Consider the following 52,248-nt stretch of genomic DNA (forward strand, 5'->3'; position numbering starts at 1 on the left):
GAATCGAAAGATTCATAAAAAACGTCATCCTTTCTAGTTAGCTTTTTAGAAAGAATAACGTTTTTTTACACTTGGGGGTAGTCTAGATTCTTAAGTTGATGGGCATGTGGTTCTACCCCTACTAATGGTATTCCTCTTACAAAAATTACAAAAGTAAAATCAGCTTTAAATGCCCTTGGCGGTACAGCAAACGCAGTTAAAAAAATTAAAAAATATTATGATAAGTATCGTTTTAATGGTTTTTCTCGGAATGATTCACTAAAGAAAGCATTAAACAGCGCTTCTAGTGGACTAGCTAAAGATTTACAGAGTTCATTACTAGATTTCTTTAATTTAACTAACGTAATTGCAAATTGTAGTTAAAAAACAAAAAGACTGACCATTTGGATAACCGTAATATAAAGTACATAACAATAGGGGTACAACATACTATATAACTGCAAATGAAGCCTATGTGTATGTGAAGTAAAGGAGGGCCTACTCTATCATGAGTAGGCCCTTTTTTGTATATATTTTAAACGAATTAAATTAACCACCTGTGTGACCATGCGAGTATTGTACAACTTCTTCAGAGGATACTTTTGTTTCTTTTGGTGTGTTTGCATTTCCTAAGATTAAGGTAAAAGCAGTTAATATTCCTAACGAATAAAGAATTGTTTTTTTCATTTTATTGCCCCCCTAAATGATTTTTTTCGCTCATTGTAGAACATAAATAGAAATACTCACTTGCCTTCACATGATCATTTTCACGATAGAATTTTAGTGCTAATTTTTCATTATATTCCTTTACATACTCATGTATATTTTCTCGTTCAAAATATACATTACCTGCTAATACAATTTTTTCTAATTCTTCCGCACATACATCTTTTGCTATTGCTTGTGAAATTTTAAAATGATGCTCATATTCTTCATTTTTTAAATCTGTACTTATTTTTAAGCCTTTCTCAAACAACTCTAATGCTTTTTCTTTTTCCCCGATTTTTTCATATTCACATGCTGCAATCAATATAGCCTTATAATCATTTGGTAATTCTTTAATGACTTCTGAAAGGTGACGAATAGCTAAGTCTGATAGCTTTTGATTTGCATACATAAACCCTAAATTATGACGCACATATAAGATAGCCTGTTCTTCTTTTTGTTTTTGGAATATATTCATTGCTGACATAAAAAATTCCTCAGCTGTTTCAAACTCTTTTAAATGTGTACAGATAAGACCAGATACGTTATTGCAATATCCTATATTTAGTTGGTATCCGTTATATGTAGAGAAGATTTCTTCCGCTTTGGACACTTGTTGAAATGCAGGTATATATTGCTGATGGTGACAGTTAAATGTAGCGAGTTTGAAATAAAACTCAGCATGCTCTAACTGATCTGGTATTTCCCTTAGTTTTATTTCAGCCTTATCATAGTAAATTTTAGCTAAGTTGTAGTTTCCGATTATCGTCGAATGCATCGCCTTAAAAAAGTAATAGTAGTATATAAGAGAATCATCTGCTGGAATATTAAAAGATTCGATTTTGTTGAAACTATCTTTTCCAATACTTAAACTATCAACTAAGTATTGATGACGAAAATCTAATAGAGAGTAGTATAAAAGTAAATTTTGATTTTCTTCCATATTTTTTATTTTTTTATCAATCTCAGTTTTTAATAGATATGCATTTTTTAAGCGTCTAGCGCGAATTTCAATGTACCATTCATTCAGCATTTGCATGATTTGTTCATTTGTTTGTGCCTGAACTTCCATAAAACAACCTCCTCTTAGATTGACAATGTTTATTATTTCCATCTATTTTAACACGCCTATAGATATATAAAATTTCAATAACTTGATATATTTTTTGCTGAATATTCAGTTTTTTATAAATTGATACATAAAAACCTGGATTTTTTATACTATTCTCAATGAATAACTAATAATCAATATATTGATTTAACAATAATTAAGGACAAAGCTTATAAGTATTTCACTGAATAAGAATAAAGTATCGCTGTCCTTATTCCCTTTTCGGGGGATGGGCAAAAACATCCTATATACATTACCGCGAAAATATTCCTTTTTTCCACATTTAGTTAAATATAATGAAATACTATTTAACTAAATGTCACGAGATCAATTGTATTTCAAAGAAGATATAAAAAAGCAAAGAGCAAATGAAAAAGTAACCCTGCATTGAAGGATTACTTTTTTATATTTTTTGTTATGCCGTCCAAACAAAACTAAGAGCATAAATTATATGGATTACAGATAGTTAAACTTGTACGCTGAAATTGGGGTATAAACTATTGGGCTATATTCTCTAGACTCTCCTTATGTTAAAAGGAGTAAGGGCTTATTTTCTTTTGTTAGGTCGAGCTGGCAAATGAAACCTAACAAAATTTCAGTTTGAAAATTACTATGAAAAACATAGTAATCAAAAAGCCAACTTCGTATAAAATATGGCTCAATACATCAAAAAAGATTGTAGCATATTTAAAATTAATACCATATTAATTTAGAAATAACATAAGTAGCAGCAGGAAGAAAAAACATAAGAGATAGTGTTCCATAGTACCAAATACGGTCTGATTTACATTCTTCAATACCAAACCATTCATTTAATCCCTGGTACTTTTTCGCAAAGAATGAGCGTATTGTTCCGAACAGTTCCTTTTTTCTACGTGTTTGTGGTAGAATAGGCTCACTAGTAGTTAATTTGAATAGGGTATTTGACATTGTTAAATCATCCTTTCAGATTTTCAAATTGTAGAGAACGCTCTTTCGTGCCGGCAAGCTGTGTAGAGCGTTCTCTTTTTATATTCAATTGTATTTACTCTTTTTCGAAATTACCGCCCCTACCTAACTTTGGACGTTTTCTTTCAACTTTTTTAGGCTCTACTTTTTCTTCTTTCATTGGTGAAATAATAATAGAACCACTTGTATGCATGTATTGTCTAATAGCAGTACGAACCATTTCAGCTTTTCTATTACGCGGTAGAGATTCTAACCAATCTTTAATATCTTTATCTAATACATCATCATAAGAAAGAGGATATACCTTATTCGCCATCTTCTTCGCCTACCTCAAATTTACCGTATCTGTAGAAGCCCTCCACGTTTGCAGTTTGGCTTTCTTCTAATTTTGTTACTTTACCAATCCATTCTTCCAATAACTCATGGAATGTATTCGCACCACCACCAGTAACTAGCACTTCATCAAAACGGTCAAATGTTTTCCATGCATTATTTACTCCGTTTACGATGAAATCATAAACTTCTTTAATCGATGCAGTTTTTTCATCATTGAAATCAATTGGATCCATACGCTTAGAAGCTTGGTAAGCAGCCTCTTCAAATACTTTTTCTAATTTATAATCATTAATAGTTGCGCTTGTTTCCTTTTTAATTTTAGCTACAATTGGTTCATAGACATCGTGCATTCCTTTTGGAACAGAAGTAGATTCTTTTTCACGACGCAGCATAGAGATTACATCTAAATCTGTTGTACCAGTTCCGATATCAATAATACCTACAGTCATATCTTCGTAAGAATCATCTGCAACAAACCCATCTTCATCTAAATAACGGCTCATAACTGTTCCTACTGGTTGAGCAAGAACAATAACATCTACAACATTAATTGTTACTTTTTTACCATTCACCTCAAGATCATGAGTTCCATGATAAACTTCTTTAATTTCATCAACGGCTTTTGTTCCGATTTCTTGGCTTGGAACACCTGTTACAACTAAGATTTCATCGTAGCTTTTCACATTTGTTTTAGCAGCCATTTCAGCTAAAGCAATTTTTGATAGTGTTTTATACTGATTAGTTTTATAACGATTTTGTTGAGCGTATGTGTTTAAAGTGTTGTTCACTTTAATTATGTCATCGCCCCAAACATATTCTGTTTCTTCAACTTTATATGTTTTAAGCTTCATCTTCCCACCAGACAATGCTTCTCCTACATTAGAAGAAAATGAATAGATTGCTGGAAGTGTCTTTTTAAACACATCTGTACGCATTTTTACAGCGCCATTCCCATGATCAATCGCAAATACTTTAGTCATTTTATCGACTCCTTTTTAATTTTCAACACTTATATATCTGTTATGTAACGCTTATATAATATTAAATTAATTTTATACCAAACAGAGATATTTTTCAATGTTTTATCAACGATTATATAACAGTCATATAATTGTTGATAAAACGTTATACAAAAAGAGATCCTTCATAAGGATCTCTTTAAAATATAATTAGATTACCAGAATCTCCACCAAGGTTTTTTCTCTTTTGCAGCAGCTAACAGCTTCTTCGTCTCTTGTTGTTCACGAATCGTCTTCATGAGTAGTTCATCATGGCTATTTAAACGTTCGCCCAGACGTTCCTCTGCTGATTGCACCGCTTCTTTCATATGCTGCTGTATTTCTTCTTTAAGCTCTTGTTTAATCTCTTCTCTAAGCTCTGCTTTTAATTCGTCTTTCCAATCATTAAATGCCAGCTTTTTCAGTTCCTCTAAGGCTTTCTCACGGTCATTATCTCTAATAAGAGGTGCAGGAACAATCCCCGTTCCACCGTTCCTATCCTCTAAACTGTATTCTTCTGCTATAACTTTAGCAGCAGTGGAACGTGTCGTTCCGCTGTTCCCGATTAGAGATTGAAACTTTCGCAAAGCTAATAGATCATGTTCGGTGAAGGCCCGGTTTTCTCTGTTCTTACCGTCTTTAACTTTGATGAATTTATATCCGTTCTTCTCTAGCTCTAAACACCATTTGCGCAAATAGCTATCACTTATGCCAAGAGTTTCAGCAACTTCCTTAGTCCAATAGGATTTTTCTAATGAGTCACGAATCCCGTTCCGCTGTTCTGTATCCATTACAATGTAATCCTCCTTCCGTTCCTAATCCAAGATTCTCCCTAAGAACGGTCAATCCTCCCTATGAAACTGAATTTATAAAATACAGTACGTGAAATTTCAAATTATAAAAATACATTTCTCTTCAAGCAAAATAATGATATACTATAAATACCCAGAAAGTTCTAAGTAGTTTGTGAAAAGAAGATCGTCATTATTGGCGGTCTTCTTTCTTTGTGTATACATACTGTCGATTAGTCTTTTGTCACGAGAAACGCGTGATTAACATAACTTATTATACGTTTTGTTAATTAGGAGGTACTTTATGACTAATTCAGATATGATTTTACGTTTACTTACAGAATTAAAGATAGAGCATCAGGAATTGAAAGAGCAGTTAGAAAAATTACAGTTAAAGCTGACAGCCCTTGAGAGGGAAAACTCAAATAAAAAAACAATTGTTACCAAACAAAGACGCCCTTCTCGATTCCCAACATCTTTTCATGAGTGGAGAACATATAATAATAAAAATTAAAGAATCTTGCTATAGAGGATGTAAAAAATGAAGTTCACATACTTGTTTGTATATATCATAGAAAATGTGTATAAAAAAAGACAACTCTTATTTCTAGATGTAGAAAAAGAGTTGTTTAAATATGGACGATTTAATCATCGCATAAAGTAAGGATAATTTTATATTATCATATATATTACAGATTAATATTGAGAAAGTTTTATATTAGATTAAAATGATGAAAACTATAGGATTTGAGTTTACCCCTGTACGCTTATGAGCCCTTTGCAGTTTCAACAGTCTTTAGCCTTTACACTAAGTATATTTAGATAAATAACCATATCCAGATTACGATTATACATATTGCAACTGGAGCGAATAATTGTCGAAATAACTCTCTGTCAAAATACCTACTCACAATTATTCCTAGGATCGCTATGATAACTATAGGAGGACCAAAATATAATAAAATCTGGCCGCCTATATTATTCATACTTTGATTAATAAGTTCTGTACTAAATGACATATACTATTTCCTTTCTTCTATGTCTAATAAGATTATTTTTTTAGTGCATTAATTTTAATTTAATACGGTGCCTTATTAAATTATTTAGCTAAAAACATTGTACAAACCTCCTGAAGCAATTTTAAACCATCTCGTATAGTTTTCTATCCTCTAGTAATGAAAAGGTAAGAGAGAGTTGGTACGTCATCTGTAATCTATCAAAGATTTCCGTCATACTCTCCAGCAATTTCAACCTCTGCATCAAGTAATTCTTCATTTTGTTCTGGATCTTCAGAATCAACATATGTTCTACATTTAGCATAGAGCCATATGTTCATTGGTCGGTTATTCACAATTTCGACTTCATCAAAATCGAAATCAGCATTTCTTAGCAAGTAATCCTCAATAATTTCTTGTAAGTCGTCCTCATTGATTTCTAATTTTCTTTCTACAAATCCTTCATCAATATAGTGTTTGTTTGGAAATACGTTACGCATTGTCTTAAAGTCCACCTTTCATTTCTGAATTTTCATATTAAAGTTTATACCTCTATAGTGAAAGCTCATGTATAGCAAACTGGTACATACTCTAAATTCATTTTTTGAGCGACAAAATAACGACTAAATCCATCTTTTAACAACTTCGTCTCTTTATCTATAAGTATAGGTGTATCTATTGTTCCTGTTTTCTTGATGGATTCAATTACACTATCCTGTTTCTCTTGTCTAGGTGTGGATGCTTTGAATGTTTCTCCTAGTACTATTTCTTTACATAACAAAATATCTTGTGTGCCTTCTGGTGGATGTTCGATTGGCGGCTTCTCAGCTGTTTTATCTTCTTCTGTAGGTTTAGATGGTAACCCTTGGATTTGCATACAGATCACTCCTATTTCTCCTGGACACTTCTCTATAGATACATCTAATGTAGGCTCTCCTTGGACAAGTAATTTTGTATGTTTAAACCCTTCTGGATTCATCTCTATTTTATTAAACTGTTTTTTGCTCACGAAAACAGTATACGTAATGGGTGTACTTTTGAAAGGTATTCCCTTTGGTCCAGTTGGACTACCTTTTTCAATCATTTCAAATGCAAAATATGTATTACAGTTTCTAGCTTCGCTTTTAGGCATTCCTGTTAGTGTAATTTTTTGTGGCATAGTAATTTATCCTTTCTGTTTCAGATGAATTATATATGAATCTCATCCATTAAATTTTTCTCATATCCCAACTCAAATGAATTGAACTTTTCTAGTGCTTCCCACGCGCCTACATACTCTAAAATCGCAGGGATGTCTCTTTTTGATTGGTAATGAAGTATTTTTGCACGATCCACTTTCAAATCAGTCTGTAATTTTTTTAAACCTACACCTATTTTTTCATGCAAATGCTGATTGATATGTTCTAAGATATTAGTAGAGCCATGAATGCGTAATCTTGCTCGTTTCAGTACACCTTTTTTAGTTTTTTCTCGAACCATTCCCACATCATGTCGCATAAGAATATATGTTTTTATAAAAATATCATGGTTAAAATCGCCCTTAGGATAAGCCCTTTCTTTTTTAATAAGAGGTGCCCATCCTAATTGTTTAATTTTCTTTAGAAAAGGATGATTTAAGCTAATATTACAGTGCCATTCCGTAAAACCTTTGTCTTCTCTATAGCGCGGTTTAATACAAGTAGCATGTATCACTAAATCTTTGAATTTTTCAACTATTTCTAGTCTTTTATGTCGAACCTCAAAATGATAAGGACCTTCATGACCATATTTCCAAACGATTCCTAAAGCTTCAGAAAACCCCTCGGATTTTAGGAACGACTCAAACCAAGTTATATTTTCAGTTGTATACAAAAATTTTTTAGCCATATACATCCTCCTACTTAAATGTCCTGTTCTAGCCAATTATAAAATAAAACATTCCCTTTAAAATCATCTTTATTTTGATGTATAAACGATTTTGCTGTCTCTACAGTGTTTTCCCTTTCAATAACCATCGCAAGGCGTCCAGCGTAAAAAATAGCTGGTTTCTGTACAGGATTTGAAGTTTGACTTCGTTCTTCAACAGTTTTTAAAAACTCATCAATAGATTTGTCCACCTGTTTCATTGTTCCAATACGTATGTTCTTCTCTTGTAATGTTTTTAAAACATCTAAAAATTGTTGTTTACTTTTAAATATTTTTCTTCCTTTTAATCTTTCGATAACAGATTTATAGAAAAGAGGAGACATTTCATTTAAATATTTTTCTTCCTCTTCATTTTCTAAATCTAGTTGCTCTACTATATTAAGTAGATTATCTATATTAGAAGAAGAGGAATGAATTAATTGATCTTCTTTATTATTTTGTTTTTTTATTAATTGATCTTTTTTATCTTTTTTCTTATTAGTACCCGATTTTTCCGTACTCGGTTTTTCCGAGCTCGGTTTTTCCGTACCCGGATTTTTAGGGTACGGTTTTGATTTTTCATCCATACCCGATTTTTTAGGGGATGGTTCTATTATGCTTTCTTTTGGTGTTACAACGGATTCGATGTAGTAAAGATTTCTTGAGAATTGCCCTTTTTCATTTTTTTGTTTTTCTATAGTAATGTAGCCTTTAATGATTAATTGTTTACGATATTTATAATAAGTATCTTCGCTCATGCCTAAGTCTTTACATTGAATATCTACACTTGGAAATGCTGTACGTTCTTCATTTGTATTACCCCAAGCGTAACTACATAAGTAAGCATATATTAATTTTGCATTCTTATGTAATGAACGATCACGCATAACATGTTGTGCTAGTAAACCGAAGCCTTTCTCGTATACTGTTCCTCTCATTTGTACAACTGAATCTAACATAAAAAATCCTCCAATTTTTTACCCCGACCAAAAAATGGGTATAAGAAATTAGAGGATTGTAGTTCACATTTTTAAAAGTATATGCTATCATAGACGTAGCAACTCACATTTAAATATGTTAATACAAACCTCGTGTTCTAATTTTCATCGGTTACTGTAGGCGACCAAACCACTGAACCTTTGAAAATTCTGTCGGGGTTTTTTGTTTTTTTATTTATATAAAATATTTTAATTTTTAAATTTACATTTGCAATTTATGTATCTACTTCTTTATGATAGCAGAGATTTGCTGAAAAAAGAAGAGTAAAAGAAAAGACCGTCGTTTGATGGTCTTTTTTGTTATACTTAATAAAAAAAGGAGGATGTCGTATATGCATGTTTTTTTTGATAGTATTTTAATGTATCTAGAACACTATAATATTCCATGTACCTTTGTATTAAGTAATGGTAAATCATTAAAAGGAAAAATTGTGGGTAGAGAACAATACATGATTTATGTAGAAACAGATGAGAAACAACACTTTCTGTTTAAATCTAATATTATAGACATCATTCCAAATGAGAAGTTAGATTTACCAAAAGTAAAAGAAACTGTGAAAAATCATATAGCAAAGAAAAAAAGTCTGTCGTGAAGTAATACATAGAAAAAATAACAATATTTTTTTAGGGATAGCTATATTTAATGTGATAAACTAGATTTAACTGTATATTGTGAGGGCGGGAGGTTGCTATCCTTTCTCTGATTTTAGAGAGAAAGGAGGTGACCAAATGGATTCTTTATTTAATTTATTGTATGAAGCTGCTAAGGTATTCCTTACAGTGTTTGCAACAGCTTATGCGAATGAGCTTGCAAAAAAGATTAGCAATAAAAGAAATAAAAATACCGCCCCAAATGCCGGCAAGCGTAAGGGCGGTACTAAACGAAAATAACTATTAGCAACCGACCACCTTGCGGTATCAGTTACTGGAAGAGATGTTAGCGCATCTCTTCTTTTATTTTATGCAATTCAGTTAGGAGTCATACTCTAGTCATATCATAACAAATAATCAGAAAAAAGAAAAGACACTCAAATGAGTGCCGTTCTTTGACTTGAAAACCACTTTAATTTTAATAATATGTATATGGACTTCCATCCAAATGCAAGTTTATCATAAATTTCAAAAGATTGGAAGCGCATTCTTTAACCTAGTTAGTTATTTTTTTATAACTTACTGTTATCGCTGTATAATAAGAGTGCTTTTACATTTACGGCAAGTAAGTTTCTTCTCTTTATGAATTAATAGATTTTCATAATTACATTCAGGACATGTAGTTGCATGTGGAGTTTTGATATTTTTATAGCATAAGAAAGAGATAACTGCCAAGATTAAAGCAGGAATAACAAGCATCATAATTAAGAATAGGGCTGCGCAAATACCTGTAATTATGGAAAGTGGTTTCATGAATTTTCTAGCAACAGAGTTTGTATTGTTATCTTTTAAACGGAAAGGAGTCACTTTGAAAGTCTTATATTCTTTTTTAATAGGAGAAGATTGAGTTTTTGTGTGCGACTGATTATTTGGTGTAGTAGTTGTAATGTTTTGAGTTGCTAAAGCCGCTGCGCTTTTTCTTTGTTTAGACCCTTTCTTTTTTCCAATGCGTTGTTCATATGAGATTCCCGTTCCAGGTAAAGAAGTTGTAATTCTAGATCCGGATGGTCCGGTACTAATACTAGCACATTTTACACTTGCGCTTACTCCTACACCTTTATGTGTAACGTTTATTTTCACACCAGGGGCAACTTTGATACTTTTACGAAATTTAAATCCCATAATATCGCTCCTTAATATAGTTTATATTTATATATTACAACTTTTAATATGTATTTCCAAAAAATAAAAAGACAGCCAAGTAGCTGTCTTGATTAAAATGTAAATTTATGAATATTTTACCTCTAGATTCAGAATATTTTTCCATGTAGAATAATACTAAATATCGATGGGTAGTAACTACATCTTTTTATCTTTATCTAAGAATCTAGCGTAAGGAAGTAATTTTTTACAAAAGTCTTCTCTTTGTTCCTCGTTCATAGAAGCAATAATTTGTTGAATTTCAATGAGTGTATTCTCAACTATTTTTGTATTATGTTTTATATTTCTGTTTAAAAGAACATCAACAGGTACGTTAAAATAAGAGGCGATACGATCTAAAGTTTCTAAATCTGGTTCGAAACCATTTTCGTAGTTTTTAATTTGACCGCGGCTTAAATTAAGTTTACTTGCTAATTCTTCTTGTGTTAACCCGTATGAATTCCGTAATTTTTTTAGCATTTTATTAAATTCTCTCATGGAAAAAAGTATAAATCTAATAATTAATTTATACTACAAATGGCTATAAAATAGACGTATAATGACTTATGTCTATATAAGTATCTAAAAACAAGAACTTACGTTCTGTTTTTATGGTATAATATAAATATAGCGCTTTAAATATGCAATAATGCATAAGAGGTCAGATAATCAGAAAGCAATCGTGTTTTGTATGGTAATATATTGAAGAGGTCAAACTTTCTCAAGATTTTAAAATAACGATTAATCTGAATGTTAAGAAATAAAATTAAATAAAACGCGGACAAAAAAAGACTCACAGCGTGTGTAATTAGTGCGGTCACACAATTACAACGTCTTCCCTAATGCGCTAGGGAGAACACTTACTGCAAGTCCAACAACTAGTATAACACAACTTTTGAATGTAGTGACGCGTTTTCCGAAATTATGGTAAAAGGGTACGTGTCTTTGTTCCGAAAAAAGGGGACAAATAAAAATGAAGAAATTATTACAATGTCTTTTAAATGATTTAACTTTAGCTGGGATTAGTAAAAATAAGTTAGCTTTAACTTTGGGGATTTCCCCAAGTGGTGTAACAGCCGTATTTAAAGGAGAAAGACAAATGCGCTGTTCATATTTGTTAAAATCTTTGGCTTTACTTAATAAGGGAATTAAAACAGAAAGTAAATATATTTCAAGGTATGTACTTGAGGCTAAACCTAAAAATAGAAGAGAAATTATGGAGTACCTATCATTAAGAGGCGATTTTAATACATTAAAATTTGTTATTGAAAAAGAATGTATTGTAGAAAAAGGAAAGAAGTATACGAATGCACTCAATGAAGAATGGGCAGAAGTGTATCGCTGGATCTATCAAAGATATACACAGGAAAATATTAACTTGTTAGAATTTTATAATTCATTGCGAGAGGTAAATAAAACAACAAAAAGTACAGAAATGAAATGGCTTATAGAGCTGTTGTTATGCCAATTGTTATATCAAATGGGAGACCATAAATTAGCATCGGAAAAAATGCATGAAATTAGCGATGGACTAAATGAAATCCCAAATAACTTTATTGAAAGTACATTTGATTTAAGGTTTAAGGAAGCGCAAGCAGTTATGTATATAAGAGCTGGTAAAATCACAGAAGCACGACTTATTTGTGATCAAATTCTAAATGTATGTGAGCTTAATCCATTCTATATATTGCCACGTGCAATGGCTTATTTTAAGAAGGGCGAGACATACCTGTTTACAAATTACGAAAAGGCTAAATATTACTTAATAAAGGCCTATGAAACTTTGGAAGAGATTGAAGATTTTGAAGGTGTCAAAGAAAAACGTAATATGTTCCAATTTAACTTATCTTTTTTAAAGATTATACACATGAAAGAGATTGATACCATTGTTGTAATCCACGATGCAGAGCGTGCTTTGTTAGAAATTAGATTGGGGAATAATAAAGTCGGTGAAGAAATTTTAATGGGTATTAAAGAAAAAAATGGTAAGCTCACTGATATACAATATGTCTATCTGGCACTAGCAAGGAATGACGAATTCATGATGAGAAGAGCATATGAACGCCTACTTCAAAATAATGATGAATTTTATGCCCAGCAATTAGCAAAAATGCTCTTGGGTATTGTTTGAATAAATGGTATAATTAACTTATCAGTCATGAGGCAGGTGGAAACATATGAAAAAAATCTTAGCTATTATTCCAGTACTAGCAATTCTAGGCGGTTTCTTATTAAATTCTGCTACGGACACAAAAGAAGTAAAGCAAGAAGCAAAGGCGCCAGTAGTTATGTACAGTAACGATCCAGGTGGCTGGTAAAAAGTTAGTAACTATATTAAAGTTAGTTGATGCGATCGTCTTTTATTAGACGGTCGCATTTGTGCGTTAAAAAAGGTTTCTGTTTTCTTTAAATTTTGATAAAAACAGAATAAATTACATTTACTTACAAAAATACAAAGGGTGTTCTAGGGGGATATAGAAATGAATGCAGTATTAACTAAGGAAAAGTTAGTGAATAAACAAGAACAATTAGAATCTAAACTTTGGGAACTGTTATTACTAGGGGAAACTAATGGAGATGTAAAAGAAAGTATTGAAAATATTAAGGAATCACTTGCAATTAAAACAAAAAATGATTGATAGCAAGTTGCTATCAATCATTTTTTGTTTGCATCTATAAAGGAATTAATCATTCTTAAATACATTTCTTGTTCAGTTTCTGGAAGTTCTTTTAATTTATTGTATATTTCATCAAAATCTTTTTTTAGCCGTAAATTTTGTTCACTGTTTAGAGCAGGATCGTCTGAAAAGCCTAGAAGGTAATCTGCAGTGCAACCAAAAACTTCTGCAAATTTAGATACAGATTTTTCCCCACGATCACGTTTGTTATTTTCGATTCCAGATATTGCAGCTTTTTTTAATCCAACCGCTGCTCCAAGTTCATCCTGTGTCCATCCCTTCATTTTCCTTAAAGTTTTAACCCTTTCTCCACGCATAACCATTTCACCCTTTTATATAAATTCAAGTAGATTTCTTTTTTTACAAATCAGTAAACAACTTTATTAATCTCATTTTATTATAAAAGTTTAGTTTTAGCAAACTTTTGTAATATTTTACCTTTATAATAAATATAAATTTGAAAAGCAAAATAAAAAAAGTTCATTTTTTGCAAACTTTATGATAAGATATGTTTTGTAAGAGATAAGCGAGGTGAAACGAAAATGAAATTTGACAACGATAAATTGTCATCTTTGCTTAGAATTAAGAATATGAAACAAATAGAATTTGCACAAGCGATAAACCGTGCTCCTTCTACGGTTTCATTATATATAAGTGGTAAAGGAGAGCCTGGTAGAAAGGCACTTATTGCAATCTCAGAGGTTTTTGGTATGCCAATGGATGAATTGTTGAAATCAGAAGATTAATTAGTAGTGGAGTTTAAAAAAATCGAACTTTATCGATTTCTTTTTTTGGAATCAAAGTTCACATTTTACAAACTTTTAGTGGAGGAGGGTTATATGATGAGTCAATTGTTGGTTGCACAAAAGCCGATTAGTAATCTGGTTTTTGTGGAGGGAAATAAAATTGTAACTGATAGTTTGATGATTGCAGATATGTTCGGTAAAGAACATGATAATGTTCTTAGGGATATTCGCAAACAAATAAGTTATGCGGGTGAGGAATTTTCGCTCCTCAATTTTGAGGAGCGAAAATATCTTAGCCGAGGAAAGCAATATCCTAAATATGATTTAACAGAGGAAGCTTTTACATTAGTTGTTATGAGTTATAACACAAAAGAAGCTGTACAAATGAAAATCAAATTTATTCAAGAATTTAAGAGGATGAGGGAACACATCCAGAAACAAAATGATCAACGAACACAAATGTCTCCTCTGAAAATGATTCACACCATTTCATCTGAAATGATGAAACAAGATGAACGATTAGAAACAATTGAAAATAAGTTAAATGAAAAGATGACTATTGATAGTTATCAACAAACAACGTTACTAAACGCGAAATTGCGTCGAGTCGAAAAGCTTTGGGGGGAAGAACCGAAAATTCGCCAAGCATTTGAAGATAAAAGAATTTTACATAGCCGAGCATGGAAGGATTATAAAATGGCTTTTGTAGTTCCGAGTTATCGTGATACAAAAGAAAAAGATTTTGAAGAAGCTTTAACCTATCTAAAAGCTTGGAGACCAGGATTAGTATAAGCAAAATATGGGAGGTTTTACAGGTGCCAATAGATTTAAATAGTTTCGCAAATGGAGCAGTTGCAGAAAGGTTTGATGAAGAATTTGAACGTGTTTTAGAAAATATGTCCGATTTAAACACGGATCCAAAGAAGCCAAGAACTATTACATTAACGCTTACAATTACGGGTGATAAAAAACGTGAAGTGTGGGATTGCCAGGTGCAAGCAAAGTCTAAGTTAGCGCCAACTATAGAGGTGGGCTCAAAAATCCTTATGGAGCGCGATGAAAATGGACAAATTGTTGGGCAAGAACTAGCTTCTGGTGTAAAAGGTCAATATTACATCGACCTTGAGGGAGATGTTGCGAATGATGTAGGTGAGAAAGTTGTTCATTTACAACAATAGGGACAGAACAGAGGTGAAATAGATGGCATTAGCCGATAGGGTACTTCCAGAGCATATACAAAGAGCTTGGCCTTTAGAAAAGCAGTTACGTGAATACATGCAAAATCAAAAAATATTACTTTGTCAGTGCGATAGAGCAATGGCTACGGGCGATATAACAGCCGCACGAGAGTTAAAAAAACTAAGTGATAAACAATTGGAAGAATCAAATGCAGTAGAAAAAGAACTCATTGAATTGTACAAGAAAAAACAGAAAAGAGATCAAGAGCATAGAAATGAAGAACGAAAAAATGTATTGGATGTAGCGGATCGCTTGGAATCGATAGGCGGTAATCCGGTAGTGGTTGAACAAATAAGAAAAAACGCATAAAAAAAGATCCATCGTATTGATGGATACTCAAAAAAATTAAAGGTAGATATAGATTTGGATTTGAAAATAATTTTACATTTGCAATTATAACACAGTAAATACGCAAGCGGCCAAAATATGTGTATTTATAAAAATATAAAGATTATTAAATTTTAGAATTTAGATAATATAGCAGGGAGCTGAAAGTAATGAATGATTTGTTGTTCGACAATAGTGAATGGTGTGATATCTGTAGTGCAGTAATCCCAACTGCTGATGTAAAAAATATGTACATTGAGGGCTGCGAGAAAACGCTTTGTAAGTCTTGTCGTGGTGAAATGGAGCTGACATTAAAAGTAGTTGAAACGTTAGTAATTAAAGATATGTTAACGGCTCTAATAAAAAGATACGGCATGAATAAAGTACGTGATTTCGATTTGATTAAAGCTGAACAATACGTGAAAGAAAATAAAATATCTTTAGAGATTGAAAAGCGTGGAGGGAAGTTTAACCAGGAGAAGTTAGGTGAATTTGTATCCCTTTCTACAAATGAAATTATAGGAATTCTACAGTACTTACAGAAGAAGATTGGCAATCATCTGTGGATGAATGCAGTTATCGGTGCGTTATTAGATAGAGGGATTGTATACACGCTGAAGTTAGAAGAAGGTGAGCACCATGACGGAGCAACTGACATTCTTGCTGGATGATTTCACAAATACAACTACAGTGATGAAAAATACAAGAGTTAAAGATATTAAGGAACAAGCAAATCCATTTGATATAAAGAATGCTCATGCGAAGCACTTGCCAGGTCATGTAGGATTCGCTGATGTACTTGCAATTATTCCATGTGATGTATGGAGCGCAGACGAACTGCCGCGCTCTGTAAGACAGGATAATCACTTTGATATGTATATCGACTATGTAACAGCGTTATGGCGTTATAGACGATCGCAGGATAAAAGTTTCTTTTGGGACGAAGCAGAAGAGATTTGCAAAGCCGCGAGGGAATCGCAGGAACCGCAGCCGTTACGAATCTATTTTGATAGCGGATTTAAACCGCAATATGTAACTAAATATTTGGAGGGTTAAAGATGAAAATTGTAGCAGTTATTGTACCAGTACCTCAGTTTATTAAAACACCATTTGAATTAGGTGATTGGGTGGCGTTTGAATGCAAAGATTACACAATGTTTGCTGAAGTAAAAGCGATGGAAGTTGATAAGAAGAACGGTCGTATTAAAATTTTAGGCGTATGGGGAAATCGTGACATAGCGAATATAGGAGATAAAGGATGGCAATATGCAGATCAGTGCCGTCTAGCTACAGAGCGAGAGCAATACCGAGAAGAGCGCCGCAGAGTCTTCGCTAATAAAAAAAGAAGAAATAATGAATTTCATTCGGGTGATTTTGTTAGTGATGATAGTCGTGTTTTAACTGTAGGACATCAAGATAAAGATACAGGGATTGTAACGGTGCTAGTAAATAATTCAAATGAATCATATGAAGTGGAACCGCATGATTTAGAAATACTTTTCTTTGCAGAAGATGCTGCAGGCTGAATTGGTAAAGAGTGCATTTAACATTTTTTGAATATTGGGAATTTAAAAGGTGAAACAAGATATTGCGTAGAGAAAAATTGATTGGAAAGTTAATAGCTTTAGAGTGTTATAGGACAAAGGACCGCCAGTTGTGGGAATTGGACGAACTAGAATTGGCGGTCTTACTCGTTATAACGATCATAAAACGGTTAAAGGAGAATGGAAGCATGAAATTTGAAATCTTATGTAATTGTGGAATGAATATAGCAGCGGAACTAGATAGATCGGAGCAAGAAAAGGGGAATGCGGCAGTACTTCCGATCATCACTACAAAGGAGAACGGAATCCAAGGCGTTATGGTCCAAGCAAATGAAAAAGAAATCCAAGTTACATGTACAAATTGTAATGAATCTGCACGATTCTTATTGGAACCAGAGGAGAGAGTAGTGGAAAGTCCTATTCTTGATTGGTCAAATGTTTCATTAGTTAACCAGGAGGGCGAACGATGAAAGCTACATATAAGTATCATATTTCAACAGTCTTTCCTCTATGGCGTTGTAATCACATTGTTGTAAAAGAAAATGAAAAGATGGCGAAATACCATTTCTACAAGCAAATTAAACAGCAAGGATTTATTAATATGCCATTCGAACAGTTTGAGCCATTTATCACTTGTGAATATAAAGGTGTCGTTGATATAGCAACCTTGTTTGGTAAAGAAGAGCCGTTCCGGAAGATGTGTAATTTTAGAAGAATCTCATTTGCTAAACGTGGAATGCGTGTCGAAGTCCAGGGAAGAACAGGGACGATTGTCGGAAATTGCAAAAACGATTTGTTTGTTGTCCTAGATGATAATCCTCATAAATTTAGATTCAATCCACATTGGGAGATTGTGTATTTCAATAATGATGGTGAAATTATTAAAGATTATCGTAAAGGAGCATATGCACTATGAGACACGCGTCAAATCTATATGTAATTACTCCGGAAGAAACGCAACAGACTTTTGATATTACGGAGTTATTTGAAATGCAGAAAGAATTAGATAAGAAAATCGGATATAAGGGCAACGATAAGTTAGATATGCTGTTCCGCGCGTTGATGGTTGAGATCGGCGAAGCCTGGAACGAAACAAGGGCCTTTGAAATGTGGAGTACAGGATTTGGAACACCAAAGGATGGTCTATTGAAAGAGCTAGTTGACGGATTCCACTTTCTAATGAACATCGTAATTGAATTAGATCGTCATACGTTAAAACGAAAACTCGTATCTGGTTTTTCAAATCAATACATTATGAAGAAAAATATATTAAGCGTAAATATGCTGTTTGAATGGTATATGCAGGATATTTTAACCGCCAAACGTGCGTGGTGCCAATATAGAGATTTAAACGTAACTCTAACACATTTGCATAAGGCTTTCGGTATTTTCTTCCGCCTGTGTTATTTGTATGGGTACAAATTTGAAGATATTGTACAAGTCTACAAAGATAAAAATAAGGAGAACTCTGAACGTCAGGTGAGCGGATATTGAGTAAAGAGGAGGATGGGTTTTATGAAATCGCCATATGATTATTATATTACGCCAGATGAATATAAAAGAGCAGAAAAGAACGGGATTAGTAGATGTACATTAAATGGTAGAGTTCGTGTTTCTATGTGGGATAAAGAAAAAGCAATTACAGAGCCGTTAACGCATAAGGATAGTCAATGGTCAAGATGGAAAGAAGTTGCGAAAAAACATGGGGTTGGTTACCAAACGTACTATCATCGAGTGAAGAGAGGTTTGGAACCATTTGAGGCTGCTACAAGGCCAGTTATGGAGAAGGGACAGATTTTTCAAAAAGGAAGGACAGCACAAGCACACAAACGAGTATTTACAGATGAAGAGTTAAGAATAGCTGCTTCAAACGGGATTCAATATCAAACTGCACTTTATAGATATAGAAAAGGTGGATGGAACAAAGAAGATGCGATTACTAAACCGCCTTTATCGCTAAAGGAATGTATGAGAAGGGCGAGAGAAAAATCCAGTTGGGAAAGAATTCATTTCGGGAGAGGTCTCGACATTTTAGTTGAATGGAAAAAGGTAAGTTCGAGTTGAACCTGAGCTTAAAGTCAGACCAAATTTGAATTTTATTAAAAATGGAGGAATGAATTATGAATACAGTAACTATTAAATTCGGTCAAGGTACAGAGGCATGGAAGGATATGCAAGAAGTATTGAAGGTTCTACAAGACAAAGGTTACAAATTACACCCCTATGAAGAAATTGGAACTGTAAACCTAGCTAAGAAAATCAATGACGAATTAGTGGATAAAAAACAGCAATTCAATTGTGACATTTGCTTTTTAAATAAGGATATTGAAGAAAAGTCGATTTATCAATTCGATGACTCTGGTGACATTGTAGCGTGTATAGATTGTGAGAAACAAGCATTTGAACAGTCAAAAACCCAAACAAAATAGTTATTTTGGAGGGAAATGAAAGTGGAGAAATGCAATTATGTTGGATGTAAAAATGATGCAACAACCAAAGGTTTTATATTCGCTAGAGATCCACAAGGCAGGAAGCATCTTCCTATAGATGTATACGCTTGCGATAAACATAAAAAGTCTTCCAGTTTTTTTGAATATAAACCTGCTAAAACAAACTAAATTAAATTCTTATTGTACGAGCAAAAATAAAAGAACCCGTTTCTTATGAACGGATTCTTCCCTTAAGGTGTGCAAGGAATACAAGGTAACTGGCCTAGGGAAACCTGTAGAATTCCTTGTGATTGTAATGTATGCAAAGGAATCAATAAGGTTAATGAATTTTAAACAAAATTCTTATTTTAGTAGGAAATATTTAAAGAGAAGGACCCACATTAAGGGGGTGGGTCCTTTTAATGAAGCCAGGCATATATACTAAGTATATAGAGATTAACTATATATTACCAAAAATGGATTGAGATTTCTATGTATTGATTATTGAGAAATAATTAATAAACATTTCATTTTATAGAAAATCAACAAAATAAAACGAGCACCTGTGCCAGAGTGCTCGTTTTATAAAATGACGTCATTCATTATGTTATGTTTGTGAGTCATGAACAATTGAATGATGCGGCAAGTAAGGTTCAAAACAGTTTATGTAGATGCTAATAAGTAGGTGCCTGTACTAAAAAACAGCTAGCAAAAAGCTAACTGCTCTTAAAAAGAAGTGAAGAAATACAAGGGAGGATTATTTGAGTTCGGGCTTATCGCCTATGTATAGTATGCGCCATGTAATAAAGGATATTCAGATTTGTAAAAATAAAAAGAGCACCTTCGAACAGTGCTCTTTCGGAAAGTGTATATTGCATGGAATTCCTGGAAGGTTTTTAAGGAATAAAAGGAATAAGCTCGTTCCTGGAAGGAAGTGGCCATACAATAATATATAAAAATGTCGTAGTAAGAGTGACAATGGAATTATTTAAAATTCAATAAATTAATGATTTGAATAGAAAGTGAGGAAGCAGCATGGGTTACGGAAATAGAGGAATGGCATTTGAACATTTATTAAACATTACTTGTCGTATGTATAAAACAGCAAATGTAGGTATTTTTAATAAACGTCCAACACCGGTAAAAGTTATAAAAACGAATCAAAAAGGTGAGATAACCAAAAGTGCATGGGAAAGTAAATCTACAGTAGATTACGATGGAGTATATAAAGGAAGAGCGGTTTACTTCGAAGCAAAGTCTACAAAAGAAACAAAGAGATTTCCATTAGATAGTATTAGTAGACATCAAATCGATTATTTAAATGATACACAAGCGCAGGGAGCAATTTGTTTCTTTTTAATAGAATTTAGAACAAATCATATTATTTATTTGGTTCCTGTAAATTTAGTAGCGAAATACTATGAAGCTATGCTATATGATGGTGGCCGTAAATCTATTCCAAGGGAAGAATTTGAAAAACATGCGTATGTAGTAGAAAGAACTGATCGTGCTCTAGTAGATTACCTGGTACATGTAGATAAACTAGATTGGTCAATCTGCAGCTGATGGAACAAATAAAAGAAGTTAGCAAAAGAGACATACGTATAAAGATAATAAATTTACAGGACCAATATTGTAATGGATGTGAGCACCAATATAAACCCAGTTATTGTTTACATAATTGTGATATAGGTAAACAGATAAATAAATTAGGTACTGCTTTAGGGGGAACCTATGTAGCAGATCAGCCGAAACGGAGAACGAAAGCAGAATGGGATGTGTTATGTGAGAAAACATTAATAATGCTAGAAATGGGAATGACAAAGGTACAGATAGCAAAAGAACTTGGTATACGAGATCCAAGTTATATAAGTGAACAATTAAAAAAGAGGAATCTAAGATAAAAATTTCACATACCGTATTAAAAGGATAAATAAAAAATAATGCAAGTAATAGTCCACAATTAGAGGGCGTTTGATTATGCATAGGAAAGCAATTCTTCCTATATATAATTCAGCGTCCTCTTTTTATATAAAAGGAGGAACCTGGTATGAAAGATTTAATAGAGCAGTATACCAAAATAAGAAAGACATTAGAAGAATCTAAGGTGGGCGCGACAGAAAAGGATATAAGTATTATTAATGAAATGATTAGTGATATAAATTATTCTCTGGAATGGATGCATACTGCAAAACAGCCAGGTAAAACAAGAGGGATTGAACGTAGAGCTGCGTATGAGCGCGAGAAGCCGTGTGATCCTTTATTAATGCAAAGGTATGTACGTAGTACCGTAATACCCGTGTATGAATGGGATACAGAAGTGAAAGAGAGTGTTATTTCTGAATGGGATCGTATACAGCTAGAAGATGCACTATCAACTCTAACAGAAAGAGAAAAGGAAATATATATAATGTCTAGAGGGTATGGATTTACGCAGGATAAAATTTCCAACCTTTTAAAATTGCAAAGAACTACTGTTCAAGAATATTTAAAACGAGCGGATAAAAAGATTGGTGAGAGAATGAGTGGAAGTCTATTTTGTATAAGATAGGGGCCAAAAAAATTGTACTCTTAAAGACAGTTAATCTACCATCTAATATTATATTTGTATCCGTAATTAAATTGAAAAATAAAATGCAGAATATTCAAATTATTAAATTGTAAATATCTTGAAACCGCGGTTTCAAAGGTAATAATCGTTGGATTTCACTATTTTTCCGCTTTCTGAAGGGTATATATTTTTATAGCTTTATGTATTAAGATAGAGCTGTGCTAGAAAATACCGGTAAAAAAGCATAAATAAGGAAAAGGGATGGGATTAAAAATGAAGACTGTATTAAGAAATATTGTATCGATGGCTCTTGTACTCGCTTTGTTTACAACTTCTTTCGCTGGAATCTCCAAAGCTCAAGAGATTAATAGTGAAGAAGAAAAATTAGTACAAGAAGTAGCTGCTCAATTGAAGTTTGTTATGGAAGAGGCTGCAGTTAAAGATAAATACGGAAGAATAGTAGATATTGATATTGATATGATAGAAAACAAATATGGTAAAACTGAAGAATTAGAACAATTGAGACAAGAAATCCAACGTGTAAATACACCGCCTGGCTATGAAGATCCATTCAAACAAGAAACAGAAGCTGTAGATAGATGTATAGAAAGAAAACTTATAGCAAATTATGTAGAAGTTCTATCAGTAGGTTTTTTAGGTTCTATTATTGCTAATATTACTAACAAAGAATATGAATTAGCAGCTAGAAAAATGATAAAATTAGGCGTCAAAGGTAATTTAGTTAGTTTAGCTGGTCAACTTGCATGGTATTATGGTAAATGTTTATATGAAGAAGAAGGCTGGACTGGTAAAACTTGGTGAGTGATAAAAAACAACCTCTTATTTTCTAGAGGTTGTTTTTTTTGAAGAAAATAACCACATCATGATTTCAAAAAACACTACTATAAATAGTGTTTTTATAAGGTTTTCAAACCAATTAAATTGATTATGATTTGCATAGTTAAAAGCTAGCAATAGAATATACAGTAGGACTATAAAAATTAACGGTCTCTTATATTTGAAACTCAAATTATTCACCCCTTAAATACTTACTTAGGAAAGCTACCTTAATACTATGTTAACTCAAAGTGCAATCATTTTCAGTGATTTTCTATATTTCTCCACATTTGTAACAGCCACCCTTTTTTAATAATACATTCCCATAATAAATTCTCTTTGAAAAAAATGTCGAAATTTGTCGTCAGAATGCCCCCTATATATGAGAGGCCGAAACCAGCTCTTGTAGTTAGGTGATGAGTGAACATATAGCGTTGCTCTTCCTTATCTGCAAGAGGATTTTACTAAACATACGAGTAAGGAGTTGCGTACCTCGCTTTGTATGTAGTTCTTGATTTCAATACGCAAATGGAATAGTCTTCAAAACTTCATTAATTTAAATGGTCTAAACGGAGGAGAGCTTCTGTTCTCCTTTAAGCTGATACCTGCCTACCTTTAGGGTGTCAATTTAAAGGGGTACGGAAAAATGTCCTGATATAAAATTAAAAAATTCCTGGGAGAACTTTTACTTCTCTCCTAGCCACTGACGTTAGGCGCGTAGTCGAAAATGTAAGAGTACGGTGGTTGGGAGAGGGATAAAAGTATGTATATAGGATTCCTTTCTTTTCTATCGAATAGGTAGAGTGGAAAGGAGTGAGGAAATGCCCAGAATGTTAGAAGGATATGAAATAATACCAGGATATGATTTTGACATGTTCGAAAAATGTGATATTTGTGGAGTAACAGGTAAACGTACAGCTCAAATGGATAATCGTGAAGAACGAGAAACTATGACAGTGTGCATAGATTGTTATGAGTTTGATAAAAATCCGGATTTATTCGAATAAGCATCCATAACGGGTGCTTTTTTCTTTGTTATATAGAAATTACAGGATAAACGTGGATATGAACAAAATGTGCATTGTTAGTTGTAGGGAAAGATAAGCGCAAACGTGTTGCATTTAATAAGAAGCAGGTAAATAGAAACACGAATAGCCCAACGACGGCTTTGATTTTAAAATCGTTTCCGTTGGGCAATAACATCCAAACTCCGGATCTGTTATGTACATATTCACATGTTACTTTCAGAGCGCGCTCTTTATTCGTGAGCGTTTCAGAAACACGCAAAGGATATTTTTACGGCGCCAACCTTTTTTCCTACTTTGCATACTATCGTTATTAACTAAATTTAGTAGTTTTATACATGAGGTGATACATATGGAATTAGAATTATTAAATGATTTAACAACAGAGTTAAAGACACGTATTTTATCTGATGCAGTTACATGGGAGTTAATTAATGTTATTGTATTAGATCATTTAGAGAGAATGACAGATAAAGCAAAAATGAATGAATTGGGTATAGGGATGTATGGTGTTAAATGGGAAGATGTTAATTTGAACCCATATGCAGCACTAGATAATGTTATTGGTGTTAATGATGCTCATCTTATTAGCGGCCTTTCTCCTGGTCATATAAAGAATCTATGTGCAGCAGGTGCTATTGAATCTAAAAAGGTAGGGAATACGTGGATTTTAGATAATGAGAGGTTTAGAGTGTGGTTTGAATGTTCTCAATTAAACGAAACAAACTCAACACAACCCAAATATTGTAAGGGGTGATGGTATTGCCAAATATACAATATACTGCTTATGCAAATAATGATAGTAAAGATGCTACAGAATATGTAAATGCATTAGCTTATATATCTTCATTTTTATTAGCTTGTTCTGATCAGAAGATTATTGATAAATTGCTAACTCAATCCAATGAAAAAGAAACGGAACTAATTAAAGGTATTTTGAGTGGATTGCAACTGCGTTTGTCCGAAAATTAGTGTCTCAAAAACAAAACATTATGAGACACTGAATATATGGGCCTTAAAACCTATAAAAATGGTATAACAAATGTATCAAAACTATGTCTCAATTAATAATTGATTTTGATACAGGAATTTGATACACTTTTTATATCAAATAACAAGGGATGATGGTGCATGATATTCGGATATGCTAGGGTTTCTACTAAAAAACAAAATTTAGATATGCAATTGGATGAATTAAACCGTTATGGTTGTGAAGAAATAGTTACAGAAAAAGAAAGTGGAGCGAAAAAGGACAGAAAAGAGCTTCAATTATTACTTGGCAAACTTCGTAAAGGTGATACATTGGTTGTTTACAAGTTAGATCGTTTAGGAAGAACCATGCACCAGTTAGTTAATTTATTGCAAGAATTTAATGATAAGGAAATTCACTTTGTTTCTATTAAAGATGGTATTGATACATCTACAACAATGGGAAGGTTTTTATTTCATATATTTGGTGCAATGGCTGAAATGGAACGCGAGGTTATTAATGAACGCGTTGTTAGTGGTGTAGCTGCTGCAAAAGAACGAGGAAAACAAGGTGGTCGCAAACGTGCTCATACTCCGGAACAGATAGAGGGTATGCTAAAAATGGTTGAACAAGGGTTACCTAAAGTTGATGTCTGTAAGATGTTCAATGTTTCAAGGGCAACTTTATATAGATACATAAATGAAGAAGAAAAAAATACGAAAAATTTAAAGTAGCGAATTCGCTGCTTTTTTATTTTGTGAAGCGATTAGCGTGAGGTGGTGTAAATGGAAGAAGAAACTATAAACGTTCCTACATGCTCTGTTTGTAATGAGCCGTGCATGTGGACATTAAAAATGCCATTAACTATTACTCATTTTGATAAAACATATCTCCGTGAAGCAAATACGGATAATGCTCATATATGCATTGAGTGTTTAGAGAAGGAAGTGCAAACAATTGGATAAGGGGGCAGGTGTTATGTAATTATGGCCAGACAACGAAGTCCAGACCGTAACAAAGCGTATGAAATATTTAAAGAACATGATGGTGATATTACGAATCGTAAAATTGCTGAATTGTTGTCTACATCCGAAAAAACTGTAAGTGAAAAAACGGTTGGAGGATGGAAATCTAAAGATGGATGGATAGACAAATTAAATGGAGTACTCCATAAAAATGAACGGAGTACTCCAAAGAAAGATACGGAGTACTCCAAAAAGAAACCAGGAGCACCCAAGGGTAATAAGAATGCTGTAAACAATCGTGGTGGAGCACCCAAGGGTAATAAAAATGCTGTCGGTAATTCCGGTGGCGCTGCTCCACTACGTAATGGTAATGCTGCTACTCATGGTTTATATAGAAAGTACTTACCGCAAGAAATATATGATTTAAAAGAAGAATTAAAAGAAGCAGTTAACAACGATTCCTTAACAATCATTTGGGATAGTATTATGCTGCAGTACACTCAAATCATTCATGCTCAACGTATTATGTTTGTTAAAGACAACGAAGACATGACCAAAGAACTGCGGAAAAATAAACTTACGGAAAGCGGCTATGAGGAAGAGTGGGAAATTCAATTTGCTTGGGATAAGCAGGCCAGTTTCTTAAATGCTCAATCGAAAGCAATGTCAACGCTAGTAAATCTAATTGAAAAATACGATAGATTAGCTAATACAGAAGAACAAAAACTACGAATTGAGAAACTCAAGAAAGAGATCGCTGCAATTAAAGTTGATGGTGATACGAATCAGAATACAGAAGACTGGAAAGAGTCTCTTATGAAGATAGCAGAGCGCAGACGAAAACAAAAGGAAGCTGAAGCTAATGAGTAATACGGCTTTTAGTGAATTTATGGAGATTATCGATGTTTATTGGGATGATCCGGTTGCGTTTGCCGAGGATATGCTGGGTTTTTATCCGGATGAATGGCAGAGAAAAGTTCTTATGGATTTGGCACAAAGTCCAAAGGTTTCAGTGCGTTCTGGCCAAGGGGTTGGTAAAACAGGTCTTGAGTCAGTTGTTGTTATCTGGTTCCTCTGCTGTAGGCCGAATCCAAAAGTTATTTGTACAGCTCCTACAAAGGAACAGTTATTTACTGTACTTTGGGCCGAAATAGCCAAATGGTTAGAAGGAAGTGCAGTTAAAAATCTTCTTAAATGGACTAAAACACGAGTATACATGATTGGTAGTGAAGAACGTTGGTTTGCTACTGCTAGAACAGCAACTAAGCCGGAGAATATGCAAGGTTTTCACGAAGACTATATGTTATTTGTATGCGATGAAGCTTCTGGTATAGCAGATCCTATTATGGAAGCCATACTCGGTACTTTATCTGGTGCAGAAAATAAATTGTTTTTATGTGGAAACCCAACAAGAACAAGCGGTGTATTTTATGATTCTCATAATCGTGACAGAGATTTATATAAAATACATAAAGTCTCTAGCTTAGACAGCCCTCGAACCAGTAAAGACAATATAGAAGTATTGAAAAAGAAATATGGTGAGGGTTCAGATGTTTGGCGTGTACGTGTACTTGGTGAATTTCCTAAAGCGGAAGCAGACGCTTTTATTCCACTAGAAATTGTAGAGCAAGCAGCATCTTGTAAAGTGGAGCCGACTGGTGAAACACTTGACTTAGGTGTTGACGTTGCGCGATTTGGTGATGATGAAACTGTAATTGCTCCAAGGATAGGGAATAAAGTCTTTAAATTATTAAACCACTATAAACAAGATACAATGGAAACTGCTGGTCATGTATTGAAATTAGCTAAGGAATACATGGCAAAGTACAAGCAGTTAAAAAGAGTGGATATAAAAGTCGATGATAGTGGTGTTGGTGGTGGTGTTACGGACAGATTGAAAGAAGTTATTAAATCTGAACGATTACCATTCAAAGTATATCCGGTTGTGAATAACGGGAAGCCGCTTGATGATGAGCATTATGATAATGCAGGTACAGAAGGTTGGGCCGTTGTAAGAGATTTACTTGAAGAGAATATGAAAGCATTTATACAGGGTGAAGAACCTACAATGGAAATTCCAAATGATGAAAAAATGATTTCTCAATTTTCTAGCCGTAAATACAGAATAACAAGTAGAGGTAAGATTGCATTAGAGCGAAAAGAAGAAATGAAGAAACGCGGATTGCAATCACCCGATAGAGCAGATGCTATAGTTCTAGCCTTCTATAAACCGAAAGTAGTTATGGGTGGGAAGGTTAAAAGAGTGTAGTCGGACATTTATTGTTCGGCTATTTCTTTTGCTCTCTATTAATAGAAGAAAGGAGGACACACAAACGATATGAGCAACAAGAAAACCATTAAGAATGTAAAAGTATTTGGTATTAATAAAGCAGCAGATGACCCAAAAAATAGGGAAGACAACAGTAAGCAAATGACTGTAGATCCATTCGCGCAAATATATGGTGATAAAGGGTTGGTTAAACCACCTTATGATATGTCGGTGCTGTTGGAAATAAAGGAAAGTAATCCAATCCATTCTGCTTGTATTAGCGCAAAAGTCGATGATATTGCAGGTGTTGGTTTCGACTTTGCTCCTTTTGAAGAAGTGAAAGAAGCGAACCAGGAGCAATATAAAAGGTTAAAAGAATTTATGCGGAATTGTAATCCAGAAATGACGAGCTCAGAAATTCTTAGAGCTGTATGGGATGATTATGAAACTGTTGGCTGGGGGATTATCGAAGTTGTTCGGAATCAAAAAAACGAACCATCGGAACTGTACCATATTCCGGCGCATACGGTTCGTGCTCATAAGGATAAAGTCCGATTTGCTCAAATTGTAAATAACAAAGAACGATGGTTTAAAAAGTTCAATTATCCCGATGATTTCTGTCTTGCTGATGGTAGGGCGATAAATGCAGAGGATGTTGCAGAAAGCGGAACAGAAAAAGCTGGAGAAGTAATTGTTATTCGTAAATTTGGTTCTCGTTCTTCTTATTATGGGATACCTAATTATGTTAGTTCTATCGGCTCGATAGTTGGATCTCAAGCAGTAAGAGATTACAATATTAACTTCTTTACAGGAAAGACAATTCCGGATGCTCTGCTATTTCTTGAGGGCGTTGATGAAATAGATGATGGAACGGAAAATGAACTAAAAGCATTCTTCTCTGCAGAAACAAAAGGAGAACATCATAAATTGGCCGTTGTCCCTGTACCGCCAGGGGCAAAAGCTAGATTAGAAAAAGTTAGTCCAGATGTAAAAGAAGGCAGTTTTCGTTTATATAAGCAGGATAGCGCAATGGAGATATGTGTGGCTCATCGTGTGCCACCTTATCGTATCGGTTGGGCTATGACAGGCTCATTAGGACAAACGACCGCTAAAGAAATGAACGAGATGTACAAGCGTTCTATTATTGAGCCTGGACAAGGAATATTAGAACATCGATTAAACTATCAATTGTTCCGTGTATTTGGTGAAATACTCGGTGGACTAGATTGGCATTTCAAATTAAACGAAATTGATACAGATGATCGTGAAGCTGATATGCAATATGCGGCAGATGGATATGAGAAACGTATATTAACACGCAATGAATCTCGTAAAGTAGTAGGTTATGAACCTGTAGCAGATGGAGATACATTCTTTGAAGGTGGTCCATCCGTTTCTCAAATAGAACCAATCGCAAAAGCTGCAGATAATGAGCAAGATAACTTAATTGCTATTAATGCATTTAGGGAAAAGCATGAAGAAATAGAGAAAACTATGCAAAAGAAGGTAGCTGATTTTTTTCAGAGCAGGGAAAACGGCTCTTAAACCTGCTTCCCGTAATTCGTATTAATAAAGCAAATGAAGAGATTGATCTTGTAATTGCAGAAGCAGAAGTTGATGAATTTCTGGATAGTGTTGATTGGGATGAGGAACGACAAATGTTTGTCGATGAAGTCACGGACACACTACAGGATGATGTAACAGAGTTTGTACAGAGTACTATAGCTTCTAATGGTTTAACCTGGATGGTATTAGATCCAATTGGTGACGTTGCTGCAAAATGGGTAGCTACTTACGCTTTTGAATTAGCAAAAGGAATCCATGAAACCACTAAAGATAGATTAAGGGAAACAATGCTAAAGAATCTTAGTGAAGGAATGGGTGTCGATGCATTAAGTGTTTCTATTGCAGATGTGATGTCAGAAGCAAGTAACTATAGAGCAATGATGATTGCGCGCACAGAAACAACATATGCAATGAATTACGGCAATTTAATTGCTTATAAGGGTGCAAATAGAAATAAGAAAACATGGCTTACAGGAAACGATGAGCGTGTTTGTAAAGAATGTGGTGGTTTACATGGGGAAACGGTAGGTATTGATGATCTATTTAGTAATGGAAAGATGTGTCCGCCAGCTCATCCGCATTGCCGCTGCACTATGATTTCAGAAGAGTAATAAAATACACCTATTCGATTGGGGTTTCATCGTCAAAACGTATGCGGCTTTAAATTGGCTATTATGCGTTTTGACAGTGGAACCCCAATATTTATAGGGAAGGAGGTAAAACGATGGGATACGAACTAAAAAACGCCAATATCAGCTATGTTTCATTAGTTACAAAGGGCGCTAATGGTCGTCAATTCGCCATTATGAAAAGCGAATCTGCTAAACAACCAAATATATCAAAACAAGTTCCAATCCTTAAAACAGAGGAAGAGAAGCAGCTTGTTACAGGTGTGGTATATGAACCGGATGTAGAAGATTCACACGGGGATAAAATGACCGCAGAAGAAATTGAAAAGGCTGCTTATACCTTTATGGAAAATTACCAACACATCGACAAGCAACATGATGAAATCGCTGGTAAAGGGACAGTTGTTGAAAACTGGATTGCTAAAAGTGATATGACAGTAGGCGAACAAGAAGTACAAGCAGGAACATGGCTTATGACTGTTCGTGTTGATGATGCAGACACCTGGGAAGAAATTAAAAAAGGTGAAGTTACCGGTTTTTCTATGGGTGGATTTGGTGAACGTGTAGAAATCGCTAAGACTGATGATTTTACCCATGAAGATAAAGGCCTTATTCGAAAGATGTTAGATTTCGTTAAAGGTGAAAATCACAAAATTACAAAAGGCGAAGTGAAAGATCGTTTTATTGATGAAAAACAAAAGCGTGATTTACGAGCTGTATTTAATTTGTTTGAAGATGTGTTTTATTGGGAGATTTGGGAAAGTAACCCCGATATCGACCGAATGAAGGCTGCTCTTGATGATATGAAGGACATACTTTCTTCTATTAAAGGTGGTTATACCATTGCGAAATCGGAAGACAGTGTACAAGCAGAAAGCATCGTTTTAGAAAGTATTAAAAAAGCGGGGAAAGTATTATCCCAAAAGAATCATACAAAATTAGATGAAGCATTAGCTTTAATTACTGAAATAAAAGAAGCTGCTTCACCACAGGAGGAAGATGAAATGAAAGCAGAAGATATTGCAGAGATTGTTAAACAAGCAGTAGAACCACTAGCTACTAAGTTAGAAAAGATTGAAAAACAGGTGAATGGTGAAGAGGTAGAACCGACGCCAGAAGAGCAAACAGAGGAAGAAAAAGCTGCAGCATTTATTCAAAAAGCATTAGAACCAATTACAAAGCGGCTTGAAAATATCGAAAATGCTGCTTCTATCCGTAAAGGTTTAGATCCAGATGAAGAAGTTACACCAGGACAACAACCAATAAAAAAATCAGTATTCTCAAATTTAAACTTGTAATATAAGGAGGAATAAACAATATGAACAATCAACAATTATTAAATCGTTTATCTAAAATTGAAAAGACAATTACTACAGGTTCAGTTTCTTCTGGTTTATTAAATCCAGAGCAAAGTAAAGAATTCTTTAGAATGGCATTTGACGCAACACCATTCTCTCAATTACATCGAAAAGAGATGCGTAAAGCAAAACAAGGTGTACTTGATAAAGTTGGTATTGGCGGCCGCATTCTACGTAAGAAAACAGAGAATAAAGATGAGGATTACCGTGCAGGTGTTAATACATCAACTATTCCATACAATACAAAAGCACTTCGTCTACCTTGGGAAATTACAGAAGAAACGCTGCGTGAAAATATTGAAGGTGAAGGCTTTGAAGATACTGTAATGACACTTATGTCAACTCAAACAGGTATTGATTTAGAGGACTTACACTGGAATGGTGATGTAGAATCATCTGATCCATTTTTATCAATTAACGATGGCTGGTTGAAGAAGATTCTAAAATCAAAAGAATCGCATATTATTGACCACGCTAAACTAGTAACTGGTACAGGGGAAGAAGCAAAAGCTAATGGATTTGGTAAAGGTTCGATCTTTGCTTTATCTGGTGTAATGCCAAATAAATATAAAAATAGTAATCTACGTTGGATTATGTCACCAAATCGTAGAGAAAAATGGATTGAATATTTAACAAACCGTCCAACTGGAGCGGGAGACGCTGCGTTATTAGGAGCTGGCGATCAAGTAAATAAACCAATGGGTTATGGGATTGTTACAGTTCCTTCTTTATCAGATGACATTATTATTCTTGCAGATCCACGTAACTTTATTGCTGTTAATACCTATGAAACTCGCATTCGTAAAACAACAGAAGGTAAATCTGCAGTAATGGAAGATAAACGATTCTATGTAATTCACTTTGATGATGATGCAGTAATTCAAGAAATGGATGCAGTAGCAATCCTAACAAATATTCCGGATACGTTTGGAGCTTAATATCCAGGCGTATTTTTTATGGGAATAAACCCTTTGTTATTAGGGTTTTGAATGTATACTTTTTTATTATTTTCTTGTTTTTAATAGAAAATGAGTTAAGGACAATAAAACCAACAATACGAATGTAAACTTTCATACAATAGTTTACATTCGTGAAAGGGGTGTTAATTATGAAAGTAGTTACGCTGCGATACGGTGGCACTTACACCGCTTATGGACAAAAGTTTAAGAATGGCCAAGAAGAAACAGTTGCAAATGAAAAAGCCGATTACCTTGTAAGTACTGGACATTTTGAACTTGTAAAAGAAGTCGATAAGAAGGAGAAAGAAACATAATGGATATTACCTTGCAGGACATTAAAGACCGCGTAAATGTGCAAAAGATGCCTGATACAGTAGTTCAAGAACTAATAGATTACTATGCAGTTATTACTAGAAAGTATTTAAGAGTTAAGCCAGAGAATCCAATGAAAGAAGTCATTCAAACAAGTAAACTAGCGTGGCTTTCTTTTCCTGCTGAATCTATAGCAAAAGTCACTCATGTTAGTTCGAAACAAGATATGACCGATTCTATTACTGTAAATGGCCGTATTGTTTATGGTTTATCCGAAAATCAAATGTATGAATTCGAATATAAGATACAAGATTATGATGATCTGCAGGTACTTATGAAGAAATGTATTATTGATTTGGTTGTTTCAGCAGTAGTTCGTGCTAACTTACAACGAAAAGGTATGAAGACATCGGAGAGTATTGGCGATTATTCGTACCAGATTAGCCCAGAAACGCTGGATGAACCAGCAACAAACAATAAGATACTCAATGGTTTAAAAGGGTTTAGAGCAAGAGTTAAGCCGGTGATGGCCACATGAACGAAATGTATTTCGATGATGGTGGAATGGATGATTTATATATTCATGAGGTAGTTGTAAAACGAAAAAAGAAAAAGAAGCAATCCTCTGGTAACTATGCAGAAGTACCAGAGGACGTTTACGAGAAGATGATTTGCCGTGTAACTACTAATTCTGCTACAGATAATGAGAGATTTAAGCGTGATAAACAAAATTTTGATACAACCTTTAAGATATATGCACCTGCTTCTTACATAATTAAACCCAATGATCTTATTCGTTTCAAAAATGAAGATGTGGGCATTGATTTTACATTTGAAGTAAAAGGAGAGCCGCGTAATCCTGCATTTATGAATCATCACATTGAAATTTATTGCGAAAAGGTATGATTCTAAATGGCGAATTCAGTAGAAATTGAGTACTCAAGTAATATGGAGCAAGTAAAGAAGCATATTAACGCTATGTGTGTTGAAAAAGTCACAGCCGCATCTATTCATTTGCAAAATCAAGTTAAGAAGAACCTCACAGGTAGCCGTAGCGGTAAGCAATATAAAATACCTCATACGAGTCGTAAATATACTGCTTCTAAACCAGGTGAAGCTCCTGCTGTTCGTACCGGTGACTTGTTAAATTCGATTAAATACAATGTTAAACGGTCGCAATCAGAGGTATTGGGTGCAGTAGGGAGTGATTTAAAAAAAGCAATATGGCTTGAAGCTGGTACAAGTCATATTGAAGCTCGTCCATTCCTATTAAAAACGTTTGAAAAAGAACGTAGAGAACTTAAAAGAATGATGGGAGGGCAATAGATGTCTAACGCTATTGCAGCTATTAGAATGCTTGTAGAGAACGATGAAATAATAAAAGATAATCTATCAGAGTATGGTGAAGGCGAGGACAAAGGGCCTGCTCTTTCATTCCAAACTGCACAAGATGATATGGAAATGCCTTATGTAGTGATGAGAATTGAAGCAGATAATCCGGATGATGTTGAAATTATAGATCGTATGATTCTAAATTTCGATGTGTATTGTGATAATGGGGATTATGATAAGGCAAAGTTAATTGCTACACGTATTGAGAAGTTACTAGATAGAGAAGTGGGTTTAAAAGATGATGGGATACTTTCTATACATCGTGCAGGGAAACTGCCGGTACCGGATGAAGACCCATCTATCATTCATATAAATGCGAAATTTCTTGTCCGAACCATGCGAACGGACTTGTATTAGGGGGTAGGACAAATGAGCTGGAAATTAATTAATGGTGTCCGTGAAGGGACTACAGATAATTTTGTTATCGGTCCTGGTGTCATGTACAAAGGATTTAAAAGTGTAAAAGAATTAGGTGAGCTTGTAGGAGCGACTACAGGCGGAACTAAAGTGGGTTTTGATCGTGAGTATTATGATGCAGATATTGATGGTGTGCTAGGTAAAATGGTACGTGGTAAGTGGTTATTAAAAGATGAACCACATGTAGAACTTACATTAGTAGAGTTCACAAAAGAAAACCTGCAGTTAGCTTTACCTGGTATGACGGTAGATAGTACAACTGAAGAAGAATACGATATTATGAAACCTTCAAATGATATTCCAGATTCAAATTATCATGATATTGCACTCATTGGTATGATTTCGGGTAGTGAGCTACCAGTTATTTTTGTAATTCGTAATGCAATGGTAGTTTCCTCTATTGAAGTAGATCTTAAAGACGGTAAAGGAACGGTTGGTTTGAAATGTAAATTTATTGGTCATTACAGTGAATCTGCTCCAACTACACCACCATACGAAATCTATTTACCAAAGAAAAAGAAAACAACAGTACAAAAAGCACCGGCTACCGCATAAATGGTAGTCGGTTTTCTATTACATAAAACGAGCTAAATGCTAAAAGGAGAGAACAAAATGGCTTCTATTTTAGAAAAAATGATGAATACCGGTACAGAAATTACAATCCTAGGCGAAAAAGTAGCAATGCGCCGATTAAATGTAACGGATGTTTGGCGATTTGCAAAAATTATTTCAAAGGTTGGACGCAGTGCGATGGCTAACTTTGCTGGCTTCGGTAAGGATAAGCAAGAAATGGATGAACTAACTAAAGCTGCTGAATCTCTTCCAGAAGAAGAAAAACAAGCGCAATTATCTGCACTTAAAGAGAAGCAACAACAAAAAGGATTAGAATTTGCTTTCCGTGTTCTAACGATGATCCCTGCTTGCGAAGATGATTTTACAGAGTTCTTTGCTAGTTTATTAAAAGTGAAAGCAGAAGAATTTAGACAGTTCCCTCCGGAAGCAATGGTTGCTGTTATACAGGGCCTATTAGAAAGTGAAGACTTAATGACTTTTTTCAACCAGGTCAAGGGACTCGTGAAAGTTCAGAGCGAGAAATGGAGCCAATCAGCAGTAATTCCAGCAGCAGCTCCGATTCAAGCGTAAATGAAAATTCAGATGAATATTTAGAAGAAGCCGAACAAAACATGTTACGTGCTTTCGACAAGATCCAAAAGCGGTATGGATGGACAGATGAATATGTCTTATCTATACCGTATTCGCGTTTAATGGACCTATTTTCTTTAATTGCACGAGAAGAGCAGCAAGAAGAACTAAATGAGTGGAAGAAGATGGCGTTCATTGGCTTTCAAACTCGTCAACTAGAAGAAGGTACTACTTTTAATGATTATCTTCAAGCTTTTGGACTAACTGACACCCAGGACAATAAAGAGTCATCTTATGAAATGGGTGAAGTATGGACGAAAGAAGAGTGTGAAGCGCATGTTGAGCAGATTATGGCTCAATTCCAGGAAGACGACGATGAAGAATAAAATGGTTATCGGCCCCAGAAGGGGGTGCGTAAATGTTAGCTGAAATGTTCCAACTGTTCGGAACGATTGGTATTAAAGCAGAAGGCGCTTATAAAGATTTACAACAGTTTGAAGATCGAGTACAAAAGACTGCAAATGGAATGCATGATAAATTCCAAAAAGCAGGGGAATCAATTAGTCATGTAGGTAACAAAATGAAAGATGTTGGTACAAACATGACAACGGGCGTTTCCTTACCTTTAGCTGGTATCGGTGCTGCCGCTGTAAAAGTGGCTTCTGATTTCGATACTTCTCAAAGAAACATCCAATCTTCTTTAGGTCTTACTGAAAAAGGTGCTGAAAACCTTGGTAAAATCGCAAAAGAAACTTGGAAAGATGGATTTGGCCAAAGTATTGAAGAAGTGGATCAGTCTCTTATAAAAGTGTATCAGAATATGAAAGACGTTCCTCACGAAGAATTAGAAGAAGCTACAAAAAGCGCTATGACATTGGGTAAAACATTTGATTCTGATATCAATGAAGTAACTCGTGGTGCAGGGCAGTTAATGAATCAGTTTGGTATTTCTTCAAAGGAAGCATTCGATTTATTTGCTGCTGGTGGACAAGAAGGTTTGAACTATTCAAATGAAATGTTTGATAATGTGGCCGAATATGCGCCATTGTACAAACAAGCCGGCTTCTCTGCTAACGAGATGTTTACCATTATGGCAAACGGAACTCGTGACGGCAGTTATAATCTCGATTACATTAACGATCTCGTAAAAGAGTTCGGTATTCGTGTGCAAGATGGTTCTAAAGGCGTATCTGATGCCTTTGCAGAAATGAGTCCAGCAACTCAAAAGGTTTGGGACAATTTCAATAAAGGTAAAGGAACTTCTGCAGATGTGTTTAATGCCGTCTTAGGTGATTTAGGTAAGATGGACGATAAAGTAAAAGCAAACCAACTTGGTGTTGCAGTATTCGGTAGATGATAAGTTGTGCCGAATTAAAATCGCGGTATGAAGCAAAGAGGGTGCGAATCCTAATTTGAACCGAAGGCTATACAAAGTGTAGTCAGGGGCAGAGCATAGAGGGTGAAAAGATATAATCCCTCCACGAGACCGCGACACTTTAATAGTGAAAACGTATGCCGAGCTTACACTAATATGAAGTGTAAGAAGTAAGGGATAAAAAGCCTTTACGATAACAAAATGACAAAATGGGAAGACATGGGTGCTCAAGCTGTCTTAGGTCTTAATAATGCAAATGGTGCGTTAGGCGATGTCGAGGGCACAATGGGGAAAATGCAGAAGACGCAGCAAGAAGCTTTTGGTGTTCGTTGGCAAAAGTTAATGCGTACTACAATGGCATCTTTAGAACCATTAGGACAAGCTATTTTAGATATTGCAGAAGTGGCACTCCCTCCAATTATTAAAGCGGTAGAATTTGCTGCAAAGGCATTTAGTTCTATGCCTAAGCCGATTCAAATTGGTATTGTAGCAATTTTAGGTATGGTCGCTGTATTAGGTCCATTAGTCGCCATGATGGGATTTATGACAAGTGGGGTTGGTGCATTTGTTGGTTCATTAAGATTCCTAGTACCGATACTTACTAAAGTACCATTATTATTTACAGGTATTCTTAAAGTCGGCCCTAAACTTATCGGTATGTTTGGTGGAATTGGGAAAGCTCTAGCGCTGTTGGGTAGATCCATGATGACCTTACTGATGAATCCCTGGACGATTGCCATACTAGCAATTATAGGATTAGTATATCTAATTTATAAAAACTGGGATGACATCGTAAAATACACCAAGAAAGCAGTTAAATGGATTGGTGATGTCTGTTCTAAAGCTTGGGACGCAACCGTAAAAGGTGCAAAAAAGGCATGGAATGGTTTAGGTAAGTTCTTCTCTGGATTCTGGGAAGGTACGAAAAAAATATTCAGTTCTGCAATGTCATTCATAGGTAAAATATTTTCTAAAGCTTGGGATGGTTATGTAAAAATAGTTAAATGGTATTTTAACTTGTTGAAAAATATAATCGAATTCGGTTGGAATGCTATTAAATTCATCTTCAAATTTGCATTAGATGGATTGAAAAAAATTGTAGATGGCACATGGAAATTCATTAAGAATAGTGTCCAAAAGGCAGTTAACACCTGGAAGAAAATTTTCTCTACTGGATGGAATGCTATTAAAAGAATTTTCTCTATGGCTTTAGCAATAATAAAGCAGTACGTAAAAACCGAATTCGAAAAAATGAAAAATACAATATCCAGTGTTTTTAATACGATTAAGGAAATTGTAAAGAAAGCCTGGGACGCAATTAAATCAACCTTTACTACAGTATTAAAGTTCTTAAAAGATTTTGTGAAATCTTCTTGGGAATCTATTAAAGATACAATTTCTAGCGTTATGAACACAATTAAAAATGTGATTCAATCGGCTTGGAATTTTATAAAGTTTACAATCATTAATGCAGTTCGTGAATTTGTTGGGTTTGTAATTACTAATTTCAACAAATTATATAACACGATAACTGATGTTGTGGGCGGTATAAAAGAATTTATTGTTAGTAACTTTAAAACTATAAAGAAAGCAATCACTGGTGCATTTACAGGGGTTGTAGATACTGTAAAAGATGTATTCAGTAAAGTTGGTTCTATAGTAAAAAATGTAGCAAAAGATGCAGTTAGCTGGGGAAAAGATATTATTGCCGGTATTGGTGAAGGTATGTCCGGTATGGCAGATTGGCTTATAAAAAAAGCTAAAGGAGTTGTTTCGGGGATACCTAAAGCCGTATTAAAGTTCTTTGGTATCCGAAGCCCATCCCGGTTAATGATGGAATACGGGGGCTATATTACAGAAGGTCTTGGTGTAGGGATGGAAAAAATGATTCCTGCAGTAGACAAAGCTTCTGAACTATTAAATAAAGCTGTCGTTCCACCTAAACCAATGAAACTAGTAACCGATGTATCTAATCAAATTGGACAAATGGGCGCACGTTCTGCTGATCTAATCGGTAAAACTGCACATCCATTTGCTGGACAAACCCACGTCGAGAAGAAAACAGATAAAGGCGTTTCAATTCAAAATGCTACATTTAAAGTCTCTGTTGAAAAACTACAATCTGCAGATGACTTTGTAAAAATGAGAAAGCTGCTACAAAACGTAGTTGCTGATGATCTAATGGGAATGGCGGTGCGAAATGTATGAGTATATTAAAAACATTGCATAGAAGAGGTGGTTCATACCATCTCTTAGGAAAGGCTGCAGAGTTAAAAGACACAATACGATATACCATTGATTTCTCATGGCCAGGGACATATAACTTTTCGTTTTTGTCCCAGGTTCCTATTGGTTCTGATGGCATGTTACCAGATAAGTACTTTATTGTTCGGGTAAATGGTATTGAAAGATTTAGAGCAAGAGGACCTTATGACTGGGAAGCAAGAGAAATCTTTGTAGGTGCAGGGCCACAAACAATTGAATTTACAACAATCGGTTATGGTTCCTCTGACATAGCATATATACGCGACGTACATTACTATGCATTTGGGCATGTACCTAATATCGAAAAGATTGAACAAACAAAATTACCAAAATCACTAGATGGCTTAAAATTACATAATGTCATGCATGGATACCCGCGTTCTCAAAGTGCAGGTAGCAAAGGTTGTGAAGTAGAATTCACTGTACTATTTAAAGATATCAGTTATTGGCGTGATTTCATGAGGGAAATATACCGTCCTCATATTATTACTGGTGATTACGGTACCTACGGGGGTATAATTCCGCCGAATGAAGTAGATGCAATACGAAAAGGAACGTTAGTCATAGCAAAATGTAAATTAATATCTATGTCACAAGCAGGAATAGGAGTTGATGGAATGTGAGAGAAGGATCTATTTCTTTAATTAGAATGTTGGGGAGCTATTTCCAGGTTGGGAATAACTCCCCTAATTTAATTGTTTATATGAAAAGAAGAGACTCTTCTTCTTACGTACAAATACAACACCGTGTAATAGGCTTAGAAGTGCAGGAGAACGCAGATCAGTTTGCTAGTACATTTACTATTACCTTTGCGAATGAATACGGTCAAATGGCTCCTGATAACTGGTATGGTAAGTTCTCTTCTATTTCAGAATGGTTTTATAACAGTGAGGTAACAAATACAAACCAGCTATATCCGCAGACTGAATTTAAAGTGTCTATTGGCTACGGTGAGGAAGCATTACCTTATATACATGGTTTCGTATCTGATGTGAAGGTAAATGCCGAAAGCGGCACGATTTCAGTTACCTGCACTACATCCTATAAGAAGGTTTTACATAAATCAGTAATCCCAACACCTGGATCAGATGAAATTGTTGCACCTACCGGTAATGTTTATGATGTTGTGAAGTTCTTCTTTGAAAAAGCAGGAGTTACATTGCACGGTAACAGAGTAAATATTCCTGGAACCAATCAGAGCTGGATTGTAGAAGGAGCAACCGGTAAGAGGTTTCAAAAATGGGATGAAATTGTTCGCGATATTATAGATACAACATTCCACTATATTAAACACGAACCAGACGGAAGTTGTACATTTATGAAAATGCCAGACTACGCAATTAATGAACCTGCAAAGTTTAGTTTTAGAGAAGGGGAAAACCTTATCTCTTTAGATATGCAGCTAACCGACCAGGATATAAGTAATAGTATTGTTGTTAAATGTGGAGATTACGCAAACGGATTTCTTAATTCGTTTCTATTAAAAAATGTATCGCAGGGTGATTTACGAGAGGAAATGATAGAAGTGCCCTGGGCAACAACATTCTTTGCAAGAAGAGCAGTTGCTGCAGCTTATCATTTAAAAGCAATTCAGAAGTTCAGAACATTAACAGTAGCAGTAGTTGGTGATCCAAGGATTCAATTATTTGATGTTATTTCTGTTTACAATAGAGATTCTGGCCAACAGTGGAATTACTTTGTTAAAGGGATTAATACAATGATTTCTGCAGATGATGGATTCTATCAAACTTTAGATTTAACTGTTAACTATGGGTATGAGCCTGCTCCCTATACAGATATAACCGGTATTACCGTAAATGTAGATACATTACGTTTAAAACTTTGGGATTGGGATTTAGAGGATGGCGATTTATTAAATATTTACTGTAATGATAAATTAATCGAAGAAAATTATTTCATCCGGAACAATCCAACGTATGTAGATATTCCACTTGAATACGGCGTGAATATTATTGTATTTGAAGCAGTGCGAAACCCAAAAGGGATTCTTACTGGACGATTGCAAGTACTGGATACACAAAATAATATCCTGTTCGATTATGGTTCTTTACCAGATTTATCATTTCCTCGGGTAAATCAAGATGCAAATCACTATTATATCCAGCGTCCAGCCAAAACATGGTCTGTTACGAGGGTTAACTAGGGGTGATTCTATGATAATGCAAAAAAACTTATATGATCCAATCATGTATTTGATGAAAGGATTAATCGATAGACAAATATATACCGGTGGTAAGCCAATGCCTGGGAATGACCCAAATGACGTATTTAAAGAAGGTATGACCGAAGGATATACACTTATTCGTGACGGTGCTCGTTTATCTGCAGTCGATGGAGATAAATATTTACACTACGATTTAGCTTTTAATGCACATGGCATGTTAGAAAAAGTCCTTGTCTCCCATAAAGTAACCGGAAAAGAGATGGAGATACAATTAATATATAATGCACAAAAACAATTGGAACGTGTGCAGCCGAGACTTCTTAATAAAGGTAACGGTATACTATCTGATTTACCAATTCCCGATGTGTCGTAATGATGCACGGGAATTTTTTAATACAAGAAAAAGGGTGATTGCTCTTGTTTGAAACAACCTATTTAGCCGGCGGCCGATTAGATCCACCTTTTCATCCGACTAAAACCGAACCATTCATACCTGGTTTCATTATGGATTCCACATCATTTAAAACGGATGAAGTGAAATATACATTACCTGCAGATATGGAGATTTACGCAATTAGTGTTAGTTCTTCCATTTACGAATTAGATGATAAATGGGATTTAATCGTAAACGGGCAAACCGTTTGCCAAGATATTTATACAAAGCGGCTTCCGGAAGGGATGCACTTTATGGTTTATAAAGCAGTTAAAGCAGGAGACACAATTGTATTTCGATTCCATAACCAAGGAATTCTTGATAAAACAGTTTGGTTTGAATTGCACTTTTTAAGATAAGGGGGCGTATTGATGAGTTTTGCTGTTACCTATATGGCTGGTGGAAGATTCGACGCACCTTACTTCCCAACAAAAACAGAGCCATTCATACAAGGGCGAAGAGTTGGTATACATGATGAAATTCATGTAGATAAGTTTTCATTACCATTCGAAACAGAAATGATTGCTTTTTCTGTAGCTGCTTCACATTACAGTGACTCAGACTACTGGAATTTATTTATTAATGGCCAACAAGTATTTAAAGAGGTGTATGTAAAAGATGTGCCGGAGGGATTTAATTTCTCCATTGTAAAACCTATACCTGCTAATGCAGAACTAAAGTTTGAATACCACAATGCATCTGCAGAGAAAAAAGCTATATGGCTTAATTACCAACTATTAAGAGATTAGGAGCGTGAAATAGATGGCATACGTTGAAAAAATGTATACAGAAGGCGAATTCCAAGACGAAATTGTTAAATTAGTAATCGCTAACGGATGGAAAAAAGTAAAATCGTTTTTCAGAGCCGTTTATCCGGATTTAGACGTAAAATCCGATGATGATACAAAATTTGAATTCGGCATGAGTAAGCACATGTTAGTGAAAAATAATAGCGGTTCTATTTATGGAATTGCTCAAATTTCAAAATGGTCAATTAAAAAGTCAGAGATTAAATACAACTTCACAAATGAAGAAGGAAAGAAAGCTTTTGCCGAAGACGGTAAAAAACGTCTAGAAAGCGGTAGGGATCGTTCTTGTTTTTATGTTTACATGATTGAAAAAGAACCAAGCGTTGCTGATGAGGGTGTTCTTGTTCTTCCTTATGAATCTAATAAATTCGAAAAAACATTATTAGATGTTGAACTAACTAAAATAACAGTTACTACAAAAGTAAATAGTGGTATGTCTTACAAAGTTTACTCCTATGACGAAGCAGAGACACAAGTCATGATGTCCCCTTGGGTGAAAGTGACATTACGAAATACGAATTTACAAGGTATCGATGCTCAAACAAATTGGTGGCCAGATTCATTGGTTCGAATTAATGGCCAAGTTGATGAAAGCCGTGTTGTTTTATTAATACAAGCTGATAATGCACCAGCCTTTGAAAACAATGTGGTTCCAGTTACACCGCTTTATATGGGCCAATTAGAAAGCTATGCAAATGATGATACATTAGGTGACGCTTTATGGGCGGGAACAGCCTTTGATACTGGAAACGAAGCAGCATCACACAAATTCGATTTTAACGATACGAAACCATATAGAAATGTAGAAAACTACATGCCTGTCATGAAGTCTTATCCACGTTCCCCTGGTAACGGTATTGATAACGTAATTATTAAACGTTCAAGATTAGGAGCAAGGTACCAGGCTCATTTTATTGCTTGGAATGTAGCGCCTAATGCAATGCCACCAGATCGCGTTGGTAAAGATGGTGGTCAATATTCACTAGCATGGCAATCTCAAGATAATGATGAATACAAATATCAATTTAACCCATCTGTTTATAGCAATAAAGTACATACTTCTCGTGCTTATATTGTTCATCCAGATGAAGGTGTACGTGGATATTTACCTTATATGATCCTATTGTCTCCGCTAGGTCTATTAAATGGCGATAGATTAAAAGTTAGAAAGAATACTTGTCCGGATTCACACGACATTTACAAATTCTTTAATGTAGATGCTATTTCACCAATTACAAAAAGACCTGCTACAGCGTATCGTCCTGCTGGATTAGGTATTTTTGAGAAAACAGTATAAAGGAGTGTACATATATGTGGTTTGATAAAGTCGTATATTTACAAACATTACCGCAAGAATTAGAAAAACTATTTGCTGATAACGGTTGGAAACGAACGCTATTTTTCCAAATTAAGAGCGGCATTTCAAAATTTATTGATGTAAGGTTGTTTGAATCGTTAGGAAGTGATGGCGAACGCAGAAGATTCGGTATAGCAAATGCGTATGATACTGCGGATTCTGATTTCACTGATAGCCGGTTTATTTCTGCAGATTCTCCACTAGGTAAATTAGGGATGGGGGATGGAGTGAAGAAAGACTTCTCTATCCCTGTTTCTCCTGTTCTTGGCCCTTCTGTCATTGTATATGTAAATGGGTTTGAACAAGAAAAGAGTAAATATAAGGTGGATGCAACTACAGGAAAAGTAACATTTACTACTGCTATTGCAAAAGGCGATAAAGTAACATGCGAATACAGATTAGCTACCAACACATATGAGCCAAACAATGACATGCTGCTATTTACTTTCAATCGATACTTTATTGAAAAAGAGATCCTTTCCGGTGATAAATTAGGGGAATTAGGAAAAGGAAATGGAACGAAAAAGAACTTCGCATTGCCATTCCCTAACTTTGACGAAAGTAGGGCCGTAGTTTACAAGGATAATACAATTGTTGATCCTAGCGAGTATTCGTTCACTGAAACGGAAATTGTATTTAAAACCGCACCTGCAGCAGATACAACAATTAAGATTAGCGGTATTTATTTCTTATTACCAAAAGAAGACGGAACACTGGATACATTAACAGCAAAAACAAGTTTCGATGTACAAAAGATGGAAAGTATTATGGGTGAAGTATATTCCACGATTAATTTTGTGAATCCATCGCCTTATACATCAATTAGTTTTACACCGGAGCAGCGTTTCTCTAAAGAATTAAATCGCGACTCTGTTGTTTATCTGTATGGGAATGCAAACAAGGACCGCTTAATTATGTTTATGCGTGTAGATCCAACACCAAATCCAGTTCGTGCATTATTTGTTCCGTTGTATATCGGAAAATTATATACATTCGATGTTGCACCAAGAAAAAACATGATTATTTTAAGCGGCTGCAGACCAGGCGACCAATTTGTATATTCACCAAATAAGAAAATTGGTAATGCGCCACTTGATTACGGTTCTGATACATCAAACGGAAACGAAACAGTTCAATTATCACAATCAAGTACAGGAGCCATGTACCAGCATCATTATTTAGCTTTCATTACTCATGATATGTCAGTAGATAGTGGACAAGGACGCTTTAATCCATCGGTTTATAGTGGTAAATATCATTTATCTCAAATTTATATTGTACATCCAAATGATGGCTATGTTGGGAAGCTAGATGATGTTTATGCCGTTCATCCAAAGAATATCCAGCAAGCCGATGAACTAGAAATTGAAAAAACAGTTGTAGATGAAGTACTTGGACAAGGTGATGGCCATCGTAAAGTATTTCATTTAGAACATAAGCCAAAGGGCGAAACGTTACGATTATTCATTTCATGTAAAGAAGTAGAAAAAACAGATTATGTATACAATGCAGAGGATAAGACCGTTACATTTAACGAAGCACCGGTTATTGGTTCTGAAATCACAGGCGCTTATGAAATGGCTCAATTATATCGTTATACATTACCGACAACGCCCGTTTGTCCTATGACACAAGCAAAAGCAACACCATTTAATCCAATTGGTTTAGCGATCTACAAAGAAGATATTTAAGCATAAGGGGGTAGCAGAAGAATGAGTGAAAAAGTTTATTCTATTGCTTCCCCTTCTATATGTACCAAAGAAAAAAGTCATGTTGTTGTCGTTGGTTCTGGACCTAATCAGAATGAAAAAGTTTATTCTTTCTCTATTACGCCAGCGAATACAGAAAACAAAAATGATGTTGATTATCCAGTTTGCATTGCTCCTTATGCGAGATATAAGGCTGTTAAAGAAGATAACGCAGGAGTAACCGCCACAAAAGTAAGAGCAAAAGGGATTTTAACAGATGTTGTAGAGAATGCATTGCGACAAATAGAGGTAGAAGCCTACATTTCAAATGCAACTGATTCTGATTTAAATCGAAATATAAATGTGGCCAACATTGAAATGCAGCATTCGCAACGAATGGACAGTATTTCTGTTCAACTAATTTCTGCAGAAGAATCACCACAACACAGACGAATTTTCGATATAAACCATATCGAAGGGGTAGAGAGCGAAAAACCAAGCGAGATAGAAGCAATGGTACACGCTTCTGATGAAACAAATCTTATAACGAATGAGTATGAAGCTGCACCGATCATAAAGCAGGATTTACTAAAGGGTAAGTTACGTGAATTCGCTGCAGGTGTAGAAGTATTACCAGAATGGGTAAATGTTGCGCGTATTGTATATGGTGAAGGTTTTTATAATGAACTTATGGCCGAAAGAGTTGCAACGGATTATGAAGCTGTATCCATGCATAATGAAACGGGCGAGATTGTTACCAGGGAGCTAAAAGCTACACATGCAGAGGTTACTTTATCTAATGCAGTTCCAAATATATTACCTGTATCTATTGCCGAAAATGAAACTGGTGATATACAGCAAAAAGAAATACTTCTTCATGCCCCGGCACAATTTGAATTTGGTACAAAAGAGCGAGAAGTCAAAGGAATCATAGAAGAATTTGATTTATTCAATGGTATGGGTATACCGGTTTATCTTCCGGATTATGATTTATTTGCTCGTATGCAAAGAGACATTGAAACATCTATCGTTAAACAATATGTGTTGAATCGTGTAGAAGAAATTGAAAATGTGGACCTTCTTCCTTATGAAGATATTGAAAGCGCGTATTTAATTCGTGACATAGATGTAGCTCAAATTAACCTGGATCACTCTATTCGAACAAAGGAACTTGCTGCAGATGTTATTGCAAGTGACGAAGTAAACAAGAAAATAAATGTATTTGATTCTGAAAGAAATGAATCTGCATCATTTACAAGAACAAAAGAACAGTATGCGAATGTAGATACAACACACGCATTTGAACGTATCGTAGAAACACTTGATTCTGTTTATACCGATCAACAAGAATTCGCAAATAAAGAAAATGTATTTACTGCAGCTATAGAGATAGGACAAAAAGTTAAAAATGCTTCACGGGTATTATCTGTTAAAGATATTTCTAAAACTGACGATGCGAATAAATCGCAAAACATATTCGAGATACAGACAATTGTTACAGAAGCAGCAGAAAGGTTACATGAAATAAATGCCGGTATTGCTGATGCAGGTTATTCTCATCGTATCTTCAAAGAATTACAAGGCGTATCGCCAGACGTTACTTTTGCAGAAGTGAAAAATGAGCTCCAAGCAACTGTAGTTGAACTGGAACAAGCTGATAAAGAAGATACTGCAGTACTTACACATGTTGATTCAATTTCTTCATTCGGATTAAAAGAACGCTTACTTATTACTGATGTAAATACTGATGAAGTTGCCAGTAAAACCGAAAAAGAATTACAAGCTACCATAGAAGAGTTTGATTTATTTGAGGGCCTTGGTATTCCTGTATATCTTCCAGAATTCGATTTGTTTGGCCGTGTTCAAAAAGAACTAGAAACACGTATTGCCTTACTTAATGCTTCATCTAAATCACTAAATGTGATGCAAATGAAGCTAGATCAAACAATTGAATCTGAAAAAGCAATAAAAGAATATACAACTGTAGTAATTGAAGAAGTAGCTTCGGACACCGTTCCAGTTATCTTAGATGCTGAACATATATCATTAGATATTTCTTATAAACAGGATACACAACAAGCTCTTATTACAGAGCAAGAAGCCTTTACCGGTATACGTGAATTTGAGGGCGGAATTATCTCTGATATAACACCAGCCGATAAAGAAGTTATAACAACAGATGCAAATGTAATTGAAACTGTAGATGCAGCAAGGGAATCTGAACGATATGCAATCGTTAGTGAACAAGAATTATTAGAGCGACAGGCTATTGTAGACGCTGTGACTAATGAAGTTGATACATTTGATAGGGAATGTGGATTAGAAAGCGTCACAGAGGAATATGAACGGTTTGAACGTACACCAGAAAGAGAATCAGTTCTAGAAGATAATGAGCTATTCAAAATGGAGAGAGTACTAGATACAGAAAAACCAGATGAATTAATAGTTATCGAAAAAGAAAATGATGATCCGAAGTTATGGCTGCGGCATAGTCGTCAATCTTGGTGGACAAATTCAAATTGGAAGAAAACAAGATAAAGAGAAGGTGATGGTATGGCGTATATAGGACAAGTACTCAAAAATCCAGAAACCGGTTGGAGACGTTATGATGATGCTAATACCCTTATTACGTATGAAGGTGATTGGAGAATAGCTGAATCGTCTTACGCCGCTTATGGTAAATACCATCTTTGTGCTGGTAAATCAAAAATACGATTTTCATTTGTGGGTAGTAAACTTCGGATAATAGGTGGTACTCATAAGGGTTGGACTGGTACTGTTTATGTTGAGATAGATGGTGAAAATTGTGGTACTTATACTAACTATAACCCTGCTTCATATGGGGAATATTCTATTCTTTTATACGAAAAGAACGATCTAGAGTACAAAGTTCATAATGTTGTTTTGCATACAGATCAGATAAGCACTTTAGATGCTCTGGATTTTGGAGAACCAGGAGGGCTTGTCGTTCCTATCAAAGTCGGTGATGTATTAAAAGAACCTCAACTTGGTTGGACACGGTTTGATGATACGGATAGTAATTTTCATTATTCTGGGGCATGGGCCATATCTAAATCAGTTGAATACTATGGAGGTTCTATACACTTCTGCCCAGAAAATAACAAGCTGGCAACTGTAGAATTCAAATTCTATGGGAAAGCTTTGCGAATTATAGGTTTATTATCTTCTTCGTATGATGTAGGTCAAATTTCAATTGATGACATGCCATCCGAAAACATTATTTATACATATAATCCTTTAAAAACTCAGGCATTAGTTTATGAGAAAGTGGATTTAAAAGAAGATTTTCATACAGTTAAACTATCTGGTCTTAGTATAAATTTTGACGCAATTGACATTCTAAAAGGAAAGCTAGTTCCTTTTAAACAAGAAAAAATAAAAGTATCCTTATACGAAAAAGAAAGCGGAAAAATATTTGTAGATGATTTTGATTTCGTAAATCCAAAATGGCTTATGTCACCATCAAATTCATTTAACAATGCTATAAAAAAAGGATTCTTACGTATGAATCATTCTGCAGATAAAGACGTTATACTTTTAATCGATAAACCACAAAGTAACTTTGCAATCCAGGTTATTGCGGATTATGCTCCTACAAAAGAAGGAGATGAGGGCGGCTTACTGATTTATCAAAATGAAAAGAATAAGGTTGAATTCCTTGAATCTTATTCTGCTAATGGTTCACAAAGCAATAAAGAGTGGATGGCAATATGCAAGGAAGATCAATGGGACTTTTATACAAAAACAGATACATTTTTTGATTATGCGGATAACGATTCATTGGCAGCAAAAAGAATTGGTGTTGTTTTAAAAAGAGGAACTGCAGAGGAATTTGTACCGCTAGACATCAATAAAATTATTATGACAACAAGCAATATGTTACGTCTGCGCCAACTATATGAAAATTATAAGGTTGTATTAAAAGATACTGCAGATAATATCCTGTCTACTAACATCGTAGCTGCAGCTCATACAGGCATTGATATTCTACTTCCTTCTTTAGAGTTTGAGGGAAACATAGAAATATATGATGAGGAAAACGAACTAATAGCAAAGAAACAAGCTACCTTTTACGGTGGGGATATGTATTGCATGGGTTCATCCCTGCAAATCAAAATGAATAGCGAAGAATTAAATACAACGGATCCAACGAACTTAGGTTACATGGTGAATAATGAACGTATTGTAAAAATGACAATCGTAAATGATAACATCGGTGCTGCTACAAATATAAAACTATCCATTCAACAGTACATGGAGAAAGTCGGTTACACCTGGGCGCTTATTTCGTTAGATGGGACAAGATATTTAAATGAAATACAGATTGATTCAGTAGCCGCACAAAGTACACGTGATTTTTGGGTAAAGGTTGTGAAGGATACAAATTTCCTAGCATTCGAACCGATTTATTTTAATATTCATCTAAAACATAATTGAGGTGAATACAATATGGGAACTGTAATGAAATTATATAGATATACATCCGAAAGCGAGATTACACCATCAATCCTTATTGAGAGGAATATACAAATTACAATTGAACCAGGAAAAACTCTATATACCCCATTAGATGTAGGTTGTAACAAATACGATATTCGCACGATTCAAGTTACAAATGATTCAAACGTTGAAGCAATGTTATTTATGTACGATCAAAAAGAGAATGGGAATCAAATCTATAAAAGCTTATCCGAAAAAAGAACATATGATATTTTATCCATTCCTTGCGAGGATAAAGATCATACAAACAAGGTCCATCTTTATATAGAAAATAGGGGCGTAGCAACCTCTACTTTTAATATTTCCATGAAAGCAATACGTTTAAGTTAAGGAGGAATATATAAAATGACCAATAAAATTTGTAAGTTACACAGACTAGAACGAAGAGAAGTCTTTATGAAGATTATTAATGAAATGAAAAAGGCTGGATGGCAGCAATTAAATGCTGATGCGCCATCAAAAGATAAAATTTACGTCATGTACTCAAGTGGTAACGACGGTATGAAGAATCATTATATAGAATTACGCCCATTCGATTACGTCACTGCAAGTAGCCAAGATATTATAGCAGGTAACTATCCCCATTTTGATATAAGGAATTCTGCTAATTCTGTTACTGATGCAAACTTTAGATTAATTGAAAGATATGATAAAGAGAAGGATGTTACCTTTGGAGGACCTGGTGCGTTCTATCCATTATGTTTTCATCAAGGGAAAACAACTAACAATACTAGTGCTACTAATATTAGCAAACCAATTGCTATGGTAGACCTATATTTATACGTTGATAAAGACATTGTTATCTATTGTGTTTATGAAAACGATGATAATCTTCCAGAACGAAAAGGAAGGACTGTAATAGGATTATTTGGTATTCCAGATGACCTATATCAACAAGAGCAATTCAGCCCTATATCTTCCCCTTTTAGTGTCTTAGTGAGCGCTTGTCCAAGTTGGTACCCAACTTCAGCACTGGTAGCTGCTAGAAGTAAACTTATATATGAGGGATTAAAAAATGTTCCTATTACTATTTTCATTTGGGATAAGGTATTTTTAAAGGCACCTTCTTTAGAAGGAAATATAATATTCACATCATTTTTCATGGGAGATAACGTAGATGGATTAAGAGCAAAATTTGATGGCCTTTATACATATAGAGGTTCAAATTTTGTAACTGGAGATATCGTTGAAATTTCTCAAGATGGAGAAGTGCAGAAATATAAATTATTTAACACCTACTACTCAAGTGTATGGAGTTCATTTCCGGAGTACAACATTGCATTAAGAGTAGAATAAGGCTGGTGATTATATGACAATAAAAGGCATAATAATTCAACCAAAAACACTGTATCCAACCGTACAACGTAAACCACAAATACGCAAAGGCTCAAAATTAGAAATCAGTGACATGTACCTTACAGGGGTGAGACAAACCACCACACGAAAAGGGTTTATGTTTAATTTCTCCCGAAACGAAAGTAAAAATACTGAAAAAGCAGTGATGAAACCACCACGTACTGAACCACTAGAATACGCGTGGAAGAAAATGAACATATAACTTTATTGAAACCGAGCGTGCAGCAGCAGGCTTTTTTATTTTCGTCATAATTTGAAAGACCAACTATGAGAAGTCAAGGGGAGTTTTTTATATAAATAGGGGGTGTTTTTCTAAAAAAGGGCGTGCCAAATAAACCTAAGGATTTTCAAAAAAAATGAAAAGGTC

The 52,248-nt window shown here is 34.7% G+C and carries 66 protein-coding genes and 2 pseudogenes; 55 read left to right on the plus strand and 13 right to left on the minus strand.

What is annotated here, in order from left to right; translation table 11 throughout:
• Positions 1 to 397: 397 nt before the first annotated feature.
• A pseudogene (locus ACS2CR_RS21500) lies at positions 398 to 469 on the plus strand (N-acetylmuramoyl-L-alanine amidase); the annotation flags it as partial.
• A 59-nt stretch (positions 470 to 528) separates the two neighbouring features.
• Here the strand turns inward: ACS2CR_RS21500 and ACS2CR_RS21505 are convergent.
• The 6 genes from ACS2CR_RS21505 to ACS2CR_RS21530 all read right to left on the minus strand — a co-directional run bounded on the left by ACS2CR_RS21505 (position 529) and on the right by ACS2CR_RS21530 (position 4,868).
• Positions 529 to 666, minus strand: coding sequence for a hypothetical protein (locus ACS2CR_RS21505; protein ID WP_171840973.1), 138 nt, complete (start codon positions 664 to 666; stop codon positions 529 to 531).
• A 1-nt stretch (position 667) separates the two neighbouring features.
• The gene (locus ACS2CR_RS21510; RefSeq protein WP_060852780.1) at positions 668 to 1,756 is read right to left on the minus strand and encodes a histidine kinase; all 1,089 of its coding nucleotides are present in this window, start codon (positions 1,754 to 1,756) and stop codon (positions 668 to 670) included.
• 732 nt (positions 1,757 to 2,488) lie between these two features.
• Complete coding sequence (locus tag ACS2CR_RS21515) at positions 2,489 to 2,725, minus strand: hypothetical protein (RefSeq protein WP_060852779.1); 237 nt, start codon at positions 2,723 to 2,725, stop codon at positions 2,489 to 2,491.
• A 94-nt stretch (positions 2,726 to 2,819) separates the two neighbouring features.
• Complete coding sequence (locus ACS2CR_RS21520; protein ID WP_060852793.1) at positions 2,820 to 3,059, minus strand: hypothetical protein; 240 nt, start codon at positions 3,057 to 3,059, stop codon at positions 2,820 to 2,822.
• A complete protein-coding gene (locus tag ACS2CR_RS21525) occupies positions 3,049 to 4,059 on the minus strand; it encodes an Alp7A family actin-like protein (RefSeq protein WP_060852792.1) in 1,011 nt (336 codons plus the stop codon). Before ACS2CR_RS21525 ends, ACS2CR_RS21520 begins: the two co-directional genes overlap by 11 nt.
• Positions 4,060 to 4,253: 194 nt before the next feature.
• A complete protein-coding gene (locus ACS2CR_RS21530; protein WP_060852791.1) occupies positions 4,254 to 4,868 on the minus strand; it encodes a DUF3967 domain-containing protein in 615 nt (204 codons plus the stop codon).
• A gap of 304 nt (positions 4,869 to 5,172) precedes the next feature.
• Here ACS2CR_RS21530 and ACS2CR_RS21535 point away from each other — a divergent pair, with 304 nt between their 5' ends.
• Positions 5,173 to 5,382 carry a preprotein translocase gene (locus ACS2CR_RS21535; RefSeq protein ID WP_060852790.1) on the plus strand — a complete coding sequence of 70 codons (210 nt, stop codon included), beginning with the start codon at positions 5,173 to 5,175 and terminating at the stop codon, positions 5,380 to 5,382.
• A gap of 702 nt (positions 5,383 to 6,084) precedes the next feature.
• On the opposite strand, the gene ACS2CR_RS21540 is transcribed toward ACS2CR_RS21535, so the two are convergent.
• The 4 genes from ACS2CR_RS21540 to ACS2CR_RS21555 form a co-directional block, all read right to left on the minus strand.
• Positions 6,085 to 6,363 carry a hypothetical protein gene (locus ACS2CR_RS21540; protein ID WP_001246648.1) on the minus strand — a complete coding sequence of 93 codons (279 nt, stop codon included), beginning with the start codon at positions 6,361 to 6,363 and terminating at the stop codon, positions 6,085 to 6,087.
• Between the two features lie 65 nt (positions 6,364 to 6,428).
• A complete protein-coding gene (locus tag ACS2CR_RS21545; protein WP_153598626.1) occupies positions 6,429 to 7,022 on the minus strand; it encodes a plasmid stabilization protein in 594 nt (197 codons plus the stop codon).
• Between the two features lie 29 nt (positions 7,023 to 7,051).
• Positions 7,052 to 7,729, minus strand: coding sequence for a hypothetical protein (locus ACS2CR_RS21550; RefSeq protein WP_060852789.1), 678 nt, complete (start codon positions 7,727 to 7,729; stop codon positions 7,052 to 7,054).
• A 14-nt stretch (positions 7,730 to 7,743) separates the two neighbouring features.
• Positions 7,744 to 8,706 carry a helix-turn-helix domain-containing protein gene (locus ACS2CR_RS21555; RefSeq protein WP_060852788.1) on the minus strand — a complete coding sequence of 321 codons (963 nt, stop codon included), beginning with the start codon at positions 8,704 to 8,706 and terminating at the stop codon, positions 7,744 to 7,746.
• A 371-nt stretch (positions 8,707 to 9,077) separates the two neighbouring features.
• Between ACS2CR_RS21555 and ACS2CR_RS21560 the strand changes: the two genes are divergently transcribed.
• Entirely contained in the window at positions 9,078 to 9,338 is a 261-nt protein-coding gene (locus tag ACS2CR_RS21560) for an RNA chaperone Hfq (RefSeq protein ID WP_060852787.1), read from the plus strand.
• 136 nt (positions 9,339 to 9,474) lie between these two features.
• Positions 9,475 to 9,636 (plus strand): hypothetical protein, encoded by a 162-nt coding sequence (locus tag ACS2CR_RS21565; protein WP_000377660.1) that lies wholly within the window; start codon positions 9,475 to 9,477, stop codon positions 9,634 to 9,636.
• Between the two features lie 285 nt (positions 9,637 to 9,921).
• On the opposite strand, the gene ACS2CR_RS21570 is transcribed toward ACS2CR_RS21565, so the two are convergent.
• Together ACS2CR_RS21570 and ACS2CR_RS21575 are read right to left on the minus strand one after the other, a co-directional pair.
• Positions 9,922 to 10,518, minus strand: a complete 597-nt coding sequence (locus ACS2CR_RS21570) for a DUF4236 domain-containing protein (protein WP_060852786.1) — start codon at positions 10,516 to 10,518, stop codon at positions 9,922 to 9,924.
• A gap of 177 nt (positions 10,519 to 10,695) precedes the next feature.
• Positions 10,696 to 11,016: a helix-turn-helix domain-containing protein gene (locus ACS2CR_RS21575; protein ID WP_002084061.1), complete on the minus strand. Its 321-nt coding sequence runs from the start codon at positions 11,014 to 11,016 to the stop codon at positions 10,696 to 10,698.
• 493 nt (positions 11,017 to 11,509) lie between these two features.
• On the opposite strand from ACS2CR_RS21575, the gene ACS2CR_RS21580 reads away from it, so the two are divergent.
• From ACS2CR_RS21580 to ACS2CR_RS21590, 3 genes are all read left to right on the plus strand, one after another.
• Positions 11,510 to 12,667, plus strand: coding sequence for an AimR family lysis-lysogeny pheromone receptor (locus ACS2CR_RS21580; RefSeq protein ID WP_016099414.1), 1,158 nt, complete (start codon positions 11,510 to 11,512; stop codon positions 12,665 to 12,667).
• A 46-nt stretch (positions 12,668 to 12,713) separates the two neighbouring features.
• The gene (locus ACS2CR_RS21585; RefSeq protein ID WP_000721624.1) at positions 12,714 to 12,854 is read left to right on the plus strand and encodes a hypothetical protein; all 141 of its coding nucleotides are present in this window, start codon (positions 12,714 to 12,716) and stop codon (positions 12,852 to 12,854) included.
• Between the two features lie 162 nt (positions 12,855 to 13,016).
• The gene (locus ACS2CR_RS21590) at positions 13,017 to 13,175 is read left to right on the plus strand and encodes a hypothetical protein (protein ID WP_172452010.1); all 159 of its coding nucleotides are present in this window, start codon (positions 13,017 to 13,019) and stop codon (positions 13,173 to 13,175) included.
• Positions 13,176 to 13,192: 17 nt separating this feature from the next.
• Here the strand turns inward: ACS2CR_RS21590 and ACS2CR_RS21595 are convergent, their stop codons facing one another.
• A complete protein-coding gene (locus tag ACS2CR_RS21595; protein ID WP_001213919.1) occupies positions 13,193 to 13,531 on the minus strand; it encodes a helix-turn-helix domain-containing protein in 339 nt (112 codons plus the stop codon).
• Positions 13,532 to 13,756: 225 nt separating this feature from the next.
• On the opposite strand from ACS2CR_RS21595, the gene ACS2CR_RS21600 reads away from it, so the two are divergent.
• From ACS2CR_RS21600 to ACS2CR_RS21835, 48 genes and pseudogenes are all read left to right on the plus strand, one after another.
• A complete protein-coding gene (locus ACS2CR_RS21600) occupies positions 13,757 to 13,960 on the plus strand; it encodes a helix-turn-helix domain-containing protein (protein ID WP_153598483.1) in 204 nt (67 codons plus the stop codon).
• A gap of 96 nt (positions 13,961 to 14,056) precedes the next feature.
• On the plus strand, positions 14,057 to 14,752 hold the full coding sequence (locus ACS2CR_RS21605) for a Rha family transcriptional regulator (RefSeq protein ID WP_086389826.1): 696 nt from the start codon (positions 14,057 to 14,059) through the stop codon (positions 14,750 to 14,752).
• Between the two features lie 23 nt (positions 14,753 to 14,775).
• Positions 14,776 to 15,138 carry a hypothetical protein gene (locus tag ACS2CR_RS21610; protein WP_001121080.1) on the plus strand — a complete coding sequence of 121 codons (363 nt, stop codon included), beginning with the start codon at positions 14,776 to 14,778 and terminating at the stop codon, positions 15,136 to 15,138.
• A gap of 22 nt (positions 15,139 to 15,160) precedes the next feature.
• Complete coding sequence (locus ACS2CR_RS21615) at positions 15,161 to 15,508, plus strand: hypothetical protein (RefSeq protein ID WP_153598486.1); 348 nt, start codon at positions 15,161 to 15,163, stop codon at positions 15,506 to 15,508.
• Positions 15,509 to 15,696: 188 nt separating this feature from the next.
• Positions 15,697 to 16,197, plus strand: coding sequence for a hypothetical protein (locus tag ACS2CR_RS21620; RefSeq protein ID WP_153598488.1), 501 nt, complete (start codon positions 15,697 to 15,699; stop codon positions 16,195 to 16,197).
• Positions 16,166 to 16,582 carry a cell division protein SepF gene (locus ACS2CR_RS21625; protein WP_153598489.1) on the plus strand — a complete coding sequence of 139 codons (417 nt, stop codon included), beginning with the start codon at positions 16,166 to 16,168 and terminating at the stop codon, positions 16,580 to 16,582. The genes ACS2CR_RS21620 and ACS2CR_RS21625 overlap by 32 nt, the downstream gene beginning before the upstream one ends.
• Before the next feature lie 2 nt (positions 16,583 to 16,584).
• Positions 16,585 to 17,052 carry a hypothetical protein gene (locus ACS2CR_RS21630; protein ID WP_086389823.1) on the plus strand — a complete coding sequence of 156 codons (468 nt, stop codon included), beginning with the start codon at positions 16,585 to 16,587 and terminating at the stop codon, positions 17,050 to 17,052.
• Positions 17,053 to 17,258: 206 nt separating this feature from the next.
• Positions 17,259 to 17,540 carry a hypothetical protein gene (locus ACS2CR_RS21635; protein WP_153598491.1) on the plus strand — a complete coding sequence of 94 codons (282 nt, stop codon included), beginning with the start codon at positions 17,259 to 17,261 and terminating at the stop codon, positions 17,538 to 17,540.
• A complete protein-coding gene (locus ACS2CR_RS21640; RefSeq protein WP_153598492.1) occupies positions 17,537 to 17,986 on the plus strand; it encodes a hypothetical protein in 450 nt (149 codons plus the stop codon). The genes ACS2CR_RS21635 and ACS2CR_RS21640 overlap by 4 nt, the downstream gene beginning before the upstream one ends.
• Positions 17,983 to 18,564 carry a dUTP diphosphatase gene (locus tag ACS2CR_RS21645; RefSeq protein WP_153598494.1) on the plus strand — a complete coding sequence of 194 codons (582 nt, stop codon included), beginning with the start codon at positions 17,983 to 17,985 and terminating at the stop codon, positions 18,562 to 18,564. The genes ACS2CR_RS21640 and ACS2CR_RS21645 overlap by 4 nt, the downstream gene beginning before the upstream one ends.
• 21 nt (positions 18,565 to 18,585) lie before the next feature.
• Positions 18,586 to 19,134 carry a hypothetical protein gene (locus ACS2CR_RS21650; protein ID WP_228492156.1) on the plus strand — a complete coding sequence of 183 codons (549 nt, stop codon included), beginning with the start codon at positions 18,586 to 18,588 and terminating at the stop codon, positions 19,132 to 19,134.
• Positions 19,135 to 19,190: 56 nt separating this feature from the next.
• Positions 19,191 to 19,499, plus strand: a complete 309-nt coding sequence (locus ACS2CR_RS21655; RefSeq protein ID WP_153598497.1) for a hypothetical protein — start codon at positions 19,191 to 19,193, stop codon at positions 19,497 to 19,499.
• 1,035 nt (positions 19,500 to 20,534) lie between these two features.
• Positions 20,535 to 21,065 (plus strand): Holliday junction resolvase RecU, encoded by a 531-nt coding sequence (locus tag ACS2CR_RS21660; protein WP_000540403.1) that lies wholly within the window; start codon positions 20,535 to 20,537, stop codon positions 21,063 to 21,065.
• Complete coding sequence (locus tag ACS2CR_RS21665) at positions 21,065 to 21,403, plus strand: zinc-finger domain-containing protein (protein ID WP_153598498.1); 339 nt, start codon at positions 21,065 to 21,067, stop codon at positions 21,401 to 21,403. Before ACS2CR_RS21660 ends, ACS2CR_RS21665 begins: the two co-directional genes overlap by 1 nt.
• A 146-nt stretch (positions 21,404 to 21,549) precedes the next feature.
• A complete protein-coding gene (locus tag ACS2CR_RS21670) occupies positions 21,550 to 22,050 on the plus strand; it encodes a sigma-70 family RNA polymerase sigma factor (RefSeq protein WP_153598499.1) in 501 nt (166 codons plus the stop codon).
• A gap of 261 nt (positions 22,051 to 22,311) precedes the next feature.
• Positions 22,312 to 22,872, plus strand: a complete 561-nt coding sequence (locus ACS2CR_RS21675) for a hypothetical protein (RefSeq protein ID WP_088338736.1) — start codon at positions 22,312 to 22,314, stop codon at positions 22,870 to 22,872.
• 836 nt (positions 22,873 to 23,708) lie between these two features.
• The gene (locus ACS2CR_RS21680) at positions 23,709 to 23,894 is read left to right on the plus strand and encodes a hypothetical protein (protein ID WP_153598881.1); all 186 of its coding nucleotides are present in this window, start codon (positions 23,709 to 23,711) and stop codon (positions 23,892 to 23,894) included.
• Between the two features lie 370 nt (positions 23,895 to 24,264).
• Positions 24,265 to 24,669, plus strand: coding sequence for a DNA-binding protein (locus tag ACS2CR_RS21685; protein ID WP_153598880.1), 405 nt, complete (start codon positions 24,265 to 24,267; stop codon positions 24,667 to 24,669).
• Positions 24,669 to 24,884 (plus strand): hypothetical protein, encoded by a 216-nt coding sequence (locus tag ACS2CR_RS21690; protein ID WP_153598879.1) that lies wholly within the window; start codon positions 24,669 to 24,671, stop codon positions 24,882 to 24,884. The genes ACS2CR_RS21685 and ACS2CR_RS21690 overlap by 1 nt, the downstream gene beginning before the upstream one ends.
• 159 nt (positions 24,885 to 25,043) lie before the next feature.
• The gene (locus ACS2CR_RS21695; protein ID WP_000576168.1) at positions 25,044 to 25,616 is read left to right on the plus strand and encodes a recombinase family protein; all 573 of its coding nucleotides are present in this window, start codon (positions 25,044 to 25,046) and stop codon (positions 25,614 to 25,616) included.
• Positions 25,617 to 25,667: 51 nt separating this feature from the next.
• Positions 25,668 to 25,847 (plus strand): hypothetical protein, encoded by a 180-nt coding sequence (locus ACS2CR_RS21700; RefSeq protein WP_000390790.1) that lies wholly within the window; start codon positions 25,668 to 25,670, stop codon positions 25,845 to 25,847.
• A 21-nt stretch (positions 25,848 to 25,868) separates the two neighbouring features.
• Complete coding sequence (gene terS, locus ACS2CR_RS21705; RefSeq protein ID WP_000113791.1) at positions 25,869 to 26,717, plus strand: phage terminase small subunit; 849 nt, start codon at positions 25,869 to 25,871, stop codon at positions 26,715 to 26,717.
• Complete coding sequence (locus ACS2CR_RS21710; RefSeq protein ID WP_000072123.1) at positions 26,710 to 28,116, plus strand: DEAD/DEAH box helicase family protein; 1,407 nt, start codon at positions 26,710 to 26,712, stop codon at positions 28,114 to 28,116. The genes terS and ACS2CR_RS21710 overlap by 8 nt, the downstream gene beginning before the upstream one ends.
• Before the next feature lie 69 nt (positions 28,117 to 28,185).
• Complete coding sequence (locus tag ACS2CR_RS21715; RefSeq protein ID WP_000066336.1) at positions 28,186 to 29,661, plus strand: phage portal protein; 1,476 nt, start codon at positions 28,186 to 28,188, stop codon at positions 29,659 to 29,661.
• A gap of 113 nt (positions 29,662 to 29,774) precedes the next feature.
• A complete protein-coding gene (locus tag ACS2CR_RS21720; RefSeq protein WP_088345992.1) occupies positions 29,775 to 30,293 on the plus strand; it encodes a phage head morphogenesis protein in 519 nt (172 codons plus the stop codon).
• Positions 30,294 to 30,406: 113 nt separating this feature from the next.
• A complete protein-coding gene (locus ACS2CR_RS21725; protein ID WP_153598878.1) occupies positions 30,407 to 31,609 on the plus strand; it encodes an XkdF-like putative serine protease domain-containing protein in 1,203 nt (400 codons plus the stop codon).
• 20 nt (positions 31,610 to 31,629) lie between these two features.
• On the plus strand, positions 31,630 to 32,607 hold the full coding sequence (locus ACS2CR_RS21730; RefSeq protein ID WP_001064747.1) for a hypothetical protein: 978 nt from the start codon (positions 31,630 to 31,632) through the stop codon (positions 32,605 to 32,607).
• Positions 32,608 to 32,777: 170 nt separating this feature from the next.
• Positions 32,778 to 32,942 carry a YqbF domain-containing protein gene (locus ACS2CR_RS21735; RefSeq protein WP_000869888.1) on the plus strand — a complete coding sequence of 55 codons (165 nt, stop codon included), beginning with the start codon at positions 32,778 to 32,780 and terminating at the stop codon, positions 32,940 to 32,942.
• The gene (locus ACS2CR_RS21740; protein ID WP_060852783.1) at positions 32,942 to 33,478 is read left to right on the plus strand and encodes a hypothetical protein; all 537 of its coding nucleotides are present in this window, start codon (positions 32,942 to 32,944) and stop codon (positions 33,476 to 33,478) included. The genes ACS2CR_RS21735 and ACS2CR_RS21740 overlap by 1 nt, the downstream gene beginning before the upstream one ends.
• Positions 33,475 to 33,846, plus strand: coding sequence for a hypothetical protein (locus tag ACS2CR_RS21745; RefSeq protein ID WP_060852782.1), 372 nt, complete (start codon positions 33,475 to 33,477; stop codon positions 33,844 to 33,846). Before ACS2CR_RS21740 ends, ACS2CR_RS21745 begins: the two co-directional genes overlap by 4 nt.
• Positions 33,847 to 33,852: 6 nt before the next feature.
• Positions 33,853 to 34,266, plus strand: coding sequence for an HK97 gp10 family phage protein (locus tag ACS2CR_RS21750; protein ID WP_438906077.1), 414 nt, complete (start codon positions 33,853 to 33,855; stop codon positions 34,264 to 34,266).
• Positions 34,267 to 34,689, plus strand: coding sequence for a hypothetical protein (locus ACS2CR_RS21755; RefSeq protein WP_000063400.1), 423 nt, complete (start codon positions 34,267 to 34,269; stop codon positions 34,687 to 34,689).
• Positions 34,690 to 34,701: 12 nt separating this feature from the next.
• Positions 34,702 to 35,304 carry a hypothetical protein gene (locus ACS2CR_RS21760; RefSeq protein ID WP_000118570.1) on the plus strand — a complete coding sequence of 201 codons (603 nt, stop codon included), beginning with the start codon at positions 34,702 to 34,704 and terminating at the stop codon, positions 35,302 to 35,304.
• A gap of 57 nt (positions 35,305 to 35,361) precedes the next feature.
• Positions 35,362 to 35,892: a hypothetical protein gene (locus tag ACS2CR_RS21765; RefSeq protein WP_000146557.1), complete on the plus strand. Its 531-nt coding sequence runs from the start codon at positions 35,362 to 35,364 to the stop codon at positions 35,890 to 35,892.
• Entirely contained in the window at positions 35,844 to 36,278 is a 435-nt protein-coding gene (locus ACS2CR_RS21770) for a hypothetical protein (protein ID WP_002204937.1), read from the plus strand. Before ACS2CR_RS21765 ends, ACS2CR_RS21770 begins: the two co-directional genes overlap by 49 nt.
• 32 nt (positions 36,279 to 36,310) lie before the next feature.
• A pseudogene (locus ACS2CR_RS21775) lies at positions 36,311 to 37,243 on the plus strand (phage tail tape measure protein); the annotation flags it as partial.
• Positions 37,244 to 37,468: 225 nt separating this feature from the next.
• Positions 37,469 to 39,475: a phage tail protein gene (locus tag ACS2CR_RS21780; RefSeq protein WP_000170260.1), complete on the plus strand. Its 2,007-nt coding sequence runs from the start codon at positions 37,469 to 37,471 to the stop codon at positions 39,473 to 39,475.
• Positions 39,472 to 40,155: a hypothetical protein gene (locus ACS2CR_RS21785; RefSeq protein WP_000025604.1), complete on the plus strand. Its 684-nt coding sequence runs from the start codon at positions 39,472 to 39,474 to the stop codon at positions 40,153 to 40,155. The genes ACS2CR_RS21780 and ACS2CR_RS21785 overlap by 4 nt, the downstream gene beginning before the upstream one ends.
• A complete protein-coding gene (locus tag ACS2CR_RS21790) occupies positions 40,152 to 41,696 on the plus strand; it encodes a hypothetical protein (RefSeq protein WP_001206675.1) in 1,545 nt (514 codons plus the stop codon). Before ACS2CR_RS21785 ends, ACS2CR_RS21790 begins: the two co-directional genes overlap by 4 nt.
• A gap of 10 nt (positions 41,697 to 41,706) precedes the next feature.
• Positions 41,707 to 42,090, plus strand: a complete 384-nt coding sequence (locus ACS2CR_RS21795) for a hypothetical protein (RefSeq protein WP_000605844.1) — start codon at positions 41,707 to 41,709, stop codon at positions 42,088 to 42,090.
• 44 nt (positions 42,091 to 42,134) lie between these two features.
• A complete protein-coding gene (locus tag ACS2CR_RS21800) occupies positions 42,135 to 42,509 on the plus strand; it encodes a hypothetical protein (protein WP_000464284.1) in 375 nt (124 codons plus the stop codon).
• A 12-nt stretch (positions 42,510 to 42,521) separates the two neighbouring features.
• Positions 42,522 to 42,899 carry a hypothetical protein gene (locus ACS2CR_RS21805; RefSeq protein WP_000006649.1) on the plus strand — a complete coding sequence of 126 codons (378 nt, stop codon included), beginning with the start codon at positions 42,522 to 42,524 and terminating at the stop codon, positions 42,897 to 42,899.
• A 13-nt stretch (positions 42,900 to 42,912) separates the two neighbouring features.
• A complete protein-coding gene (locus ACS2CR_RS21810; RefSeq protein WP_153602948.1) occupies positions 42,913 to 44,256 on the plus strand; it encodes a hypothetical protein in 1,344 nt (447 codons plus the stop codon).
• A 14-nt stretch (positions 44,257 to 44,270) separates the two neighbouring features.
• Positions 44,271 to 46,007 carry a hypothetical protein gene (locus tag ACS2CR_RS21815; RefSeq protein ID WP_000264167.1) on the plus strand — a complete coding sequence of 579 codons (1,737 nt, stop codon included), beginning with the start codon at positions 44,271 to 44,273 and terminating at the stop codon, positions 46,005 to 46,007.
• A 21-nt stretch (positions 46,008 to 46,028) separates the two neighbouring features.
• Positions 46,029 to 48,542, plus strand: a complete 2,514-nt coding sequence (locus tag ACS2CR_RS21820) for a hypothetical protein (RefSeq protein ID WP_309567811.1) — start codon at positions 46,029 to 46,031, stop codon at positions 48,540 to 48,542.
• 15 nt (positions 48,543 to 48,557) lie between these two features.
• On the plus strand, positions 48,558 to 50,462 hold the full coding sequence (locus ACS2CR_RS21825; protein ID WP_153602947.1) for a hypothetical protein: 1,905 nt from the start codon (positions 48,558 to 48,560) through the stop codon (positions 50,460 to 50,462).
• A gap of 12 nt (positions 50,463 to 50,474) precedes the next feature.
• Positions 50,475 to 50,855: a hypothetical protein gene (locus tag ACS2CR_RS21830; RefSeq protein WP_153602946.1), complete on the plus strand. Its 381-nt coding sequence runs from the start codon at positions 50,475 to 50,477 to the stop codon at positions 50,853 to 50,855.
• 15 nt (positions 50,856 to 50,870) lie between these two features.
• Complete coding sequence (locus ACS2CR_RS21835; protein ID WP_153602945.1) at positions 50,871 to 51,821, plus strand: hypothetical protein; 951 nt, start codon at positions 50,871 to 50,873, stop codon at positions 51,819 to 51,821.
• Positions 51,822 to 52,248 lie beyond the last annotated feature (427 nt).

The sequence above is a fragment of the Bacillus cereus group sp. BceL291 genome, from assembly GCF_051776705.1.
Lineage (GTDB): Bacteria > Bacillota > Bacilli > Bacillales > Bacillaceae_G > Bacillus_A > Bacillus_A cereus.

What these genes read in the sequence shown, in the direction of transcription:
- ACS2CR_RS21505 (WP_171840973.1), bottom strand. Translation starts at nt 666, where the DNA reads ATGAAAAAAACAATTCTTTATTCGTTAGGAATATTAACTGCTTTTACC.
- ACS2CR_RS21510 (WP_060852780.1), bottom strand. Translation starts at nt 1,756, where the DNA reads ATGGAAGTTCAGGCACAAACAAATGAACAAATCATGCAAATGCTGAAT.
- ACS2CR_RS21515 (WP_060852779.1), bottom strand. Translation starts at nt 2,725, where the DNA reads ATGTCAAATACCCTATTCAAATTAACTACTAGTGAGCCTATTCTACCA.
- ACS2CR_RS21520 (WP_060852793.1), bottom strand. Translation starts at nt 3,059, where the DNA reads ATGGCGAATAAGGTATATCCTCTTTCTTATGATGATGTATTAGATAAA.
- ACS2CR_RS21525 (WP_060852792.1), bottom strand. Translation starts at nt 4,059, where the DNA reads ATGACTAAAGTATTTGCGATTGATCATGGGAATGGCGCTGTAAAAATG.
- ACS2CR_RS21530 (WP_060852791.1), bottom strand. Translation starts at nt 4,868, where the DNA reads ATGGATACAGAACAGCGGAACGGGATTCGTGACTCATTAGAAAAATCC.
- ACS2CR_RS21535 (WP_060852790.1), top strand. Translation starts at nt 5,173, where the DNA reads ATGACTAATTCAGATATGATTTTACGTTTACTTACAGAATTAAAGATA.
- ACS2CR_RS21540 (WP_001246648.1), bottom strand. Translation starts at nt 6,363, where the DNA reads ATGCGTAACGTATTTCCAAACAAACACTATATTGATGAAGGATTTGTA.
- ACS2CR_RS21545 (WP_153598626.1), bottom strand. Translation starts at nt 7,022, where the DNA reads ATGCCACAAAAAATTACACTAACAGGAATGCCTAAAAGCGAAGCTAGA.
- ACS2CR_RS21550 (WP_060852789.1), bottom strand. Translation starts at nt 7,729, where the DNA reads ATGGCTAAAAAATTTTTGTATACAACTGAAAATATAACTTGGTTTGAG.
- ACS2CR_RS21555 (WP_060852788.1), bottom strand. Translation starts at nt 8,706, where the DNA reads ATGTTAGATTCAGTTGTACAAATGAGAGGAACAGTATACGAGAAAGGC.
- ACS2CR_RS21560 (WP_060852787.1), top strand. Translation starts at nt 9,078, where the DNA reads ATGCATGTTTTTTTTGATAGTATTTTAATGTATCTAGAACACTATAAT.
- ACS2CR_RS21565 (WP_000377660.1), top strand. Translation starts at nt 9,475, where the DNA reads ATGGATTCTTTATTTAATTTATTGTATGAAGCTGCTAAGGTATTCCTT.
- ACS2CR_RS21570 (WP_060852786.1), bottom strand. Translation starts at nt 10,518, where the DNA reads ATGGGATTTAAATTTCGTAAAAGTATCAAAGTTGCCCCTGGTGTGAAA.
- ACS2CR_RS21575 (WP_002084061.1), bottom strand. Translation starts at nt 11,016, where the DNA reads ATGCTAAAAAAATTACGGAATTCATACGGGTTAACACAAGAAGAATTA.
- ACS2CR_RS21580 (WP_016099414.1), top strand. Translation starts at nt 11,510, where the DNA reads ATGAAGAAATTATTACAATGTCTTTTAAATGATTTAACTTTAGCTGGG.
- ACS2CR_RS21585 (WP_000721624.1), top strand. Translation starts at nt 12,714, where the DNA reads ATGAAAAAAATCTTAGCTATTATTCCAGTACTAGCAATTCTAGGCGGT.
- ACS2CR_RS21590 (WP_172452010.1), top strand. Translation starts at nt 13,017, where the DNA reads ATGAATGCAGTATTAACTAAGGAAAAGTTAGTGAATAAACAAGAACAA.
- ACS2CR_RS21595 (WP_001213919.1), bottom strand. Translation starts at nt 13,531, where the DNA reads ATGCGTGGAGAAAGGGTTAAAACTTTAAGGAAAATGAAGGGATGGACA.
- ACS2CR_RS21600 (WP_153598483.1), top strand. Translation starts at nt 13,757, where the DNA reads ATGAAATTTGACAACGATAAATTGTCATCTTTGCTTAGAATTAAGAAT.
- ACS2CR_RS21605 (WP_086389826.1), top strand. Translation starts at nt 14,057, where the DNA reads ATGAGTCAATTGTTGGTTGCACAAAAGCCGATTAGTAATCTGGTTTTT.
- ACS2CR_RS21615 (WP_153598486.1), top strand. Translation starts at nt 15,161, where the DNA reads ATGGCATTAGCCGATAGGGTACTTCCAGAGCATATACAAAGAGCTTGG.
- ACS2CR_RS21620 (WP_153598488.1), top strand. Translation starts at nt 15,697, where the DNA reads ATGAATGATTTGTTGTTCGACAATAGTGAATGGTGTGATATCTGTAGT.
- ACS2CR_RS21625 (WP_153598489.1), top strand. Translation starts at nt 16,166, where the DNA reads ATGACGGAGCAACTGACATTCTTGCTGGATGATTTCACAAATACAACT.
- ACS2CR_RS21630 (WP_086389823.1), top strand. Translation starts at nt 16,585, where the DNA reads ATGAAAATTGTAGCAGTTATTGTACCAGTACCTCAGTTTATTAAAACA.
- ACS2CR_RS21635 (WP_153598491.1), top strand. Translation starts at nt 17,259, where the DNA reads ATGAAATTTGAAATCTTATGTAATTGTGGAATGAATATAGCAGCGGAA.
- ACS2CR_RS21640 (WP_153598492.1), top strand. Translation starts at nt 17,537, where the DNA reads ATGAAAGCTACATATAAGTATCATATTTCAACAGTCTTTCCTCTATGG.
- ACS2CR_RS21645 (WP_153598494.1), top strand. Translation starts at nt 17,983, where the DNA reads ATGAGACACGCGTCAAATCTATATGTAATTACTCCGGAAGAAACGCAA.
- ACS2CR_RS21650 (WP_228492156.1), top strand. Translation starts at nt 18,586, where the DNA reads ATGAAATCGCCATATGATTATTATATTACGCCAGATGAATATAAAAGA.
- ACS2CR_RS21655 (WP_153598497.1), top strand. Translation starts at nt 19,191, where the DNA reads ATGAATACAGTAACTATTAAATTCGGTCAAGGTACAGAGGCATGGAAG.
- ACS2CR_RS21660 (WP_000540403.1), top strand. Translation starts at nt 20,535, where the DNA reads ATGGGTTACGGAAATAGAGGAATGGCATTTGAACATTTATTAAACATT.
- ACS2CR_RS21665 (WP_153598498.1), top strand. Translation starts at nt 21,065, where the DNA reads ATGGAACAAATAAAAGAAGTTAGCAAAAGAGACATACGTATAAAGATA.
- ACS2CR_RS21670 (WP_153598499.1), top strand. Translation starts at nt 21,550, where the DNA reads ATGAAAGATTTAATAGAGCAGTATACCAAAATAAGAAAGACATTAGAA.
- ACS2CR_RS21675 (WP_088338736.1), top strand. Translation starts at nt 22,312, where the DNA reads ATGGGATTAAAAATGAAGACTGTATTAAGAAATATTGTATCGATGGCT.
- ACS2CR_RS21680 (WP_153598881.1), top strand. Translation starts at nt 23,709, where the DNA reads ATGCCCAGAATGTTAGAAGGATATGAAATAATACCAGGATATGATTTT.
- ACS2CR_RS21685 (WP_153598880.1), top strand. Translation starts at nt 24,265, where the DNA reads ATGGAATTAGAATTATTAAATGATTTAACAACAGAGTTAAAGACACGT.
- ACS2CR_RS21690 (WP_153598879.1), top strand. Translation starts at nt 24,669, where the DNA reads ATGGTATTGCCAAATATACAATATACTGCTTATGCAAATAATGATAGT.
- ACS2CR_RS21695 (WP_000576168.1), top strand. Translation starts at nt 25,044, where the DNA reads ATGATATTCGGATATGCTAGGGTTTCTACTAAAAAACAAAATTTAGAT.
- ACS2CR_RS21700 (WP_000390790.1), top strand. Translation starts at nt 25,668, where the DNA reads ATGGAAGAAGAAACTATAAACGTTCCTACATGCTCTGTTTGTAATGAG.
- terS (WP_000113791.1), top strand. Translation starts at nt 25,869, where the DNA reads ATGGCCAGACAACGAAGTCCAGACCGTAACAAAGCGTATGAAATATTT.
- ACS2CR_RS21710 (WP_000072123.1), top strand. Translation starts at nt 26,710, where the DNA reads ATGAGTAATACGGCTTTTAGTGAATTTATGGAGATTATCGATGTTTAT.
- ACS2CR_RS21715 (WP_000066336.1), top strand. Translation starts at nt 28,186, where the DNA reads ATGAGCAACAAGAAAACCATTAAGAATGTAAAAGTATTTGGTATTAAT.
- ACS2CR_RS21720 (WP_088345992.1), top strand. Translation starts at nt 29,775, where the DNA reads ATGTTTGTCGATGAAGTCACGGACACACTACAGGATGATGTAACAGAG.
- ACS2CR_RS21725 (WP_153598878.1), top strand. Translation starts at nt 30,407, where the DNA reads ATGGGATACGAACTAAAAAACGCCAATATCAGCTATGTTTCATTAGTT.
- ACS2CR_RS21730 (WP_001064747.1), top strand. Translation starts at nt 31,630, where the DNA reads ATGAACAATCAACAATTATTAAATCGTTTATCTAAAATTGAAAAGACA.
- ACS2CR_RS21735 (WP_000869888.1), top strand. Translation starts at nt 32,778, where the DNA reads ATGAAAGTAGTTACGCTGCGATACGGTGGCACTTACACCGCTTATGGA.
- ACS2CR_RS21740 (WP_060852783.1), top strand. Translation starts at nt 32,942, where the DNA reads ATGGATATTACCTTGCAGGACATTAAAGACCGCGTAAATGTGCAAAAG.
- ACS2CR_RS21745 (WP_060852782.1), top strand. Translation starts at nt 33,475, where the DNA reads ATGAACGAAATGTATTTCGATGATGGTGGAATGGATGATTTATATATT.
- ACS2CR_RS21750 (WP_438906077.1), top strand. Translation starts at nt 33,853, where the DNA reads ATGGCGAATTCAGTAGAAATTGAGTACTCAAGTAATATGGAGCAAGTA.
- ACS2CR_RS21755 (WP_000063400.1), top strand. Translation starts at nt 34,267, where the DNA reads ATGTCTAACGCTATTGCAGCTATTAGAATGCTTGTAGAGAACGATGAA.
- ACS2CR_RS21760 (WP_000118570.1), top strand. Translation starts at nt 34,702, where the DNA reads ATGAGCTGGAAATTAATTAATGGTGTCCGTGAAGGGACTACAGATAAT.
- ACS2CR_RS21765 (WP_000146557.1), top strand. Translation starts at nt 35,362, where the DNA reads ATGGCTTCTATTTTAGAAAAAATGATGAATACCGGTACAGAAATTACA.
- ACS2CR_RS21770 (WP_002204937.1), top strand. Translation starts at nt 35,844, where the DNA reads ATGGAGCCAATCAGCAGTAATTCCAGCAGCAGCTCCGATTCAAGCGTA.
- ACS2CR_RS21780 (WP_000170260.1), top strand. Translation starts at nt 37,469, where the DNA reads ATGACAAAATGGGAAGACATGGGTGCTCAAGCTGTCTTAGGTCTTAAT.
- ACS2CR_RS21785 (WP_000025604.1), top strand. Translation starts at nt 39,472, where the DNA reads ATGAGTATATTAAAAACATTGCATAGAAGAGGTGGTTCATACCATCTC.
- ACS2CR_RS21795 (WP_000605844.1), top strand. Translation starts at nt 41,707, where the DNA reads ATGATAATGCAAAAAAACTTATATGATCCAATCATGTATTTGATGAAA.
- ACS2CR_RS21805 (WP_000006649.1), top strand. Translation starts at nt 42,522, where the DNA reads ATGAGTTTTGCTGTTACCTATATGGCTGGTGGAAGATTCGACGCACCT.
- ACS2CR_RS21810 (WP_153602948.1), top strand. Translation starts at nt 42,913, where the DNA reads ATGGCATACGTTGAAAAAATGTATACAGAAGGCGAATTCCAAGACGAA.
- ACS2CR_RS21815 (WP_000264167.1), top strand. Translation starts at nt 44,271, where the DNA reads ATGTGGTTTGATAAAGTCGTATATTTACAAACATTACCGCAAGAATTA.
- ACS2CR_RS21820 (WP_309567811.1), top strand. Translation starts at nt 46,029, where the DNA reads ATGAGTGAAAAAGTTTATTCTATTGCTTCCCCTTCTATATGTACCAAA.
- ACS2CR_RS21825 (WP_153602947.1), top strand. Translation starts at nt 48,558, where the DNA reads ATGGCGTATATAGGACAAGTACTCAAAAATCCAGAAACCGGTTGGAGA.
- ACS2CR_RS21830 (WP_153602946.1), top strand. Translation starts at nt 50,475, where the DNA reads ATGGGAACTGTAATGAAATTATATAGATATACATCCGAAAGCGAGATT.
- ACS2CR_RS21835 (WP_153602945.1), top strand. Translation starts at nt 50,871, where the DNA reads ATGACCAATAAAATTTGTAAGTTACACAGACTAGAACGAAGAGAAGTC.